This window comes from Streptomyces sp. NPDC059897, assembly GCF_042730865.1.
In the GTDB taxonomy this organism is placed as follows: domain Bacteria; phylum Actinomycetota; class Actinomycetes; order Streptomycetales; family Streptomycetaceae; genus Streptomyces.
Window position 1 is genome coordinate 1 of record NZ_JBHWKQ010000063.1, and the last position, 42,200, is coordinate 42,200.

Here is a 42,200-nt window from a genome sequence, read left to right on the forward strand (position 1 = left end):
CTCGGAGATGTTTATAAGTGACCGCCCGTCGTTACGCCCACGGGGCTCCGCCCCGGACCCGGCGCCTCAATCGCCGGTGATGGCTTGAGACAAACCTGGCGGGCGGGGCATTCAAACACCCAAGCCTCGCGGGCAGGTCTTCCCGGCGCCACCAGCGATGGGCGGGACAAGCCTCGCGAGGCGAGTGGGTATTTCAAGCCCCTGCGGCGATTGAGCAGCAGGGTCCGGGGCGGAGCCACGTGGGCGCAACGCCGGGTGGGTGCAATGGTCAGCGGGAACGATCCACGCGGCGTTCATCCCACACCGGCTCCGACGTCTCGCGTACGTGGCCGTCCGAGCCGAAGACCAGGTAGCGGTCGAAGGAGCGGGAGAACCAGCGGTCGTGGGTGACCGCGAGGACCGTGCCGTCGAAGGACTCCAGGCCCTCCTGGAGCGCCTCCGCCGACTCCAGGTCGAGGTTGTCCGTCGGCTCGTCGAGGAGCAGCGCGGTCGCGCCCTCAAGTTCGAGCAGCAGGATCTGGAAGCGGGCCTGCTGGCCGCCCGACAAGCGCTCGAACTTCTGCTCGGCCTGGGCCGTGAGTTCGTAGCGACGCAGCAGGGACATCGCCGCGCCCTTGTCCTTCGCGTGGTCGCGCCACAGGATGTCGAGCAGCGGCCGGCCCTGAAGCTCGGGGTGGGCGTGGGTCTGGGCGAAGTGGCCCGGCACGACCCGCGCGCCCAGCTTCCACGCGCCGGTGTGCGCCACGGACTCGTCGCCCGCGAGCAGCCGCAGGAAGTGCGACTTCCCCGAGCCGTTCGAACCGAGGACCGCGACCCGCTCCCCGTAGAAGACCTCCAGGGAGAAGGGCTTCATCAGGCCCGTCAGTTCCAGATTCTCGCAGGTCACCGCGCGGATGCCGGTGCGGCCGCCCTTCAGGCGCATGGTGATGTCCTGCTCGCGCGGCGGCTCCGGCGGCGGCCCCGCCTCCTCGAACTTCCGCAGCCGCGTCTGCGCCGCCGCGTACCGGGACGCCATTTCGTGGCTGACGGAGGCCGCCTGCCGCAGGTTGACCACGAGCTTCTTCAGCTGCGCGTGCTTCTCGTCCCAGCGGCGGCGCAGCTCCTCGAAGCGCGCGAACCGCTCGCGGCGCGCCTCGTGGTACGTGGCGAATCCCCCGCCGTGCACCCACGCGTCGGCCCCGCCGGGACTCGGCTCGACGCTGACGATCTTCTCCGCGGAGCGCGCGAGGAGCTCCCGGTCGTGGGAGACGAAGAGGATCGTCTTGCGGGTCTCGCGGAGCTTCTCCTCCAGCCAGCGCTTGCCGGGGACGTCGAGGTAGTTGTCCGGTTCGTCGAGGAGGAGGACCTCGTCGGTGCCGCGCAACAACGCCTCCAGGACCAGGCGCTTCTGTTCGCCGCCCGACAGCGTGCGCACCTCACGGAACTGGGCCTTGTCGTACGGCACACCGAGCGCCGCCGTCGTGCACATGTCCCAGAGGGTCTCCGCCTCGTAGCCCTGTGCCTCGGCCCAGTCGGAGAGGGCCTGCGCGTACGTCATCTGCGCGGCCTCGTCGTCGACCGTCATGATCAGGTGCTCGGCCTCGTCGACCGCCTTCGCCGCCTCGCGGATGCGCGGCGGGGACACCGATACGAGGAGGTCGCGGACCGTCGTCCCGTCACGGACCGAGCCCACGAACTGGCGCATCACGCCGAGACCGCCGCCGACGGTGACCGAGCCGCCGTGCGGCTTCAGCTCGCCGGAGATCAGCCGCAGGAGAGTCGTCTTGCCCGCCCCGTTCGGCCCCACGAGCGCGACGACCGCGCCCTCGCCGACGCGGAACGACACATCGCCGAGCAGCGCCCTCCCGTCGGGGAGGTAGTACTCGAGGTGTGCCGCTTCCAGATGTCCCATGATCCCGCATTCTGGACGCCCGTGCGGGTGACGGGCAAACGAATTGGCCGGTGGGCGCCGGATGCGGGCCCCGCGCCGGGGTACCAGTCACCCATGTCACCCCTGAAGCCGCTCAAGTCGCTGAAGCCGTTCTCCCCGGGTACGGCCTTTGATTCGCCGCCGCCCGTGCCCCCTACGCTGCGCGACCGGCTCGCCGCGCTCGATCTGCGCGTCTTCGAGTTCGCCGCGAACGCGCACTGGCCGGGCGCCGAGCGGATCCTGCCGCGCCTGAGCCGGTCCGCGAACCACGGTGTGCTGTGGTTCGCGGTGGGCGGGGCGCTCGCCGCGTCCGGGTCGCCGCGCGCCCGCCGGGCCGCCGTGCGCGGCGTGGCGTCCCTCGCGCTCGCCTCCGCCACCATCAACACCCTCGGCAAGCGCTCGGTGCGGCGGGCGCGGCCCGCGCTCGACCCGGTGCCGCTGGTGCGGAGGCTGAAGCGGCAGCCGTTCACGACGTCGTTCCCGTCCGGGCACTCGGCCTCGGCCGCGGCCTTCGCGACGGGCGTGGCCTTGGAGTCGCGCGGTCTGGGCGCGCTGGTCGCCCCCGTGGCGTTCTCCGTGGCGGCCTCCCGGATCTACACCGGGGCCCACTTCCCCGCCGATGTCCTCGCGGGCGCCGCCCTCGGCGCGGGCGCGGCCTTCGCGGTGCGCGGCCTGGTGCCGACCCGCGACCAGATGCCGTCGCCGGGCCGGCCCCTGGTGGACGACGTGCCGGCGCTGCCGGGCGGCGAGGGCCTGGTGATGGTCGTGAACACGGGGGCGGGCACCCCGGAGCGCGTGCGGGCGCTGCGGGACGCGCTGCCCCGCGCCGAGTACATCGAGTGCGCGGGCGACGAGCTCGAACAGCAGCTGGACAAGGCGGCGCCGCGCGCCCGCGCCCTCGGCATCTCGGGCGGCGACGGCTCCGTGAACACGGCCGCGCGGGTCGCGCTCCGGCACGACCTGCCGCTCGCGGTGCTGCCCGGCGGCACCCTCAACCACTTCGCGTACGACCTCGGCATCGAGGACACGGGTGATCTGGCGGGCGCCGTCGAGGCCGGTCACGCGGTCGCCGTGGACGTGGGCCGCTTCTCGTCCGCCGGCGGTTCCGGGATCTTCCTCAACACCCTCAGCCTGGGCGCCTACCCGGAGCTGGTGCGGGAGCGGGAGCGCTGGTCGGGGCGGGTCGGCGGGCGGCTCGCGGACGTCGTGGCGGCGATGTACGTGCTGCGCCGCGACCACCCGTTGAGCGTCGAACTGCACGGCAGGCGGCGGCCGTTGTGGCTGCTGTTCGCCGGGAACTGCACGTACCGGCGGATGGGTCTGACGGCAGGGCGGCGCGCGAGCCTGGCCGACGGCCTGCTCGACGTGCGCACCGTGGACGGCGGCCGGCTGCCCGGTGTGCGGCTGCTCGCGGCGGCCCTCTCGGGACCGCTGTCCCACTCCCCGTTCCACGCGGCGACCCGGCTGACGCGACTGCGGGTGGACGGTGTGGCACCCGGCACGCCGCTCGCCTACGACGGTGAAGTCACCGAGTGCGGCGGGGAGTTGCGGGTGGACAAGGACCACGAGGGACTGCGCGTGTACCGGCCGCACTCGCTGCTCTGACCGCACCCGAAGTCCAGCATCCAAGATGGGTATCTCACTATGCGGCTGGCGGGCGTACGGTGATCGGACCGGCGGGGACGGGTGTCCCCGGCGGTCCGACGTACGCGAAGGGACCGAGCCATGCCGCAGGAGACCGCCGTATACACCCACGGGCACCACGAGTCCGTGCTCCGCTCGCACACCTGGCGCACCGCCGCCAACTCCGCGGCCTACCTGCTCGGCTCGCTCAAGCCGCACATGAAGATCCTCGATATCGGCTGCGGCCCCGGCACCATCACCGCCGACCTGGCCGAGCTGGTCCCCGACGGGCATGTCACCGGCGCCGACCACGCCGAGGGCATCCTGGACCAGGCGCGCGCGACGGCCGCCGAACGGGGCCTGACCAACGTCGACTTCACGACGGCGGACGTGCACGCGCTGGACTGGCCGGACGACACGTTCTGCGTCGTGCACGCGCACCAGGTCCTTCAGCACGTGGGCGACCCGGTGCAGGCGCTGCGCGAGATGCGGCGGGTGACGAAGCCCGGCGGGTTCATCGCCGTACGGGAGTCCGACTACGCCGCGTTCTCCTGGTTCCCGCGGCTGCCCGCCATGGACGACTGGCTGGACCTGTACGAGCGGGTCACCCGCGCCAACGGCGGCGAGCCGGACGCCGGGCGGTTCCTGAAGTCATGGGCCCTGAGGGCCGGTTTCGCACAGGAGGACCTGACGTGCTCCGCCGGCACGTGGTGCTACTCGACGCCCGAGGAGATCGCCTGGTGGAGCGGGCTGTGGGCGGACCGCACGCTGGCCTCCGCGTACGCCGACCGCGCGACGGGCGGCGGGCACGCGACGCCCGGGCAGCTGACGGCGGTGTCCGCCGCCTGGCGGGAGTGGGGCACGCACGAGGACGCGTGGTTCGGCGTGATGCACGGGGAGATCCTCTGCCGCAAGCCCCGCTGACCGCGCGGCGGTTCAGCTGCGGGGCAGCAGCGGGCCCAGCGGTCCGAGGTCGATGTTCAGGTCCTCGGGCCGCAGCCCGTAGCGCTCCCGCAGCTGCTCCATGCGGTCCTCCAGGAGCATCAGGGTCAGCCCGACCCGCTCCTCCTGGTCCTCGGTCAGATCGCCGGTGTCGAAGCGGCGGACCGCCTGCCGCTCCATGAGCTGGCGCAGCAGCTCGACGAGGGTGAGGACGAGCTTCATCAGGTCGCGCTCGACCGTGTCGGGTTCGAGTTCGATGCGGCGGCGTTCACCGTGAGGTCGTTCAGTCACCGTCCAGCACCTCCGGCCAGGGCGAGGGCACTTGTTCGTTCACCGAGCTGATCAGGGCGTTGAGGTCGATGCGCACCAGGTCGACGTCGGCGATCCGCAGGGTGACGTCCCCCGCGAGGACGACGCCGCCCGCGAGCAGCCGGTCGAGGAGGTCGACCAGGGCGATCTCACGCCGTTCGACGACCGTCACGTGGCTCCCTCCTCGTCGTCGGCGGTGAACGAGTAGCCCGCCCACGGCCCGGTCAGTTCGACCCGCAGTCCGGGCTCGCGGTCCTTCGTCGCGTCGACCCGCTCCACGAACTCCTCCGCGCCCGAACGCTCCACGAGATACGCCGCGTTGAGCACGTTCATGCCGCTGGCGCGAGAGAGTTCCGGGTTCTGCGGAGGGTGGACGCGGGTGTACGCGGCGTGCCGGGACAGCTCGTCGTGCAGCTCCTGGGCGAAGCGTTCGGCGCGCCGCCAGGAGTCGTCGCGCGCGCTGCGCTCGGCGCGGCGGCGGCGCAGATAGTCACGGCCGGAGGCGGCCGGCTCGGGCGCCGGAGCCTGGGCCTTGGCCTCGGGCTCCTCGACGTACACCTTCACGCCCCACTCCACGCGCCCCTCAAGGCGGTCGAGCCCCGCGCGAAAGCGCCGCTCCTCCTGCTCCATCATCAGCCGTACGCCGCTGTCGTCACGGAAGACCGTGGCGAGGCGCAGCGGGAGCGGGCTGGTGACCGTGGTGAGCGCGGCGATCACGTTCTGGTGGGCGCGGGCCGTCTCCGTGAGCCAGTCCAGGTCCTCCAGGTGGGCACGGAGCGCCGCCTCGGCGAAGTCCCGCTCCGGCACGGCGCCGACGACGGCGACGAGCCCCTGGTGCTCCAGCTGCCGGGGCGGGGCGCCCGCCACGCCGGTGAGTTCGGCCTGGAGCGGGGCGCCGAGCGGATGGCAGACGGCGTACACGTAGCGGAGCTCGCGCGGTTCGTCCGTGGTCAAGCCGACCCCCTCCGCTTCTCGGTCCGGTCTTCGGTCCGTTTTTCGGTCCGGTCTTCGGTCCGTTTTTCGGTCCGGTCTTCGGTCCGGTCTTCGGTCCGTTTTTCGGTCAGTTCTTCGGTGCGACCTTCGGTGAGTTCGTCGAGTTCGGCGATGCGCTGCTTCAACTCGGCGTTCTCCCTTGCGAGTTCCTTGCGGCGGGCGCCCGAGGAGAGGGCCGGGTCGTCCTCCCACCAGTCGATGCCCATCTCCTTGGCCTTGTCGATCGAGGCGACGATCAGGCGCAGTTTGATGGTGAGCAGTTCGATGTCGAGCAGGTTGATCCGGATGTCGCCCGCGATGACGATGCCCTTGTCGAGGACGCGCTCCAGGATGTCGGCGAGGTTGGCCCCGCCGTCACCCCGGTATGGCTCGGGAAAGCGGCTCGCCGTCGTCATCGGCGGGCCCCGCTCCCCGCGTGCTCCCGCTCCCGCGCGGGCTCCTCGTCCTCGCCCTCCTCGTCCTCGTACTCCTCGTCGTACTCGGCGTCCGGCTCCTCTTCGTCGTCCGGTTCCTCGTCGGCCTCGTCTTCGTACTCCTCCGGCTCCTCCTCGGAGTCGTACGCGTCGGACGGCTTGTCCAGCTCGCGCTCCTGGTCCTGGTCTTGCTCCTGCTCTTCTTCCTCGGCGAGCGCGTCCTCGTGCGAGCGCACGACCTCGCCCTCCTCGATCTCGCCGCGCCAGCCCTCTGGCCGCTCGCCGCGCAGCGTCACGTACCGCGCGAAGTGCTTGAGGTCGAGACGGGCCCTGCGGCCCTGGGCGCGCCAGATGTTGCCGGTCTTCTCGAACAGGCCCTTCGGGTAGTACTCGATGAGCAGCAGCACCCGGGTGAGCCGGTCGGCCAGCGGGTGGAAGGAGACGACGCCCTTCGTGGTGCCCTTGGCGCCCTCGGAGGTCCAGGCGATCCGGTCGTCCGGATGCTGGTCGGTGGTGTGCGCCTTCCAGCTCCGGTTGGACCAGAAGACCTTCAGCTGCCAGTCGGAGGTGACGTCGTCGGCGCGGTTCGCGTTCTTGACGCCCTTCGCGAAGGTGCTGAAGTCCTGGTACTGCGTCCACTGGTCGTAGGCGGTGCGCAGGTCGACGCCGACGTCGACGAACTCCATGATGACGGTGGGCTTCTTGCCCGCACCGCCCTTGCGCTTGCCCTTGCCCTTGCCGCCGAGGCCCTTGAAGGCGTCCACGACGTTGTCCTTGAGCCGGCCCGCGCCGAGCTCCACCGCGCTGCGCACCGGGCCCTTGCCCTCCGCGAGCTTGCGGCCGCCGTCGAGCGCGAGCCTGGCGAAGCCGGGGCTGTTGCCCTCGGCGATGTCGTTCAGTTTCACGGTGCTCTCGCCGAGCTTGCGGCCCGCGCCGATGAGCAGCCGCTGGGCCTGCGCGGCGAGGTACTCCTGCAGTTCCGCCTTGAGGTGGTCGGCGGCCGCGCTGCCGGCGAGGCCGCCGAGCTGGTTCTTCGTGGTGTCAGCCACGGCCACGGCCTCCCTTCGCGGCGGTCTTCCTGGCGGCGGTCGTCTTCTTCGCCGCCGCCTTCTTGGGCCCCTGCGGCCGCGCCGAGCGCTGCTTGGCGGGGGCCTTCTTCGCGGCCGACTGCTTCGTGGCCGACTGCTTCTCCGTGCTCCCGGCCTCCGCGGGGCGGCGGTCCTCGGCGGACTCCTCCTCGGAGGACTCCTGGGCCCCTTCCGCGTCTTCGGCCTCGTCCTCGTAGCCGTCGTACTCCTCGTCGTAGTCGGCCCCGGACTCCGCCTCGTCGTCCCCGCGGTCACGGCCGCGGCCGGGGACGGCTCCGGTGACCCGCTCCCCCGCGTTCCGCACGTCGTCCACGTCCGGGGCGACGCCCTCGATCTGGTCGCGGACACCCTGCGTACGGCTGTGCAGGCGCCCCGCGAGGCCCTCGATCTGGCGCTCGACGAGCGCGCCCGAGGCCGCCTTGCCGACGCCGCGCAGGTCCTCGCGGAGCTGGTCGCCGATCTCCTTGAACTGCGGGTTGTTCTCCAACTGCGTGGTCACCATGTCGGCGAGCGCACGCGGGCTCAGGTTCAGCCGCTTGCCGGCGACCATCGTGCCGACGGCGATCGCCAGCTTCATCTTCTTCGTACGTCCGAGGACGTAACCGGCCCCTACCGCGAGGCCGAGCGCTGTTCGGTTCAAGGTCCCTCCAGACGGTCGAGGAGCTCGTCCTCGACGCGGTCGAACGTTTCCTGGTCGATCTCGCCGGACACCAACTTCTCTTCCAGGCGAGCGAGTTCGGCACGTACGGCCGCCGGGTCGTAGTACTGCCGCTCTGCTTCGGCGAGCACCTGCTCCACCGCCCACAGGGACCCGCGGACCGGAGCCAGCGGCAGCAACAGCAGCTCCGAGATCAGGCCCATGGGCTCAGTCCGTCGTGGCCGCGGGCTCCGAGGGGCCCGGCTCGACGAAGCTGTACGGGGGCAGCGGCCCGTTGACCGTGAGGTCGAGGTGCGGGTGGCTGCCGCGCAGTTCCTCCACGGCGGCCAGGAAGTGCTCGGCCGCCTTCTTGTCGACGAGGAACGAGAGGTTGGCCAGCCAGCCCGTGCTCTCGGGCCCCGCCGACATCGCGGAGGCCGCGGGTTCGAGCAGATGCTGGAGCTCCACGGCGTCCTCGGCCTCGCGGGCCTGCACGGCGGACACGACCAGCTCGCCGAGGCGCAGCCGCTCCTCGTACGTACCGCCGCCCGCCTGCCTGTTGGCCTCGGTCAGGGTACGGACCTCGGGGTTGTCGACCATCACCTTGTGCAGCACCGCTTCCTCGTCGTGCTGCGCCTTGACGTTGTACTCGACCTTGCCGTCGAGCTCCCGAAGCCGTTCCTGATAGTGGTCGGCGCGCTCGGCGAGCACCGCGGAGACCGACTCGTCGTCGGGCGCGAGGGAGCCGAACCGCATCGGCAGCACCGGTCCCCCGGCGCCCGCCTCCGAGAGCACGCTCTGGTGGGCGAGCAGGTCGCGGCGCTTGGGCCGCAGCCCTTCGGGGGCCTCGCTGACGAGTGCCACGAGCGGGCCCTCCTTGACGAGGCGCACCTCGCGCGCCGGTTCACCGATGCCGCCCATGCCGGCGGGCAGGGAGGGGTGTTCGGAGCTCGCGATGGCGTAGATGTACGTGCTGGTGCTCACTCCTGCTCCTCCTTACGGCGGCTCGTGGCGGGCCTGCGGCCACTGGAACCAGATCGCCTCGACTCCGCCTGGCCCTCCTCGCGGGCCTGGGAGAAGGCGCCGGATATGGTCTCGGCCGCACCGGACAGAGCGCCCTTGGTCTTGCCGCGCGCGCCGGACTCCATGCTGTCGCCGACCATGTCGGTCAGTCCGGACGGCTTCTTGGATCCGGTCTCCAGATCCAGCCTGTTGCAGGCCTCCGCGAAGCGGAGATAGGTGTCGACACTGGCGACGACGACCCTGACGTCGATCTTCAGGATCTCGATGCCTACCAGCGAGACACGGACGAATGCGTCGATGACGAGCCCACGGTCCAGCACGAGTTCGAGTACGTCGTACAGGCCGCTGGTGCCACCACCGCCGCCTGACTGCTGTGCGGGGACAACGGTCATGGAGGCAGGTCCTCCCTGTCTGTGTAGTACGCGGTTCGAGGCGGGGCGCGACGGCCTAGTGGCCGCCCTGCCTGTGTGCCGGCTCGGAGCGCCCCCGCTCGTAGCGGCGGATGCGCCGGTAGCCGGTCAGTACGCCGTGCGGGTCCAGGCTCACCTGGTAGCTCGCCAGCAGGCTCATGGTGTCGGGGACCCGGGCCACTTCAAGGACCTCGATCTCCAACTCCCAGCCGTCCTCGGTTCGTTCGAAGGACGACACGGTCTCGGCCGCCATGCCGGTGAGCTCCGCCAGCTGGGCGCGCGCTTCACGCAGCACCTCCATGGGGCCCGGCGCGCCGCCCGCCTCGGTGGTCTTGTCGTCGCCGGGCTCGCGCTCCGACGACGCTTGCGTCTTCTTTGTGTTTGTCATGGCAGCCTCGGTCACCGAGTCTCCACAGTCGGCCGGAACAAACCTCAACTCCCTTGCCGGGTGCGGAGTTTGCGCCAGGCGGGGCCGAGCGAGCGGCCCCGCCCGAGCAGGCCGTCCCACGGGTCGGTGCGGGCCTGTTCGGCGGCGTTCGTGATGTTCCAGTGCTGGGCGCCGACCGCGGGGGCGCCGAGCTGTTGCCAGCTGAGCGGCGTGGCCACGGGGGCGCCGGGCTTGGCGCGCACCGAGTACGGTGCGACGGCCGTCTGGGCGTAGGCGTTGCGCAGTACGTCCAGGAAGAGGCGGTCGCCACGGTCCTTCTTGCGCGGGGCCGTGGTGAGCGCGTCGGGGTGTTCGGCGGCGAGCGTATCGGCGACCTGCCGCGCGAAGTCCCGCACCTCGTCGAAGTCCTGGCTCCCGTCGAGGGGTACGACGACGTGGACGCCGCGCGAGCCCGTGGTCATCGGGGCGCTGGGCAGGCCCAGGTCGTCCAGCATCGCGTGCGTCAGACGGGCCGCCTCGCGGACGGTCTCGAAGTCGTCCCGCGCCGGATCGAGGTCGAAGACGAGGCGGTCGGGGTGGTCGGTGTCGTCGGCGCGCGACAGCCAGCGGTGCAGGGTGAGGGCGGCCTGGTCGACGAGGAAAATCAGGGTGGCGGTGTCGTCGCACACGGTGTGCGTGACGGTGCCGCCCTCCTTCGGCACCTCGGCCCGGTGGATCCAGTCGGGGTAGTGGTCCGGGGTGTCCTTCTGCATGAAGCGGGGCCCGTCGAGGCCGTCGGGGTGGCGCTCCAGCATCAGGGGGCGGCCGCGGAGGTGCGGCAGCATGTGCGGGGCGATGGCCCGGTGGTACTCGGCGAGGTCACTCTTGGTGATGCCGTCCGGCAACAACACCTTGTCCGGTCGCCGGACGTCGGGGGTACGGGTGTCCGTCATCGGGGCCTCCTTCTACCTGTTGCGCGGCACCGCGGTCGACGCCTCGGGGCTCCGCCCCGGACCCCGCGCCTCAATCGCCGGCGGGGCTCGATTTACTCACCCGCCGCCGAGACGTGAATGAATGCCGCCGGCGAGGGCGCCCAAATGGGCATCCATCGCCGGGGTGAGCAAATGGACTTCCATCGCACGGGGCAAATGGGCCCCCGTCGCCCCGGAGGCAAACGGGCCCCATCGGCGGGAGTCGGCAAAATCAAGCCCCTGCGGCGATTGAGCAGCGGGGTCCAGGGCGGAGCCCCGAGGCCGCAACCACGGGGTCATGACGTCACCGCGTGCTCGACCAGCAGGGCGACCGCGGCCACGATGCCCGCCGCGTCGATGCCGGCCGCGGCCAACTGTTCCGCCGGGGTCCCGGAACCCGGGATCGTGCGGACCCCCAGCCGGGCCATCCGCGGCGCCGGTTCCGCGTCGGAGAAGGCCTCGGCCACCGCGTCCCCGAGGCCGCCCTGCTCCCGGTGGTCCTCCACCGTGAGCAGGCACCCGGTGGCCCGCGCGGCGTCCCGCAGGGTGCGGCGGTCCACCGGCTTCACGGAGTACAGGTCGATCACCCGCACCGGGATGCCCGCCGCCGCGAGCTCGTCCGCCGCCTTCAGCGCCTCGTGGACCGTGACTCCCGCCGCGACGACCGTCACCCGGTCGCCGTCCCCGGAACGCAGCACCTTGCTGCCGCCCACCGGGAAGTCCTCGTGCGGCGGATAGATCACCGGCGCCGCGCCGCGCGAGGTGCGCAGATAGCGGATGCCCGTCAACTCGGCCATATGCGAGACGAGTTGGGCGGTCTGGTTGGCGTCGCACGGGTAGAGGACCGTGGTGTCCGGGACGGCACGCAACATCGCCAGGTCCTCGAGACCCATCTGGGAAGGACCGTCCTCGCCGATCGCGACACCCGCGTGCGAACCGACCAGGTTGAGGTCGGCGCCGCTGATGGCCGCCATCCGGATGAAGTCGTGGGCGCGGGTCAGGAACGCCGCGAAGGTACCCGCGTACGGCAGCCAGCCGCGCGCACTCAACCCGACAGCCGTGGCGACGAGTTGCTGCTCGGCGATGTAGCACTCGCCGTACCGCTCGGGGTGCTCCTTGGCGAACATCTCGGTGCGCGTGGAGTCGCCGACCTCCCCGTCGAGCGCGACGACGTCGCCGCGCGCGGAACCGAGCGCGGTGAGCGCCCGGCCGTAGGCGTCGCGGGTGGCGACCTCGTCGCCGACCTCGAAGCGCGGCAGGTCGAGTCGGCCGCTGCGCACCGCGTGCAGGATGCGCGCGGCGGGCGGCGCCTGCACCGACATCCGCAGGCCGCGGTCGCCGCCGAGTTCCCGGACGGCCTCCGCGGCGCCCGGCACCGGCTTGCCGTGCGCGCCCTCGCGATCCTCCACCGCCGCGACGCCCTTGCCCTTGAGGGTGCGGGCGAGGATCACCGTGGGGCGGCCGACGGTGGACGCGGCCTCGGCGTACGCGCGGTCGATCTCCGCCACGTCGTGCCCGTCGATCACGACGGTGTGCCAGTCGAACGCCTTGAAGCGGCGGGCGTAGGCGTCGAGGTCGTGGCCGTGCCGGGTGGGTCCGCGCTGGCCGAGCCGGTTGACGTCGACGATCGCGGTGAGGTTGTCGAGCTGCTCGTACCCGGCGTACTCGGCGGCCTCCCACACCGACCCCTCGGCCATTTCGCTGTCGCCGCACAGGACGTACACCTGGTAGCCGACCCGGTCGAGACGCTTGCCCGACCAGGCGATGCCGGCCGCGACCGGGAGGCCCTGGCCGAGGGAGCCGGTGGCCGTCTCGACCCAGGGCAGGCTGCGCGGCGTGGGGTGTCCCTCCAGCCTGCTGCCGAGCTTGCGGAAGGTGAGCAGTTCGGCGTCGTTGAGGGCGCCTGCCGCCTTGTACGCCGCGTAGAGGAGCGGCGAGGCGTGGCCCTTGGAGAGGACGAAGCGGTCGTTGCCGGGGTGGGCGGGGCGGTCGAAGTCGTAGCGGAAGTGGCGGGCGAAGAGGACGGCCATCAGGTCGGCGGCGGACATCGAGGAGGTCGGATGCCCGGAGCCCGCGGCGTCGGCCGCGCGGACCGAGTCGACCCTCAACTGCTGCCCGAGGGCGTGGAGTTCGGCGTCGCTGTACGTGGTGGTCACGGGGCACCTCCTTGGTCCTGCCGGTCCGTCTTCGACTGAACCGTCTTCTGCTGGTCCGCCTTCTGCTCGTCGCGGCTGTCGTCGGGTACGCGCGCCAGCTCCGGTGACGCCGTGTCGAGCGGCACGGACCAGGAGCGCACGAGGCCCAACTGGACGGCCTGGCGCGGCAGTACGGAGTCGAGCAGCCAGTCGGCGGCGACCCGCACCCGGTTCCCCGGCATCGCGGCCAGGTGATACCCGCGGGTGACGGCGCCCGCGAGCGGACCGGACAGCGGGACGCCGAGCGGGTTCGCGGCGGCCTGCACGCCGCCGAGGTCGACGGTGAAGCCGAGGTCCTTGTGCCGGTAGTCGCGGCGTTCGCCCTTGCCGAGGGACGCGGCGACGTTCAGGCCGGCGACGCGCCCCTGCCGCCAGGCGTGCTGCGCGGTCATCGGCGTGTACTCGCCCGGCTTCTCCAGGTCGGGCACCGCGGCCGCGTCACCGCACGCGAACACCTCGGGGTGTCCGGGCACGTTCAGATAGGGGTCGACGAGCAGCCGGCCGCGCTCCAGGGGCCGCCCCAGTTCGGCGACGAGCGGATCGGGGCGGACGCCGACGCACCACACGAGCGTACGGGTGTCGACGAACTCCCCGTCGTCCAGAAGGACACCGTCCTTGGTGGCCTCCTTCACGGACGTCTTGGGCCGGATCTCGACGCCGCGCCGACGCAGCACGCTGTCGGCCGTGCGGGACAGATGCTGGTCGAGTTCCGGCAGGACGCGCGGCGCGAGGTCGAGCAGCATCCAGCGCGGGCGCATGCCGTGGCGCAGCGGCTGCTTCTTCACGAGCGCGTCGGTCAACAGCTGCCCCTGCGCGGCGACTTCGGTGCCGGTGTAGCCGGCGCCGACCACGACGAAGGTGCAGCGGGCCCGGCACTCCTCGGGGGATTCGGCGGCCGCGGCGAGCTCGATCTGGCGGGTGACGTGGTCGCGCAGGTACAGCGCCTCGGGCATGCCCCGGAACCCGTGCGCGTGCTCGGCGACGCCCGGCACCGGCAGCAGCTTGTTCACGCTGCCGACGGCGAGGACGAGCCGGTCGTACTCCAGGGTGCCGCGCCCGCCCTCCGGGTCGGTGTAGGCGACGACCCGCTCGTCGAGGTCCACGCCGTCGGCCTCACCGAGCACGAGCCGCGCGTGCGGCAGCGTCCCCGACAGCGACACGGTGACCCGGCGCGGTTCGAGCGTGCCCGCGGCCACCTGCGGCAACAGCGGCACGTACAGAAAGTAGTCGGTGGGATTGAGCAGGGTGACGTCGGCGGTGTCGCGGGCCACCCGCGTCAGCATGCGGGCGGCCCGGTATCCGGCGAAGCCGGCACCGACGACGACGACTCGGGATCGGCTCACGGCGCTCACGCTCCAGGCGTCGGCGGTGTGGTCGGCATCGGCGGCGCGGTGGGCACCGGGGGCCGTCCGGGCCGCGCCGCGACCCGCAGCGCGTACGCCGCGGCGCCGAGGACCACGGCCACCACCAGGGCAGCGCCCCAGTCCGGCATGCCGAGGGCGAGGACGAGTCCGAGCGCGAGCGCCACGGCCGCCCCCGCGTACAGCGCGGCGACGCCGGCTCCCGCGTACAGGGCCGCCCTGCGGCGCTGCGCCCGCACGGACGCGGTGAACTCCTCGCGGAGCGTCTCGCGCACGGCGTGCGTGACCCGTCCGGCCAGCTCGTCGGTCAGCTGCTCGTTGATGTGTTCGCCCATGCGTTCCATGCGCGCCGGGTACCCGTGCCCCGCTTCGCGTAACGAGGACGACCTGGCGCCCGCTTCCGCGAAACGATCACGCGCTCCCGGCCCCTCCGACTAGGCTCCTCCCCATGGAAATCCTGGGAACCACGCTGCGCGTCTGCGTCGAGGACCTGGAGTCCTCGGTCACGTTCTACGAGAACCTCACGGGCAGCAGAGCGCTGCGGTTCGAGCGCGGCGGGGTCTCCGTGGCCGCGGTCGGCTGCTTCCTCCTGATGAGCGGTCCCAGGGCGGAGATCGACGTGCTCCGCAAGGTCGCGGCGACGATCGCGGTCCCCGATGTCGAGGAGGCCGCCATGCTGCTCACCGCCTCCGGCGCCAAGGTGATCGCGGGTCCGGTGCCGAGCCCGGCGGGCCGCAATCTGATCGCGATGCACCCCGACGGCTCGGTGTTCGAGTACGTGGACCGTCAGGCACAGCCCGAGGAACCCGCCGCACAGGCCTGACCGGCGGCGCGGCACGTATCCTCGCCCGGGGCACGACGGGCGAAGGACGGTGCACGTGGCGGGCAGCACGGCGGGGTCGGACGAGGGGCGCCAGGAGAAGACGTCCCTGAGCGCACAGGCGCGGGAGGCGGTGCGGCAGCGCATCGTGGACCGCCGCTACGCGATGGGCGCGCGGCTCGTGGAGCGGGAGGTCGCCGAGGAGCTGCGGATGTCGCGGGTCCCGGTGCGGGAGGCGCTGCGGGCGCTCGTCGCGGAGGGCCTGCTCGAACTGCTGCCGCGCAGCGGTGTGCGGGTGCGCCGCCTGGAGCGGACCGATGTGCGGCATCTGTACGAGGTGTGGGAGCCACTCGCCGTACAGGCCTCGCGGCTCGCGGCGCGGGCGCTCACCGCGCAGGATCCGCCCTCCCTGGACGCGCTGCGCGCATGCCTCGACCGGGCGGAGCGGGCGGCCGCGGCCGACGAGGGCACGCGCGAGGTGGCCGCGCACACCGAGTTCCACGAGGAGATCGTGGCGCTCGCCGGAAACCCGCTGCTCGCCCGCACGATGGAGCAGCTGAGCTGGCAGCTGCAGCTGCTGTTCGGGCTGCGCGAGGAGCCGGCCCACATGCGGGCGCAGCACGCGGACATCTTCCGGCACATCGCGGCGGGCGCCGAGGAGCTGGCGGCGGCGAGCACGCTGCTGCACGTCAGGGACAGCCGGGCGGTCGCCCTGAGGTCACTGTTCGGCGACACCACTTTGTATACCGGGAGTGAGTGAGCCCTCGAGGATCCCTTCGGGCTCACCCTTTGTAAACGGTCATTTAGCCGCATAGGCATGGGCTCCCTTGTCGCGCGCTCCGGGTTGGTATACAAAAAGGCGGGCCAGCTCATCCTCGTAGAACCCCTCCTGGAGCCCCCATGTGCGTCGAGCCCGCCGAGCCCCCGTCCAGCCGACTGACCCGCCGCGGCGTTCTCGCCGCGTCCGCCGTGCTCGCGGGCACCGCGACCGCGCTCGGCTCCGGCGCGGCCACGGCCTCCGCCGCACCCCGCCGCCCGGCCACCGCGCCCCGCGCCGGTGACCTGGTCGTCGACGGCGGCACCCTGCTCGACCCGGCCACCGGCGAGGTCACCGAGGACGCGGTCGTCGTCATCCGCGACGGTGTCGTGCGCGCGGCCGGCGCCCGCGGCCGTGTGGAGATCCCCGGCGACGTCGAGCGCCTCGACGCGCACGGCCGCTGGGTGCTGCCCGGACTCGTCGACGCGCACATCCACCTCAACACCGCGACCGAGGCCCTCGACGCGGTCCGCAAGGGCGCCACCAGCGCGCGCAGCGGCTCCACGAACTTCTACCAGGACATCGCCGTACGGGAGTTGGCCCGCCAGGCCCCCGAACTCGCGCCCCGCCTGAAGGCCGCCGGCGTCTTCGTCACCCCCGAACTCGGCGACACCGTCCTCGGCGACCCGGACCTCACCCCGCTGGCCCGCCTCAAGGGCGGCGTGCGGTCCGCGGAGGCGCTGCGCCGCGTCGTCGAGGTGAACCTCAAGCGCGGCGCCGACGTCATCAAGACGCGCGTCAACGAGCGTGCGGGCCTCGCCGAGCAGGACCCGCTCGAGCAGGTCTACTCGCGCGAGCAGCTGTCCGTGATCGTCGATGCCGCGGGACGCGCCGGCAAGGGCGTGCTCTGCCACAGCTACAGCGAGAAGGGCTGCGACGACGCGGTGCGCGCGGGCATCCGTTCCCTGGAGCACGGCGCGTACGTCAGTGAGCGCACGCTCTCCGAGATGCGGCGCCGCGGCACGTTCTTCACCCCGACCCTCGGCGCCATCGCCGGCATGATCGGCTCCGACGACCCGATCCTCGACGAGCGCGGCCGCACCTACCTCCCGCTGCTCAAGAAGGCGGCCCTCGCCGCGCACGAGATGGGTGTCCCGCTGGCCGCGGGCACGGACTCCTCCGGCGGCACCGTAGACCCGATCGGCGGCGAGGTCGAGCTGATGCGCTCGGCGGGCCTCGGCGCGCTCGACGCGATCCGTACGGCGACGACCGGCGCGGCGAAGCTGCTCGGCCTCCAGGACACCGTGGGCCGCCTCGCGCGCGGGTTCGCGGGGGACGTGCTGCTCGTCGACGGCGATCCGCTGGCCGACGTGTCGGTGCTCAAGAAGCCGGCGGGCGTGGTGCGTTCGGGCATCGCGGTCTGACGGGCGGCCGAGGTCGGCCGACGTAGGTCGACGTAGGCCCACGTACTCCATCACCTTCTGCATCTTTCTTCTCGGATTCCCCCTCGAACTCGAACGAAGGAGAACGGCATGACTCCTCCCCTGTCCCGGCGCGGTGTCCTCGCGGGCGCGGCCTCGATCGGCGTCGGCGGTGCGGCCCTTGGTGCCACGGCGACTCAGGCGCAGGCGCGGGCGCAGGCCGCGGAGCCCCGCGGCGCCGGCAAGGCCGTGGTGTTCCGCGACGTCCGCCCCTTCGGCGCCCGGGAGTCCGTGGATCTGACCGTCGTCGACGGGAAGTTCACGGACGGGCCCGCGCCCGCGAACGCGCGGATCGTCGACGGCGGTGGGCGGATCGCCCTGCCGTCCCTGGTGGACGCGCACATCCACCCGGACAAGACGACCTGGGGCAGCGACTGGATCTCGCGCAAGCCAGCGGACGGCATCGCCGACTACTGCGAGCAGGACGTCGAGGTGTTCCGTACGCAGAAGCGGCCGGTCGGCGAGCGGGCGTACGGCCTGATGTCGCACGCGGTAACCCGCGGCACCCGTGCCATGCGGGCGCACGCGGACGTGGCGCCCGCCTACGGCCTCGCCGGGGTCGAGGGCGTCGCGCAGGCGCGGGAGCGGCTCGCGGACGCGCTCGACGTGCAGATCGTCGGCTTCCCGCAGCACGGTGTCGTACGCACGCCGGGCACCGCCGAGCTGCTGCGGACCGCGGCGCGGGACGGGCTCGTCGACATGGTCGGCGGCATCGACCCGATCAGCTTCGACAACGCCATGGACGAGCAGCTCGACCTGCTCTTCGGCCTCGCGGACCGGTACGGCGTCGGGGTGGACATCCACCTCCACGACCGGGACGAGAAGGGCACGAAGGTGCTGCGCGGCATCATCGAGCGCACGCGGTCGCTGTCGCTGCGGGGCAAGGTGACGGTGAGCCATGTGTTCTGCCTGCCGATGCTGAAGGATGCCGAACTGGCCTCAATGGCTGCCGACTTGTCCGACCTGGACATCGCGCTGACGACGGTCGCGCCGAGCGCGGACCTCGTGCTGCCCATCGCCAAGCTGAAGGAGCACGGGGTGCGGGTCGGGCTCGGGTCGGACGGGGTCCGTGACTCGTGGAGCCCGTTCGGCAACGCGGACATGCTGCACCGTGCGCACATCCTCGGCTGGGTCACCGACATCCGCCTCGACGACGAGCTGACGGCTTGTTACGCGGCGGGGGCGCACGGTGGGGCGGATGTCATGGGGCTGCCCCGGGTGGAGTTCAAGCCGGGCGACCCGGCGGACTTCGTTCTGCTCCGCGGGGAGGGGGTTCCGCAGGTGGTGGTGGACATGCCGCAGCGGGACGTGGTGGTTCACCGGGGGCACGTGGTGGCGCGCAACGGGGAGTTGGTCTAGCCACCCCCGTGGCGTGGGGCTCGTCGGGCCTCACGCCACTGGGCGCCCGGAGCGGGCCTGTTCCGCCCAACCGGCGTCACGGCCCCGGGGGCTCAACCACCGCCGGACGGCCGCATGCGGAAGTCGTACCGGGCGGGCAGCGGGTCCCCCGGCGGAGCCACCCGGTTCCACACCGTGCCAAGCGTCTCCGCCCCCTCCCGCAGATCCGCCACCTCGAACCCCGCCTCGAAGACGGCGCGCGCGGCGCCCACGTCACCTTCCGCGCACAGGAGTTGCGCCTCGATCAAGCGGAAGCGCCCCCGTTCCCGCGTGGCCGGATGCAACCGGTCCCACACACCACGGGCCGCCGCCACCCGCCCCACCGCGAGCAACACCTCGATCGCCTCCCGGCCGAGGGCCGCGCACACCGTGAGCCACGGCTCCCCCTCGTCCCGCCGCTCCGCACACAGGTCGTCGAACGCCTCGGCACACCGGTCCGCGGCCCGCTCCGTATGGCCTTCCTCCACGTCGGCCACGGCGAGGCAACGCAGGAACGGCCAGAGCGAGGGCGCCAGTTCGAGCCCGCGCTCCCAACTGCGTACGGCCTGCGCCCGATCGCCCGCATGCCACTGCGCGACGCCCAGGTGGTACTCGGTCTGCGGGCGGGCGGGCGCCGTCTCCAGCATGTCCCGCCACGGCGGGGAGACCAGCGAAGGACCGGGCGGCCCCACCCGGCGCTGCTCGGGGAACGCCCCCGTCTCGAGCAGCGCGCGCCACGGCGCCTGCGCCTCCCCGAGCGTCGACTCCTCGAACGGCGTGCCCGGCAACTTCCAGCCCGCGCGCAGCACTTCGAGCGCACCCCACCCGGACCCGACCGCGAGCCGCTCCCCCGGCTCCGTGTCGGCGCAGCCCCGCCACGCCTCGTACGCGGCGTCGACGTCGGCGCGCGGCAGGACGTCCTCGAGGCGCCGCTCCACCTCGCCGACCGCGCGACCCCAACTCCCGCCCCCGTGCACGGTTTCCGCGTCCGCGGCCAGCGGCCCGTACGCCTCGAGCCAGCTGAACTCGCCGTCCGGTTCCAGGCGTACGTGTTCCAGCTGCGTGCGCGCGAGCCCGGCCTGGATCTCGCAGTAGCCGCCCGTGCCGGGCTCGGTCAGCCACTCCTGCCAGCGCCTGCCGCCCGTCCCCGCGCCCCACACGAACAGCTTCCGGCCGCGCAGCAGGTCGGTCGACGTCTGCACGAGGCCGTGCCCGGCGTCGTCGAGCGCGGCGATCCAGCGGCGCCGCCCGTCCTCGACCTCGTAGAAGTAGTCGGCGGGGTACTCGCTGTTCAGCGGGTACGTGCGGTCGGCTCCCTCGTGCTCCGGCACGGGTACGCGGCTCAGCGTCCGCTCGTACGCGAAGTACCAGGCCTCGTCGGCGGGCGCGAGCACGCGGCGCTCCTCGGGCACCGCGATGTTGGACCACCAGTAGGTGGGCGCGGGTTTCTCGTGCGGATTGCGGATCCGTACGCCGACGTACAGGAAGTCGGAGCCGTCCGGGAGCCACAGGTCGACCTGGAAGGGGAGGTCGCGCAGGCGTTCCCACTCCCACAGGCGCAGCATCTCGCCGCCGTCCGGGGCGGGCACGCGCGCGGCGTGCAGGGGTGCGCAGGACAGGGCGGTGTGGCCGGTCGCGCCGATGTTCCACTCGATGCCGCCGGAGAACCAGGCGCCGTTGAGCGCGAAGTCGGCGGGCTGGAACACCGGGTTGCGGTACAGGAGTTCGCGCCCGGTCGGCTTGTGGAAGAGGGAGGCGACGCGGCCGCCGAGGCCGGGCAGCACCGTCGCCCGCAGCCGGTCGTTCTCGATCACGATCGTATCGAGGTCGACCGATGTGCGCTCGCGGCCGTACCCGTCACGGATGCGCTCTGGCAGCACGCTGCGCAGCGGCCGGTAGCCGACCTGCCGGGCCATGTCGAGCGGCATGTCCTCCTTGGCGCGCTCGTCGACCTCGTGCATCTCGTCGAGCGGTCGCAGTGGCGGCAGCGGATTGTCCGGGCCCAGGGGCACTCCCGGCAGGGTCAGTACCGCGCGGCGGATCTCGGTCACGTGTGCCTCCCGTCGCCAGGGGCGAGGCCCGCCCCGATGACCATGGAACATCGTCCTGCGGGAGCTGAACAGGGTGGCCTCCGGTCAGGATTGCGCAAAGCCGGGCAGGGAGGGCGGCCCCGGGCGCCGCGATATTCCGTGGGCGTCCCGTCCGCATCCCCGTACGCTGGCCGTTTCCGCCCCACGCCGCGACAAGCCGGCAGGCAGTACGTACCGCCCGAGGAGAACGCACCATCATGGCCGAGAGCCACACCTACCGAGTCATCGTCCGCGCCGTCTTCGAGGACCTCACCGACGCGGCGCGGGAGCGGCTGCTCGCCGAGGTCGCCGAGCACGAGGGCATCGCGGGCATGAAGTTCGGCCCGGAGGGCTCGCTCGCGTACGACCGCACGCTCAAGCACTTCTCCATGCGCTACGTCGTCGAGTCCGACCCGGACGACGGCGAGGAGCTGGCGGGGGCGTTCGCCGAGGAGAAGGCGGAGGCGTATCTCAAGGAGCGCGGGTACGGGCACGGGGAGCTGCGCTCGACGGTGACCGACATGGACACTATGAAGATCAACCGGAAGTCGCGCCGCTAGCCGGGGCCGTCATCCCGCCGCCGTCCTCGTCATCCCGCCGCCGTCCTCGTCATCTCGGCCGTGAGTGCCCAGCGCTCGTGGTCGCGCCAGGCTCCGTCGATGAAGAGGAAGTCCGGCGAGAAGCCCTCCAGGCGGAATCCGGCCCGGCGGGCGAGCGCGATCGACGCCGCGTTGCCGGGCTGCACATTGATCTCCAGGCGGTGCAGCCCCAGCGGGCCGAACGCGTGTTGGACGACCAGGTCGAGCGCCTCGGACATCAGGCCCCGCCCGGCCGCGTGCGCGAAGGCGCCGTAGCCGAGCGCGCCGCAGCGGAAGGCGCCGAGCACCACGTTGTTGATGTTGATGAACCCGGCGAGGGCACCCGTGCGGCCCGTGCGGGTGCCGCTCGCCCCGCCGTCCCGCTCGTGCACCAGGAACCCGTGCCGGTCCGGGTCCGCGATGAGCCGCCCCGCGTACTCGGTGTAGGCGGTGGCGCCAGTGGGCGGGAACAGCCAGGGGCGGTGCAGCTCGACGCTCTCGCGGGCGCGTGCCGTGAACTCGGCGACGTCGGCCGCGTCGAGGGAGTAGGGGCGGATGCCCACGCGGGCGCCCGTGGCGAGGAAGCCGGGAGGGGGAGCGCCCGGAGCGGGGAGGTCGGCCATCGGCCCAGCTTAGGAAGCAGTTGCCCGTGCCCGCCTCCTCCCGGGCTCACTTGCGTCTGCGCGACACGAAGTAGCCGCCGCAGATCGCGCCGATGACCGCCGTGATCAGCAGCGCCAGGTACAGCGGCACCGTGACCTCGGGGATCAGCAGCCGGATCTTCACGTGCCGGGTGTTCTCGAAGATGAAGACCAGGCCGAGGACGGCGAGGACGAGCACGCTGATCCGGGCCGGGGTGAACGCGCCGGGGCCGCCGCTCTTCGAGGAGCTCGAACCGTCCTTGGGGCTCATCGGTGGGACCCTTCCGTCGTTCCCCCGGAGGCCGGTCGGTCGCCGTCTCCTCTGCCAAGGATGACCGGGGAGACGGCACGAACGCACAGGTCAGGGGCCCGTACGGGTGAACGGCCCCGGGGCTGCCGGGGCCGTCTGGCTGCCGGGGCGCTCCTACGGCACTACGGGCAACCGCACCGTCCCTGTGTCGCCGGGGGCGCTGGTGACGGTGACCGGCTTGATCCCCTTGTTGCCGCCGTACGCGTCGTCGCTCGCGGCGATCACGAACCGGATCCGGTGGCCCTTCTCGTAACGGTGCACGATGCCGGGGAGGGAGACCGTGAAGGGGCGGGTGACATCGGGGACGCGGACCGGGGCGACGAGCCGGTGCACCAGGGTCTTCGAGCCGTCGGGCGCCACGTCGTACAGCTTCGCGAAGAGCACCAGCTTGTCGGCGGCGTCGCCGGAATTCTGCACGCGCTCCGTCTTCGGCGAGATCACCTTGAGCGTCGCCTTCGGGGCGCCGACGACATCGGTGGCGGCGGTCAGCGGTTCGGTGGTCCAGTCGAGGTGGGTACCCCGGGTGTCGTACGGGGCGGGGTCGGACAGGCCGATGAGGCCGGCGAGCGAGGACTCGGAGTGGCTGGTCGGGACGAGCCAGTTGCGGTACTCGCGGCTGCCGCGGGCCACCTTCTTCCGGTCGTCGACGAGCTTTCCGTCGCCGGAGAGGTACAGGGTGCGGTTCAGCGCGGGGACGCCCGGCGCGGTCGCGTACGTCCCGTTCGGATCGGCGATCCAGTCGCGGTAGTAGGCGAACGCGGGCCCGGTGTCGGTGCCGCCCTTCTTGTGCAGGTACCGGTCGAACCAGGACAGCACGCGCCGCCCGACGTAGCTGGTCTCCAGGTTGCCCTCGGAAAGGTTGAGTTCACCGGCGGCGGGGTCGGTGAGACCGCCGCTGTGCCCCCAGGACTGCCAGATCATCTTGGCGGTGGTGCCCTGCGCGGTCAGCGTGTCGTACGTCGCCTGCGCCTCGTTCAGGTTGAACAGAGTGTCGGCCTGCCCCTGCACGAGCAGCGTCGGCGCCTTCACCTGCTTCAGATACGACACCGGGGACACGCTGCGGGCGTACGAGAGGAGCCGCCGCGTCTCGGCGGCCGGGTAGCGGCCGGAGTTGAGGGTGCGGATGGTGGCGCAGGCGTCGTCGACGAAGTGCAGGCAGCTGAGCTTGTTGATCCGGGACGGGTCGAGGGAGGGGGAGAGCAGCGGCTGGCCCTCGCCGATGAGGTAGAACCCGTTGGTCCACTGCCATTTGAAGGCGCCGGGGACTTCGGCGGCCGCCGGGCCTCGCGCGTTCTGCGGGTCGAGGGAGTACGCGAGGTCGTTCCAGGTGATCAGCGGGACGAGCGCGTCGACGCGGTGGTCGACGGCGGCCGTGGCCAGCTGGATGGCGCCGCCGTACGAGCCGCCGATCATGCCGACGCGCGGGTCGCCCTTCTTGTCGGCGGTGACGTAGTCGATCTTCGTGCCGTCGTCGGCGGCGCGAGTGCCGGCGAGCAGGTCGATGAGGGCGGAGGCGGCCTTGCCGTCGATGCGCGGGTCGTCGAGGGAGACCAGGCAGCCGGACTTGCCGAAGCCGAGCCCGGAGTAGGCGAGCGCGACATAGCCGCGCTGGGCGAAGGCCCTGGCGCTCGCGTCGGTAGAGCCGTCCGCCTTGCTGCCGCCGAAGCCGTTCGTGGTCAGGACGGCGGGGGCGGGGTGCGCGGCGTCGACGCCGGCGGGGCGGTAGAGGTCGGCGTCCACGGTGCAGGTCCGCTCCGCGGTGCGGACCGTGATCTTCAGGGGGGTCGGGGTGACGTCGGTGGGGGTGGTGTCCGCCTGGGCGGGTGCGGCCAGGGTCGCCGCGGCGGACACGGCGGTCAGGGCGGCGGCGAGCGTGATGCGGGATCTGAGCACGGCGACCTCCACGGTGTGCCTTACCGGCGGGTAACGGTAAGCGCGGAGCCATCGTGTGGCACGTGTCATCGAGGGGCAATGACCGTGCCGGGTGAATCTGTCCGTTTGGGCGGAGATTTCGTGAAGCGGGTGCTCGTTGCGGGAGCCGTGCTTGACGCCACGGGGCTCCGCCCCGGACCCCGCGCCTCAATCGCCGCAGGGGCTTGTTTTCGCCTTGGGCAATCTGCCGCCTCATGGGGTCTCCCCTGCTCGGAGCTTGTCGGAGAGCTTGGGGAAGGCAGGGTGGGCAAGGCGGCCCCCGGTGCCGCGCAACAGGAACGGGCCCCGGCCACGGCCTACCGAAGCGCGGGCACGTCCAGCGTCAACGTCCCGGCACCGGCGTCCAGTTCACCCGCCACCCCCAGCGGCACCGTCAACGCCCCATCGCAATGCCCGAACCCGAACTCCTCCACCACCGGCACCCCGATCCCGCCCAACCGGTCCACCAGCAGCCCGCGCAGCGGATCACAGTCCGCCCATGAACCGAGCAGAATCCCGGCCACCCCGTCCAACCACCCCCCACGCAGCAGCTGCGTCAGATACCGGTCGACCCGGTACGCCTCCTCCCCCACGTCCTCAAGACACAACAGCCCACCCCGCGCCGCCCCCCGCGCCCCCGCCACCCCGAGGTCCGCCGCGAGCAGCGAAAGGCAGCCGCCCAGGGTCACGCCGCGCGCGGTACCGGGCACCAGAACTCCGCCGCCCACCGCGGAGATCACCCGCACCGACTCCGGCTCGAACAGCGTCGCCCGCAGATGCTCCTGCGCCCGCGGGTTCTTGAGGAAGTCGGCCGTGGCGACCATCGGCCCGTGCAGCGTGCTCACCCCGAGCCGCACCGCGAACGCCTCGTGCAGCGCGGTGATGTCGCTGTATCCGACGAACACCTTGGGCGGCGCGGCCCGCATCGCCTCCCAGTCCAGAAGGTCGACCATGCGTTGCGCCCCGTACCCGCCACGCGCGCACAGCACCCCGTCGACGTCCGGGTCGCACCAGGCCCGCTGGAGGTCCGCCGCCCGGTCGGCGTCCGCGCCCGCCAGGTAGTCGAACTCCGCATTCGTGTCCAGGACATGAGGCATCACGACCGGTTCGAGGTCCCAGCCGCGCAGGATGTCGAGGCCGGTCTGCAGCGCCGCCTCGGGGACCGGCCCGCTGGACGCGACGACGGCGACCCGCGCGCCCGGAGCCAGCCGCTCCGGGCGGCGCAGTGGCCTCACTTGGTCAACTCAAGGGTGGGGACGCCGCCCGGCTGGAGGCCGAACGCCTGGGCGTACAACGAGAGTTCCGCCTCCAGGGCGCGGATCATCGTGTCCGCCCGGCGGAACCCGTGGCCCTCGCCCTCGAACGCGATGTACGCGTGCGGCACCCGCCGCCCCTCGCTCTCCACCCGCTCCAGGAACCGCTCGCACTGGACGGGCGGACAGATCACGTCGTCGAGGCCCTGGAGCAGCAGGAACGGGACCGAGAGGCGGTCGGCGTGCTCGGCCGGCGAGCGCTCCGCGTAGCGGGCGGGCACCTCGGCGAGCGGGCCGACGAGCGTCTCCAGGTACCGGGACTCGAAGTCGTGGGTCTCCCCCTCGGCCCAGCCGGTCAGGTCGAGGATGGGATAGATGATCGTTCCGCAGGCGTAGACGTCCGTGCTGGTCAGGGACGCCGCGCTGGTCCAGCCTCCGGCGCTGCCGCCGCGGATGGCGAGCCGCTCGCGGTCGGCGGTGCCCTCCTCGGCGAGGGCGAGCGCGACGGCCGCGCAGTCCTCGACGTCGACCACGCCCCACTGCTCGCGCAGCCGGTTGCGGTACTCGCGGCCGTATCCGGTCGAGCCCCCGTAGTTGACCTCGGCGACGCCGATGCCGCGCGAGGTGAAGTAGGCGATCTCCAGGTCGAGGACGAGGGGCGCGTGGCTGGTGGGGCCGCCGTGCGCCCACACGACGTAGGGCGGGAGCTCGCCGTCGGTGGCCACGTGGGTGGGGCTGTGCGGCGGGTAGATGTGGGCGTGGATGTCGCGCCCGTCGGGGCCCTCGAAGGTGCGGATCTGGGGTTCCGGGTAGTACGCGGGGTCGACCGGGTCGTCGTGCGCGGCGCCGATCACGCGCGTGTGCCCGGTGCCCGTGTCGAGTTCGACGACCTCGGGCGCGGTGCGCGGGCTCGCCGCGACGCCGACGACACGGGTGCCGTGCACGGCGAGCGAGGCCGACCACGCGGTCCAGGGTCCCGCCGTGTCGACGACCTCGCCGGTCTCCGGGTCGAGGATGCCGAGCGCGGTGGCGCCGACGCCGTGCACGACGGCGATCAGGCCGCCCTCCAGCGGCTTGAACCAGCTCAGGCCGAGCTTCCACATCGGCCCGCCGAACTCCTCCTCGCGGGCGCACAGCGGCCGGGCGGCGGCGAGCGTCGGCCGGGCGAGGGCGCCCTGCGGGGTCGTGGGTACGGACAGGGCCGCGGCCCCGCGGGCGTCGGCGCCCCGGGCCGGCTGCTTCCCTCCCCCGGGCGCGACCTCCCAGCCACCGCGCACATCGAGCCGGTACAGGTTCCACCAGCCGCTGCGGTCGCTGGAGAACAGCAGTCCGCCGTCGGGCGCCCATTCGACCTGGCAGACGGATTCCTCGGCCCCGCCCGCGACGGTCTGCGCCGGGCCGAAGGCGCCGTCGTCGGTGACCTCCGCGAGCAGCAGTTCCGTGCCGTCCCACGGCATCCGCGGGTGGTCCCAGGCGATCCACGCGGCGCGCCGCCCGTCGGGCGAGAGCCGGGCGGTCGTGACGAACCGGTGGGCGTCGTCGGAGAGTTCCCGCACGGCGTCCCGGTCCCCGGCCGCCGAGCCGTCGAGCGGCACGGCCGCGACCACGCGCCGCAGGTCGCCGGGGCCCTCGCCGGTGAACTCCTCCAGGACGCACCACACTTCGCCGCGCTCGATGTGCGGCTGCGGGTCGACCCAGCGCAGCCCGCCGCCGATGTCCGAGACGGGGGTGAGGGGGCGCGGCTCGGCGCCGGGGGCGTCGGGCTCGTACGCGTACAGGCGCTGGTCGGCGAAGTTCACGAACACGACCAGGGGGCCGCGGGGGTCCTCGGGGCGCTCGGCCCCCGCCCAGGGGCGGCCGCCGTACTCGATGACGCGGCTGCGCACGTTCCACGGCGCGGGCAGGACCGAGCGCTCCGTGCCGTCGGCGAGCCGGCGCACCAGGGCGCGGCGGCCCGCCTCGGTGGGCCGGGGCTCGGTCCACCAGGCCTCGGCGCCGACGAAGCCGACGTACTCGGGCTGTCCGTCGTGCGTCGCCGCCAGTTCGGCGTCGATCGGCGACGGCCAGGATCCGTACTCTCGCGTGTGCAGCATGTCGTCCCCGCCCCGCATTTGTCCGGTGACCCCCATGTTCTTCGCGTCCGCCATCTTTTCCTAGTCCGTGTACCTGCGGGTGTTTCTACTGATACGTGTACGGGCGGCTCAGGCCGTGCGCAGGAATCTGTCGAGCACGCGTACCCCGAAGTGCAGCGCCTCCACCGGAACGCGCTCGTCCACGCCGTGGAACAGCGCCTGGTAGTCGAAGCCCTCGGGCAGCTTCAGCGGGGCGAAGCCGTAGCCGGTGATGCCGAGCCGGGAGAACTGCTTGGCGTCGGTGCCGCCCGACATGCAGTACGGGACGACGTGGCCCTCTGGGGCGAACTCCTCGACGGCCGCGCGCATCCGCGCGTACGTCGGCGAGTCGACCGGCGCCTGCAGCGCGACCTCGCGGTGGTGGTACTCCCAGTCGACGTCGGGGCCGGTGAGCTTGTCGAGGGTGGCCTTGAACTCGTCCTCGCCGCCCGGCAGATAGCGGCCGTCGACGTGTGCCGTGGCATCCCCCGGAATCACGTTGATCTTGTATCCGGCGGACAGCATCGTCGGGTTGGCGCTGTTGCGCACTGTCGGCTCGACCAGGGCGGCGGCCGGGCCGAGCGCCGCGAGCAGCGCGTCCACGTCGAAGTCCGGCGCGTCCACGTCGGCCGGGATGCCGTACAGCGCGGCCATCTCGGTGAGCGCGGCGCGCACCGTCGGCGTGAGCCGCACCGGCCACTCGTGCTCGTCGATGCGGGCGACGGCGGCGGCGAGCCGCCCCACCGCGTTGGCCTTGTTGACCTTCGAGCCGTGACCGGCCTTGCCGCGCGCGGTGAGCTTCAGCCAGCCGGTGCCGCGCTCGCCCGCCGCGATCGGGTACAGCTGCCTGCCGCCGCCGTCGTGGAAGGTGAAGGCGCCGGACTCGCTGATGCCTTCGGTGCAGCCCTCGAAGAGGCCGGGGTGCTGGTCGGCGAGGAAGCCCGAACCGTCCTCCGCGCTGGCCTCCTCGTCGGCGGTGAAGGCGATGACGATGTCGCGCCGGGGCCGGAATCCGACGCGCGCCCACTGGCGTACGGTCGCCAGGATCATCGCGTCCATGTTCTTCATGTCGACCGCGCCGCGTCCCCATACGACGCCGTCACGCACTTCCCCGGAGAACGGGTCGACGCTCCAGTCGGCCGCCTCTGCGGGGACGACGTCCAGGTGGCCGTGGACGAGCAGGGCGTCGGCCGTGGGGTCGGTGCCCTCGATGCGGGCGACGACATTGCCGCGGCCCGGGGTGCGCTCCAGGATCGTCGGCTTCAGTCCTGCCTCGGACAGCTTCTCGGCCGCGTACTCGGCGGCGGGCCGCTCCTGGCAGTCGCCGCCGCCGCGGTTCGTGGTGTCGATGCGGATCAGCTCGGAGGTGAACGTCACGACCTCGTCGAGCGCCTGTTGGTCGACGGTCCCGAGGGACGCCGCGCTGGTGGGTTGCTCAGCCATACTGTTCCTCCACCGCGGCCGAGGCGATCGTGGTGACCGCCTTGAAGGTGCGGATGCCCTCGTACATGGTCTCGTGGGTGTACGCGATCCTGCGCTCGCCGGTCCTCGTCACGCCCGGCACGACGGTCGAGGCCATGGCGAGGTGCTCCGCGTCGAACTCCACCTGGATCGTGAACGGGCCGCCCCGGACCGGCTCGTGGCGGACCGCGACGGACGTGGCGTCCTTGGCGGCGGCCCGGATGTCGGCGGCGGTGCGCGCGGGGGTGCGGCACACGGCCGCGTACCGGGAGACGTGGTCCTTGACGGCGACCTTGCGGGCCTCGGGCGCGTACCCGAGCGCGTCGTCGCACGCGTGGTCGTCGCCGGTGACGAGGACGACGGGCACGCCGTACTCGGCGACCACGTGCGCGTTCAGCAAACCCTCGCTCGCCCGTACGTCGTTGACCCAGACGCCGGTGATCTGGTTCGCCAGGTAGGTGTGCGCGAGCACACCCTCCATGCCGGCGCCCGCGTGGTAGCCGATGAACGCGATGCCGTCGACGTCGCCGTGCTGGACGCCCTCCACCATGGACAGCGACTTGTGCCGCCCGGTGAGCATCTGCACCCGCTCGTCGAGCTGTTCGAGCAGCAGGTTGCGCATGGTCCAGTGCGCCTCGTTGATCAGCACCTCGTCGGCTCCGCCGTCGAAGAAGCCGAGCGCCGCCGCGTTCACGTCCGAGGTGAACATGGAACGGCAGCGCTCCCACTGCGGTGTGCCGGGCAGGACGTCCGCGGGCCAGGTGACGCCCGTGGCCCCCTCCATGTCGGCGCTGATGAGGATCTTCATGGCCAGAACCGTACGCGGATCCGGCCAGGCCGCACCAGACCTGTGGATAACTCCCAGTGGTCTATACCAATTTGCCACCCGAAAAGAGGAGTTCCCGCTCGTCAGAGCGTTGCGCGCCGACGAGCGGAGTGAGTCGGCGAGTCGGTCGAGGCGTCAGTCCGCCCGCCCCACCACGAGCCACGTCGACGGCAGCTCGATGCGCCCGCCGTCGGGCGAGAAGTCCGTCGTCACGAGCGGCAGCTCACCCGCCGCGAGCACCGACAGGCCCGCCGACTCCACGTACCCGGGCACCGCCTCGTCCGAGACCTCGCCGGGCGCGATGCCGTGCGAGAACACCTCACCCAGCTTGGGCGGCGGCCCCGACGGGCCCGCCGCGAGCTCCTCCAGGATCGGCCGGGCTCGCTCCGACAGCTCGACCACGAAACCGCGGCCGCGCTCGCCGACGAGCGCGGCGATGGCGTCGACGAGCAACTGCCGGTCCGTGGGCTCACTCTGGTGCAGCACGCCCCGCATATAGACGTTGACGTCGCCCAACTCGGCGTGCAGGAAGCCCATTTGGTCGTTGTCGGTGGCGTCCAGCTCCCGGTAGTCGGCCTGCCCCGCCGGATCGGCCTCGCGGGCCCTGCCGAGAGCGGCAGCCGACAGGTCGGCGCCGACGACTCTCGGGTAGCGGTCGGCGAGGAAGCGGGTCTGCGTGCCGTTGCCGCAGCCGAGATCCACCATCGGCAGATCCGGAGCCGCCAACTCTGGCTCGAACAGGGCGAGATGGAGCCCCGCCGTCAGCGCGGGCTCGGAGTCCCAGAAGACCCCGCCCTGCTCCGCCGACGCGTCCTCCCAGAAGCTCTCCCACGCTTCCCTGTAGCGCTCGCTCACGCTCATGGAACCCTCCCCAGGGTGCGGCTGCCGAAGTGTCAGATCGGTCTACCGCTCCGGGGCACGCCCCACAAGCACGCCGTACGCACCTTCACCGGGACGACGCGGAAAGTTCGAACCACACGGTCTTTCCCGTCGCGGTGCGGCTCGTGCCCCACGCGCGCGAGAGCCGCGCCACCACACGCAGGCCCCGCCCGAACTCGTCGCCGGGCCCCGCGTTGAGCAGCGTCGGCAGTGCGTGCTCGGTGTCCTCGACCTCGCACAGCAGCGTCCCGGAGCGCACCAGGCGCAGCTGCACCGGGCCGCCGCGCGCATGGCGCACGGCGTTCGTGACGAGTTCGCTCACGATCAGCTCGGCGGCGTCGGCGATGCCCAACAGGCCCCACTGCCCCAGCTGTTCGGTCACGAGCGCACGCGCGCGTGGCACCTCGGCGGGCTCCGGCTCGAACGTCCAGTGGGCGACGTCCTCGCGCTCGAACCCGTTGAGCCGGGCCAGCAGCAGCGCCACGTCGTCCTTGCGGCCGCCCTTGGTGGCCAGCGAGCGGATGATGGTGTCGCAGGCGTCGTCCATGGACGCGGCGGGGTGGGCGGCGGACTCGCAGAGCGTCGCGAGCCCCACGCCGATGTCCTCGCCGCGCACCTCGACCAGTCCGTCCGTGCACATCACCAGGCGGTCGCCGGGCGCGACCGGGACCCGTACGGACTCGAAGGGCACGCCACCGACGCCGATCGGCGCGCCCGTGGGCAGTTCGAGCAGTTCGCTGCCGCCGTCTGCGGCGCGCACGAGGACCGGCGGGATGTGTCCGGCGTTGGCGAGGTGCAGCTCGCCCGCGATGGGGTCGTAGACCGCGTACAGGCACGTCGCCAGATAGTTGTCGCCGAGGCGCTGCGCCAGGTCGTCGAGATTGCGCAGGAGCTGCGCGGGCGGCAGGTCGAGCGCCGCCATGGTCTGCACGGCGGTGCGCAACTGGCCCAACATGGCCGCCGAGTTGAGCCCGTGCCCCATCACGTCGCCGACGACGAGCGCCGTACGCGCGCCTGGCAGCTTGATGGAGTCGAACCAGTCGCCGCCGACCCGCCCGAGCAGCGTGCCCGGAAGGTACCGGGTGGCGATGTCGCCGCCCGGCATGTGCGGCTCGATGTGCGGCAGCATGCTGTCCTGGAGCGTCTCGGCGACAGCCTCCTGGTAGGTGTACATGCGCGCGTTGTCGAGTACGAGGCCGGCCCGCGCGGCGAGTTCGGCGCCGGTCGCGCGGTCCATGTCGTTGAAGACGGGCCGCTCCTGGTGGCGGAGCAGAATCATGAAGCCGAGGACGACGTTCCGCGCCTTGAGGGGCACGACGAGCATCGAGCGGTGGTTGATCAGCGGACGGATGTCGCGCTTCTCGAACTGCGACGCGATCGCGTTGCCCATCTCCTCCGAGATGTACGGCACGAGCACCGGCTCGCCGCTGGTCATGCACTGGAAGAACGGGGTGTGCACCGGGAACGGCATGGACTCGCCGACCGGTACGACATCGTCCCAGCGGCCCGGTTCGTCGGTGTGCTCCAGGGCGACGCGGTGCCACATGGTGGTGGCGTCGGGCGCGCCCTCGGGGAAGCCCTCGCCGGCGACGACCTGTTCGCGCAGATACGTGCCTGCCACGTCCGTGAAGCGCGGCACGACCGCGCGGCTCACCTCGACGATGGTGCGGGACAGGTCGAGGGAGGAACCGATGCGCCCGCTCACCTCGTTGAGGAATTCGAGGCGGTCGCGCACGGCCGCGTATTCGAGGTCCTCGGCGGTGTCGGCGTCGTCGAGCGGCGCGCGCGGGGACGGCACGCCCAGTGCGGTGGCGCGGGCGGCCTCCGCGCGGCGCGCCTTGCGCTCGGTGCGCCGGGACACGCCCCAGTCCGCGGTGACGGGGACCCGGTCGTGCTGGCTGAACTCCAGGACCGGGTAGCCGAGTTCGAGCACCTGGGAAACGATCCGGGCGCTCTCGGAGACGCTCATGCTCGGCAGGATCTCGGGCAGCTTGCGGGCGAGCTCGTCGGCCGCGGGGAAGTCCGTGTGCAGCGCGAACGCGGGGGCTATCCGCTCGGCCTCCGGCGCCTCGTCGCCGCCGAGCAGGCGGGCGTCGGCGGCCAGTACGAGCAGTCGTTCCGGCCCCGGGCCCACCAGGGGGTACGCCCACCACAGGACGTCGATGCGGTCGCGGGGCTCGGCGCTGGCGTCGAGGCGGGCGCGGCCCGCGGCGGGGTAGGACAGGCCGCCGCCGAGGGACTCCTCCAAGTCGTGCGGTGCGGGGCCCTCTTGAGGGAGTGCGCCGGTGACCGGGAGGAGGTCGACTGCGGGGCGGCCCACCGCGTCCTCCTTGGGCGGGCCGAAGAGGCGGCGGGCGCCGCTGCTCCAGTGCGATACGCGGCCCGCGTGGTCGATGACCACGACGGCAAGCGGGACGCGGCCCTGCGGGGCTTGACCGGTGCCGTGCATCGCCGCGTTCCTTCCCTCCGGCGCGCCGGGGGTGCGCGCCGCCTCTTTCCACGGTACGGCTCCGCCGGTTGACGGGTGGCTACTTGGCGGTATTTGCCTTGCGCCACTTGACTTCCCTCGTTGCGGCCGCCCGTCCCCCGCCCCGGGGCTCCGCCCCAGCCCCCGCGCCTCAATCGCCGGCGGGGCTGAATTTGCCGAACCGGCGTTACGCTCCCGGGGCTCCGCCCCGGACCCCGCGAGTCTCGTCCCAGAGCGGGGTCTGATTTGCCCACCCCACCCGCAGGTGACTGCCCCGTCCCTGCCTCGCCTGTCTCCGCCGCCCATCTCCCACCCACCCGCCCCCTCCAGGGGCGTCAGCCTCACGGGGCGCCGCCCCCGCCTTGGGCACCCCACCGCCGGAACAACTCCCCACCCGCCGCGGTCTGCACCGCCCCCGCCTGGCACAACCCGCCGTCCGAACGGCTCCCCACCCCTTGCCGTCGGCCGCCACCGCCTTGGGCAAACTGCCGCCTTGGGCGGCAGGGTGGGCAAGGCGGCGCCCGGTGCCGCGCAATGGGGGCGGCGGCCCTGGCCACGGGTGGGTTCGGCTCGGTGCCGCATGCCCAGGGCGGGGGCATCGGCCACGGATGGGTTCGGCCCCCGGTGCCGCGCAACGAGAACGGGACCCCGCCACGTTACGGGTCAGTCCTCGTGGCCCAGTTGGAGGTCGCGGTCCGTGCGGCCGCCGCCCGCCACCTGGAGGACCGTGGCCACCGGCGGGTAACCCGCGGCGATCACCGTGTACTCGCCGGAGGCCAGGTCCAGGAAGCGGAAGGTGCCGTCGGGCCCCGTCGTCAGGGTGTCCACCACGTTGCCCGCCACATCGAGGAGCGTGACGCGCGCGTCCTCCACCGGCCGGCCGCCACCCGCCCGCACCGTCCCCCGCAGCATCGCCCCGCCCGCCAGCTCCACGTCCTGACGGGTCTCACGGGAGGCCATCACCGTCACCGGCATCGCGGCCGGCCGGAACGCCGGGGCGCTGGCGGCCAGCGTGTACTCTCCAGCCACCAACTCCGTGATGACGTAAGACCCTTCGCGTCCACTGCGCGTCGTCGCGACCACCTCGCCGTGCACGTTCGTGAGCGTGACGATCGCCTCGCGCACAGGAGTGCCGTCGGCCGTCAGCACCGCACCCGCGAGGCGACCCGCGCCGCCGAGGACCACGTCCAGGTCGACCGGCCGCTCGCCCACCGTGACCGTCACGGCCTGCGGCTGGTGGCCGCCCGCCGCCGCGATCAGGACGTACGAGCCCGTGCCCGGCGTCGCGAGCGCGTACCGGCCGTCGTCGCCGCTCGCGCCGCGGCCGATCTGGGAGCCGCCCACGTCGATGAGGGTGAGCGCGGCACGCGGCACCGGTGTGCCGTCGGAGTGCCGTACGGTCCCGCAGACCGGGACCCCGGCGGCGTACGCGGAGACGCGCTCCTGCGAGGGAATGGCGGAACTGGACAAGAGAGGGGTCTCCTTGAGGAAGAAGGCGAGGAGCAGGCCCAGGACGAGGACCGGCACCAAGTAGAGGAAGATCCGGGGCATCGCGTCGGCGTACGCCTCGATGTACGGGGTGCGCAGCGCGGCGGGCATCGCGTGCACGAGCTGCGGGGTGATGGACTCGGCGTCGGGCAGTCCACGGCCGGTGTTGGGCACCCGGTCCGCGAGGGAGTCGGTGAGCCGGTCGGCGAAGAGCGTGCCGAAGATCGCGGCGCCGACGCTGCCGCCGATCTGCCGGAAGTAGTTGTTGGCGCTGGTGGCGGTGCCGAGGTCCGATGGCCGTACGGAGTTCTGCACGGCGAGTACGAGGACCGGCATGATCAGGCCGATGCCCGCGCCGAGGACGGCCATGTAGACGCTGTATTCGAGGCGCGGGGTGTCCGCTTCGAGGCGGGAGAGGAGGTACATGCCCGCCGTCGACAGGGCGCCGCCCAGGATCGGGTAGAGCTTGTACTTGCCCGTGTGGCTGATGAGTTGGCCGGAGGCGATGGAGGCCACCACCACGCCGCCCATCATGGGCAGCATCAGCAGGCCGGACTCGGTCGCCGAGGCCCCGTCGACCATCTGGAGGAACGTCGGCAGGTAGCTCGCCGCGCCGAACAGTGCGACGCCCACGACCATGCCGACGAGCCCGCTGATGTTGAAGACGGAGTCGCGGAACAGCCGCAGCGGGATGAGGGGTTCGGCGGCGAACTTCTCGGCGAGGAGGAACAGGAGCGCCGAGGCGAGGGCGCCCGCGCCGAGTCCGACGATGACGCGGTCGTCCCACTCGTACTCGGTGCCGCCCCAACTGGTCAGGAGTACGAGGCAGGTTGAGGACGTCGCCAGCAACAGGGCGCCGAGGACGTCGAGTCGGGGCTTCTTCGTGGGCTTGGGGAGCTTGAGGACGACGGCCGTCACGGCGAGGGTGAGCAGGCCGAACGGGACGTTGATGTAGAAGCACCAGCGCCAGGAGAGGTGGTCGGTGAAGTAGCCGCCGAGCAGCGGTCCCGCGACCGACGCGAGGCCGAACGCGGCGCCGATCAGGCCCATGTAGCGGCCCCGTTCGCGCGGCGGCACGATGTCGCCGATGATCGCCTGTACGCCGATCATGAGGCCGCCCGCGCCGACGCCCTGGAGGGCGCGGAACGCGATGAGCTGGTCCATCGTCTGGGCACGGCCCGCGAGCGCTGAGCCGATGATGAAGACGACGATCGCGAACTGGAAGACGCCCTTGCGGCCGAAGAGGTCGCCGAGTTTTCCGTAGATGGGCAGGCCGACGGTCGAGGTCAGCAGGTAGGCGGTGATCGCCCAGGACATCTTGTCCAGGCCGTGCAGCTCGCCGACGATCCGGGGCAGCGCCGTGGCGACGATCATCTGCTCGAGGGCGGCGAGCAGCAGTGCCAGCATCAGGCCGACGAAGACCATGCGCACGCGGCGCGGGCTGAGACCGTGACCGGCGGCCAACTGGGCCGGTTCCTCGGGCCGTTGCGGCTCCGGCGGGAGGTCGGGCGGGACCACCGGCTCCCCGACCGGATCGGTCACCAGCGTCACCGTGCCCACCTGCAGCTCCCCTCGTCACCCTTGCCCGGCCATTTCTCGCATTACGCGACAACTGGGGGCAAGCGCGAAGAATCGCTGTTCAGGTGGGCCGGATCGGCGTATCCGCCGGTAGGAGCCCTACGGCGTACAACGGCGGCGGAACGAGAACCACTCGAAACGGTGAGCGGCAGATCTGTGCGCGAGCGTCACAACTGCCCGCGCACCGGGGTTACTTCTCGACCTGGGTCGCGAGGCCCGCGAGCACGGCGTCGTAGATGCGGGCGAGGCCCTTGGGGGCGAAGGTCTTCTCGAAGAAGCCGCCGATGCCGCCCGCGCCGTTCCAGACGGTCGTGACGGTGACGCGGGACTGGCCGTCGCCGGCCGGGGTGACGCGCCACGTCGTGACCATGGAGGAGTTGCGGTCCTTCTCGACGAGTTCCCCGTCGGTCGGCTCGGTCACGTCGAGCAGGCAGTCACGCACGCGCTTGCTGGTGGCCTGGAGCTTCCAGTGCACGAGCGTGCCCTCGCCGTCGCCGCCCTCGCGCACCTCGTACTCGCTGAAGTGCTCGGGCAGCATCTTCGCGCGCGTGCCGCTGTAGTCGGCGAGGGCGTCGAAGACGTCGTCCGGCTTCGCGGCGACGACACGTTCCGTGGTGGCCTCGACCTGCGCCATGACACTTCCTCCAGCAATCGGTTCTTCAGGGACCGCCGCCTGGGCGACGACCGGCCCTGGGGCGGTGTCAAGCCAACCACCCTCCGTACCGGCCGCCCAAATCGGGGCCGGACCACGGCCACACCTGCTACGGACGGCGTTCGCACCGGGTTCGCACGATCAAGGGAACATGTGTTCTATTCTGTGGTCAGTGCTACCGAGGAGGCGTCATGCGCTGGGAGAACCTCACGGACGAGCCCGTGGACCACGGGCGGGCCCGGGACGCCGCGCTGTTCGGCGCGGACAGGGTGGTGAGCAGGACCTTCGACACCCCCGAATTCGCAGGTGTGACGTTCCACGAGATCCGGGCCCGGTCGATCGTGAACCGGGTGCCGGGGGCGTCCCGGATGCCGTTCGAGTGGACCGTCAACCCGTACCGGGGCTGCACTCACGCGTGCGTCTACTGTTTCGCCCGCAACACCCATCGTTATCTGGACCTCGACACGGGCCTCGGCTTCGACAGCCAGATCGTGGTCAAGGTGAACGCGCCGCAACTGCTGCGCCACCACCTCGCCTCGCGGCGCTGGCACGGCGAGCACATCGCGATGGGCACGAACGTCGACTGCTATCAACGGGCCGAGGGCCGCTACCAGTTGATGCCCGGCATCATCGAGGCGCTGCGCGACTACGCCAATCCGTTCTCGATCCTGACGAAGGGCACGCTGATCCTGCGGGACCTGCCGCTGCTGCGGCAGGCGGTGGACGTGACGGACGTCGGGATCTCGGTCTCGGTCGGCTTCGTGGACCGGGAGCTGTGGCGCACCGTCGAGCCGGGCACGCCCGCGCCCGAGCGCCGCCTCGATGTCGTACGCGCCCTCTCCGACGCCGGGGTCGGCTGCGGGGTCCTGATGGCTCCGGTGATCCCCTTCCTCGGCGACCACCCGGACCAGCTGCGGGCGACGGTCCGCACCATCGCCCGGGCGGGCGCGACATCCGTGACCCCGCTGGTCCTGCACCTGCGCCCCGGCGCCCGCGAGTGGTTCATGGGCTGGCTGTCCCAGCACCACCCACATCTGGTCCGCCGCTACGAACGCCTCTACGCGGACGGCTCCTACGCCCCGAAGTGGTACCAACGCCGCGTGACCCGCCAGGTCCACGAACTGGCCGAGGAATTCGGCATCGGCCCGTCCCGGGCGGCAACGCCCCGCCGCATCCCCGCACGCGAGGAGCCCTCGACCCCCAAGACACCGACGCAGCTGTCCCTCCTGTGAGGATGGCCCGCATGACACACCTCACCCACATCCCGACCCCTGAGGGCATCGCCCCCGCTCCCGCCTACAGCCACGTCGTCATGGGCAGCGGTCGGCTCATCGCCGTGTCCGGTCAGCTCGCCCTCGACGAGAAGGGGGAACTGGTCGGCCCCGGCGACCCGTTGGCGCAGGCGCGGCAGGTGTTCGAGAACCTGCGCCGGTGTCTCGCGGCGGCGGGCGCGTCCTTCGAGGACGTGGTGAAGGTGACGTACTTCGTGACGGACGTGGCCCACATGCCCGCCGTGCGCCAGGCCCGCGACGAATTCCTCGACCCCGCGCGGCTGCCCGCCGCCTCCGCGGTGCAGGTCGCCGCGCTGATGGCGCCGGACTTCCTGATGGAGATCGAGGCGCTCGCCGTCACGCCCGAGTGACGGCGCACGGTCCTCACCCCCGCGGCAACCTCGCCAGCGCCGCCTCCGCCGCCATCGCGAGGCGTTGGTGGGTGGCCGCCTCCTTGAGGACCTCGCGGGCCCGGGGGTCGGCGAGGCTGCCCAGGCCCTCGACGCAGGCGAGGGCCACCTTCCGGTAGGGGTCGTGCGGGACGAGGCGGCGACGGAGCGTGGCGATCAGGGCCGGGGCCGATTCCGGGGCGCGGAGCTGGGTGAGGAGGCGGACGGGGTGCAGGGCATAGGCGACGCGCAGCTCGTTCGTCGCCAGGGCGGCCGCCGCGCGTGCGGTGCGCGGGTCGCCGAGTGCGGCGAGGGCCTCGGCCGCCGCGGCGCAGCGCTCCGGGTCACGGTGGTTGAGCAGCAGGACGAGGGACTCGAAGGCGCGGCCGTCGCCCGCCATGCCGAGCCGGTACGCCGCCAGTTCCCGCGCCCACAGCGGCTGCTGCGGCGCGGTGAGCACCGCAGCCAGCTCATCCCTGTCCTGGGAGGCGGCCAGCTGCTCGAACGCGGGTGTTCCGCCGGATTCCTTCCGGATGCGTTCCGTTACCGTTCGCGACTCTTCGTCCATGACGTCGAGGGTAGACGCGCACGGCCTGCGGCGACGTAGATCACAGCGACCTTTCAACAGTGAGGACTGGCGCGCTCGTTACTCGCTGGTTAAGCTCAGGTGAGCGGGGCATACTTCCCGCAGCACCACTCACGGCGGCCTGGTGACGCAGCCGTCGTGAGCGTCAGTCGGTTCGGTACCCGTGCGTACCGCAGTACGGCTCGGCCCCGGGACAGGGCCCGCCGGTTCGGCTCAACTCCCGCACTTCCCGCGCCTGTTGTCCGCGCGTGTGCGGCGCTCAGTCGCCTCAGCCGTCACCCCTCATTTTCTGGAGTTCCCAGATGGACGCTCCCCTGTCCCGTATCTCAACTGTGGCCGTCGTCGGCCTCGGCACCATGGGCACCGGCATCGCCGAGGTCCTGGCCCGTGCCGGGCGCGAGGTCGTCGGCATCGACATCAGCGAGTCCGCCACCGCGCAGGCCGTGGCGTCCCTGGAGGCCTCGACGGCGCGTGCGGTGCGCCGCGAGCACCTCACCGAGCAGCAGCGCGCGGAGCTGCTCGCCCGCTTCCGCACGTTCACCGACCTGCAGGCCGCGGCCGACGCCGACCTCGTCATCGAGGTCGTCCCGGAGTCGTACGAGATCAAGCAGCAGGTCTTCCGCGAGCTCGACGGCATCGTGCGCCCCGACACCGTCCTCGCGACCGGCACCAACGCGCTCTCGGTGACCCGGCTCGCCGCCGATTCGGCGCGGCCCGAGCGCGTCCTCGGCCTGCACTTCTTCAACCCGGCGCCCGCCATGAAGCTCGTCGAGGTGGTCTCGTCGGTGCTCACCGCGCCGGCCGCCGTCGCCACCGTCACCGATCTCGCCATCGAGCTGGGCAAGGACCCGGTCGCGGTCGGCGACCGGCCCGGCTTCGTCGCCGACGGGCTGCTCTTCGGCTACCTCAACCAGGCCGCCGCCATGTACGAGGCCAAGTACGCCTCGCGCGAGGACATCGACGCCGCGATGAAGCTGGGCTGCGGGCTGCCGATGGGCCCCCTCGCGCTGCTCGACCTGATCGGCGTGGACACGGCCCGTACCGTCCTCGACGCCATGTACGCCGAGTCGCACGACCGGCTGCACGCGCCCGCCCCGATCCTCAAGCAGCTCAGCGAGGCGGGTCTGACCGGGCGCAAGGCGGGCCGCGGTTTCTACACGTACGAGGCGCCGGGCAGCTCCGTCGTGGTGCGCGACGCGCTGACGCCGCTCAGCGACGCGCTCACCGGGCCCTCCCGCACCGTCCGCTCCGTCGGCGTCGCGGGCTCCGGAACGATGGCCTCCGGGATCGCGGAGGTGTTCGCGAAGGCCGGGTACGACGTGGTGCTCGCGGCCCGCAGCGAGGAGAAGGCGGAGGCGGCCAAGGCCCGGATCGGCAAGTCGCTCAAGCGATCCGTCGACAAGGGCCGGATGACCGCGGAGAACGCCGAGGAGACGCTGGCGCGGATCTCCCCCGCCGGGTCCTACGACGCGTTCGCCGAGGTCGACCTGGCCCTGGAGGCCGTCGCCGAGGACCTGGACGTGAAGCGGCAGCTGTTCGCGACGTTCGACAAGGTCTGCAAGCCCGGCGCGATCCTCGCGACCACGACCTCCTCGCTGCCCGTCGTCGCCTGCGCCCGCGCCACCTCGCGCCCGCAGGACGTCATCGGCATGCACTTCTTCAACCCGGCGCCGGCCATGAAGCTCGTCGAGGTCGTGCGCACCGTGCTCACGTCCGACGAGGTGCACGCCACGGTCCGCGAGCTGACCCGCAAGGTCCGCAAGCACCCCGTGGACTGCGGGGACCGGGCCGGGTTCATCGTGAACGCGCTGCTCTTCCCGTACCTGAACAACGCGATCAAGATGGTCCAGGAGCACTACGCCTCGCTCGACGACATCGACGCCGCGATGAAGCTCGGCGGCGGCTACCCGATGGGCCCGTTCGAACTGCTCGACGTGGTGGGCCTCGACGTCTCCCTCGCCATCGAGCGCGTGCTGCACCGCGAGTTCCGCGACCCGGGCCTCGCCCCGGCACCGCTCCTCGAGCACCTGGTGGCCGCGGGCTGCCTCGGCCGCAAGACGGGCCGTGGTTTCCGCGAATATGCCAAGCGCTGATTCGGTCGGGGAGGCCGAATCCGGTTGGGGTGGGCTGCTCGGGGAGCCGGGCGGCCCGCTGACCGGGGCACCGCCGGGCACGTACATGCAGTACGTTCGGGGCATGTCCAAGGCCGACCAGTCCTCTCGTACCTCCGCCACGCCCGACGCCCCGGAGAGCGCCGCGGGCAATCGGGCCGCGGCCCAGCGGCTCAAGATGCGCCGTGAGCTCGCGGCCGCGGCGATGGAACTCTTCGCCACGAAGGGGTACGAGGCGACGACGGTCGACGAGATCGCCGCGACCGCCGGGGTCGCCCGGCGGACCTTCTTCCGCCACTTCCGCTCCAAGGAAGAGGCGATCTTCCCGGACCACGACGACACCCTGGTGCGCGCGGAGGCCGTGCTGAACGCGGCGCCGCCCCTGGAGCACCCGCTGGACACGGTGTGCCGGGGCATCAAGGAAGTCATGAAGATGTACGCCGCGCAGCCCACGGTGTCGGTGGCGCGCTACCAGCTGACCCGCGAGGTGCCGACGCTGCGCGAGGCCGAGATCGCCTCGGTGGCCCGCTACGAGCGGCTGTTCACCCGCTACCTCCTCGGCCACTTCGACGAGCAGGCGCACCACGACGGCAACGACGACCCGTTGCTCGCCGAGGTCGCCGCCTCCGCCGTCGTCACCGCCCACAACCACGTGCTGCGGCGCTGGCTACGGGCGGACGGCCAGGGCGACGTGGAGACCCAGCTCGACCACGCCTTCGCGATCGTGCGCCGCACCTTCGGCACCGGCATCGGCGCGGGCCGCACCCCGGCCGCCCCCTCGGCCCCCGCACAGGTCTCGCAGAACGGCGAGGTCCTGGTCACCGTCGCCCGCACGGACGCGCCGCTTCCGGAGGTCATGCGCACGATCGAGGAGGCGCTCAGGAACCGGTAGCGGGTCCGCCGCTTCGACAGGCGCCCCACCTGGCACGCAGTGCCAGGTCTG

39 protein-coding genes are annotated in these 42,200 nt (G+C 72.3%); 11 read left to right on the forward strand and 28 right to left on the reverse strand.

The genetic code is table 11. From position 1 onward, the window contains the following. Positions 1–268: 268 nt before the first annotated feature. Positions 269–1,891 carry an ABC-F family ATP-binding cassette domain-containing protein gene (locus ACFV9W_RS36970; protein ID WP_385770083.1) on the reverse strand — a complete coding sequence of 541 codons (1,623 nt, stop codon included), beginning with the start codon at positions 1,889–1,891 and terminating at the stop codon, positions 269–271. Between the two features lie 93 nt (positions 1,892–1,984). On the opposite strand from ACFV9W_RS36970, the gene ACFV9W_RS36975 reads away from it, so the two are divergent. Then, complete coding sequence (locus ACFV9W_RS36975) at positions 1,985–3,514, forward strand: bifunctional phosphatase PAP2/diacylglycerol kinase family protein (protein ID WP_385770085.1); 1,530 nt, start codon at positions 1,985–1,987, stop codon at positions 3,512–3,514. Positions 3,515–3,634: 120 nt separating this feature from the next. Continuing rightward, the gene (locus ACFV9W_RS36980) at positions 3,635–4,456 is read left to right on the forward strand and encodes a class I SAM-dependent methyltransferase (protein ID WP_385770087.1); all 822 of its coding nucleotides are present in this window, start codon (positions 3,635–3,637) and stop codon (positions 4,454–4,456) included. A 12-nt stretch (positions 4,457–4,468) separates the two neighbouring features. Here ACFV9W_RS36980 and ACFV9W_RS36985 read toward each other — a convergent pair whose 3' ends face one another. The 14 genes from ACFV9W_RS36985 to ACFV9W_RS37050 form a co-directional block, all read right to left on the reverse strand. After that, entirely contained in the window at positions 4,469–4,765 is a 297-nt protein-coding gene (locus tag ACFV9W_RS36985) for a gas vesicle protein K (RefSeq protein ID WP_385770089.1), read from the reverse strand. Continuing rightward, positions 4,758–4,955 (reverse strand): gas vesicle protein, encoded by a 198-nt coding sequence (locus ACFV9W_RS36990; protein WP_385770091.1) that lies wholly within the window; start codon positions 4,953–4,955, stop codon positions 4,758–4,760. The genes ACFV9W_RS36985 and ACFV9W_RS36990 overlap by 8 nt, the downstream gene beginning before the upstream one ends. Next, complete coding sequence (locus tag ACFV9W_RS36995) at positions 4,952–5,737, reverse strand: GvpL/GvpF family gas vesicle protein (protein ID WP_385770093.1); 786 nt, start codon at positions 5,735–5,737, stop codon at positions 4,952–4,954. The genes ACFV9W_RS36990 and ACFV9W_RS36995 overlap by 4 nt, the downstream gene beginning before the upstream one ends. Continuing rightward, positions 5,734–6,171: a gas vesicle protein gene (locus tag ACFV9W_RS37000; RefSeq protein ID WP_385770095.1), complete on the reverse strand. Its 438-nt coding sequence runs from the start codon at positions 6,169–6,171 to the stop codon at positions 5,734–5,736. Before ACFV9W_RS37000 ends, ACFV9W_RS36995 begins: the two co-directional genes overlap by 4 nt. Beyond that, entirely contained in the window at positions 6,168–7,244 is a 1,077-nt protein-coding gene (locus tag ACFV9W_RS37005; RefSeq protein ID WP_385770097.1) for an SRPBCC family protein, read from the reverse strand. The genes ACFV9W_RS37000 and ACFV9W_RS37005 overlap by 4 nt, the downstream gene beginning before the upstream one ends. Then, positions 7,231–7,917 carry a DNA primase gene (locus ACFV9W_RS37010; RefSeq protein WP_385770099.1) on the reverse strand — a complete coding sequence of 229 codons (687 nt, stop codon included), beginning with the start codon at positions 7,915–7,917 and terminating at the stop codon, positions 7,231–7,233. Before ACFV9W_RS37010 ends, ACFV9W_RS37005 begins: the two co-directional genes overlap by 14 nt. Continuing rightward, complete coding sequence (locus tag ACFV9W_RS37015; RefSeq protein ID WP_385770101.1) at positions 7,914–8,138, reverse strand: gas vesicle protein GvpG; 225 nt, start codon at positions 8,136–8,138, stop codon at positions 7,914–7,916. The genes ACFV9W_RS37010 and ACFV9W_RS37015 overlap by 4 nt, the downstream gene beginning before the upstream one ends. Positions 8,139–8,142: 4 nt before the next feature. After that, positions 8,143–8,898, reverse strand: a complete 756-nt coding sequence (locus ACFV9W_RS37020; RefSeq protein ID WP_385770103.1) for a GvpL/GvpF family gas vesicle protein — start codon at positions 8,896–8,898, stop codon at positions 8,143–8,145. Continuing rightward, complete coding sequence (locus ACFV9W_RS37025) at positions 8,895–9,329, reverse strand: gas vesicle structural protein GvpA (protein WP_385770105.1); 435 nt, start codon at positions 9,327–9,329, stop codon at positions 8,895–8,897. Before ACFV9W_RS37025 ends, ACFV9W_RS37020 begins: the two co-directional genes overlap by 4 nt. A 55-nt stretch (positions 9,330–9,384) precedes the next feature. Then, complete coding sequence (locus tag ACFV9W_RS37030) at positions 9,385–9,735, reverse strand: gas vesicle protein (RefSeq protein ID WP_385770107.1); 351 nt, start codon at positions 9,733–9,735, stop codon at positions 9,385–9,387. A 44-nt stretch (positions 9,736–9,779) separates the two neighbouring features. After that, positions 9,780–10,667, reverse strand: a complete 888-nt coding sequence (ligD, locus tag ACFV9W_RS37035) for a non-homologous end-joining DNA ligase (RefSeq protein ID WP_385770109.1) — start codon at positions 10,665–10,667, stop codon at positions 9,780–9,782. A 314-nt stretch (positions 10,668–10,981) separates the two neighbouring features. Further along, entirely contained in the window at positions 10,982–12,841 is a 1,860-nt protein-coding gene (locus ACFV9W_RS37040) for a transketolase (protein ID WP_385770111.1), read from the reverse strand. Continuing rightward, a complete protein-coding gene (locus tag ACFV9W_RS37045; RefSeq protein ID WP_385770113.1) occupies positions 12,838–14,223 on the reverse strand; it encodes an NAD(P)/FAD-dependent oxidoreductase in 1,386 nt (461 codons plus the stop codon). Before ACFV9W_RS37045 ends, ACFV9W_RS37040 begins: the two co-directional genes overlap by 4 nt. A 5-nt stretch (positions 14,224–14,228) precedes the next feature. Then, on the reverse strand, positions 14,229–14,585 hold the full coding sequence (locus tag ACFV9W_RS37050; protein ID WP_385770115.1) for a phage holin family protein: 357 nt from the start codon (positions 14,583–14,585) through the stop codon (positions 14,229–14,231). 104 nt (positions 14,586–14,689) lie between these two features. On the opposite strand from ACFV9W_RS37050, the gene ACFV9W_RS37055 reads away from it, so the two are divergent. From ACFV9W_RS37055 to ACFV9W_RS37070, 4 genes are all read left to right on the forward strand, one after another. Then, on the forward strand, positions 14,690–15,064 hold the full coding sequence (locus ACFV9W_RS37055) for a VOC family protein (RefSeq protein WP_385770117.1): 375 nt from the start codon (positions 14,690–14,692) through the stop codon (positions 15,062–15,064). Between the two features lie 55 nt (positions 15,065–15,119). Further along, on the forward strand, positions 15,120–15,821 hold the full coding sequence (locus tag ACFV9W_RS37060) for a GntR family transcriptional regulator (protein WP_385770119.1): 702 nt from the start codon (positions 15,120–15,122) through the stop codon (positions 15,819–15,821). 140 nt (positions 15,822–15,961) lie between these two features. Beyond that, on the forward strand, positions 15,962–17,242 hold the full coding sequence (locus ACFV9W_RS37065; protein WP_385770121.1) for an amidohydrolase family protein: 1,281 nt from the start codon (positions 15,962–15,964) through the stop codon (positions 17,240–17,242). 108 nt (positions 17,243–17,350) lie between these two features. Next, entirely contained in the window at positions 17,351–18,658 is a 1,308-nt protein-coding gene (locus ACFV9W_RS37070) for an amidohydrolase (RefSeq protein ID WP_385770123.1), read from the forward strand. Between the two features lie 92 nt (positions 18,659–18,750). Here ACFV9W_RS37070 and ACFV9W_RS37075 read toward each other — a convergent pair whose 3' ends face one another. Next, positions 18,751–20,727 (reverse strand): DUF5107 domain-containing protein, encoded by a 1,977-nt coding sequence (locus tag ACFV9W_RS37075; protein ID WP_385770125.1) that lies wholly within the window; start codon positions 20,725–20,727, stop codon positions 18,751–18,753. A gap of 236 nt (positions 20,728–20,963) precedes the next feature. On the opposite strand from ACFV9W_RS37075, the gene ACFV9W_RS37080 reads away from it, so the two are divergent. After that, positions 20,964–21,305, forward strand: a complete 342-nt coding sequence (locus tag ACFV9W_RS37080) for a DUF6204 family protein (RefSeq protein WP_385770127.1) — start codon at positions 20,964–20,966, stop codon at positions 21,303–21,305. Positions 21,306–21,334: 29 nt separating this feature from the next. On the opposite strand, the gene ACFV9W_RS37085 is transcribed toward ACFV9W_RS37080, so the two are convergent. From ACFV9W_RS37085 to ACFV9W_RS37135, 11 genes are all read right to left on the reverse strand, one after another. Next, the gene (locus tag ACFV9W_RS37085; RefSeq protein WP_385770129.1) at positions 21,335–21,946 is read right to left on the reverse strand and encodes a GNAT family N-acetyltransferase; all 612 of its coding nucleotides are present in this window, start codon (positions 21,944–21,946) and stop codon (positions 21,335–21,337) included. Between the two features lie 46 nt (positions 21,947–21,992). Beyond that, a complete protein-coding gene (locus ACFV9W_RS37090; RefSeq protein ID WP_385770131.1) occupies positions 21,993–22,235 on the reverse strand; it encodes a LapA family protein in 243 nt (80 codons plus the stop codon). Positions 22,236–22,388: 153 nt separating this feature from the next. Further along, on the reverse strand, positions 22,389–24,236 hold the full coding sequence (locus ACFV9W_RS37095; protein ID WP_385770133.1) for a CocE/NonD family hydrolase: 1,848 nt from the start codon (positions 24,234–24,236) through the stop codon (positions 22,389–22,391). Positions 24,237–24,502: 266 nt separating this feature from the next. Then, a complete protein-coding gene (locus ACFV9W_RS37100) occupies positions 24,503–25,420 on the reverse strand; it encodes an LD-carboxypeptidase (protein WP_385770135.1) in 918 nt (305 codons plus the stop codon). Continuing rightward, positions 25,417–27,531 (reverse strand): prolyl oligopeptidase family serine peptidase, encoded by a 2,115-nt coding sequence (locus tag ACFV9W_RS37105; RefSeq protein WP_385770137.1) that lies wholly within the window; start codon positions 27,529–27,531, stop codon positions 25,417–25,419. Before ACFV9W_RS37105 ends, ACFV9W_RS37100 begins: the two co-directional genes overlap by 4 nt. 108 nt (positions 27,532–27,639) lie before the next feature. Continuing rightward, a complete protein-coding gene (locus ACFV9W_RS37110; RefSeq protein WP_385770139.1) occupies positions 27,640–28,992 on the reverse strand; it encodes a M20/M25/M40 family metallo-hydrolase in 1,353 nt (450 codons plus the stop codon). Then, positions 28,985–29,818, reverse strand: a complete 834-nt coding sequence (locus tag ACFV9W_RS37115) for a M55 family metallopeptidase (RefSeq protein ID WP_385770141.1) — start codon at positions 29,816–29,818, stop codon at positions 28,985–28,987. The genes ACFV9W_RS37110 and ACFV9W_RS37115 overlap by 8 nt, the downstream gene beginning before the upstream one ends. 153 nt (positions 29,819–29,971) lie before the next feature. Next, on the reverse strand, positions 29,972–30,697 hold the full coding sequence (locus ACFV9W_RS37120) for a class I SAM-dependent methyltransferase (RefSeq protein ID WP_385770143.1): 726 nt from the start codon (positions 30,695–30,697) through the stop codon (positions 29,972–29,974). Positions 30,698–30,782: 85 nt separating this feature from the next. After that, entirely contained in the window at positions 30,783–33,164 is a 2,382-nt protein-coding gene (locus tag ACFV9W_RS37125; protein WP_385770145.1) for a SpoIIE family protein phosphatase, read from the reverse strand. A gap of 681 nt (positions 33,165–33,845) precedes the next feature. Continuing rightward, a complete protein-coding gene (locus ACFV9W_RS37130) occupies positions 33,846–36,230 on the reverse strand; it encodes an MFS transporter (RefSeq protein WP_385770147.1) in 2,385 nt (794 codons plus the stop codon). 208 nt (positions 36,231–36,438) lie between these two features. Next, positions 36,439–36,882 carry an SRPBCC family protein gene (locus tag ACFV9W_RS37135; RefSeq protein ID WP_385770149.1) on the reverse strand — a complete coding sequence of 148 codons (444 nt, stop codon included), beginning with the start codon at positions 36,880–36,882 and terminating at the stop codon, positions 36,439–36,441. 209 nt (positions 36,883–37,091) lie between these two features. Between ACFV9W_RS37135 and ACFV9W_RS37140 the strand changes: the two genes are divergently transcribed. Together ACFV9W_RS37140 and ACFV9W_RS37145 are read left to right on the forward strand one after the other, a co-directional pair. After that, a complete protein-coding gene (locus ACFV9W_RS37140; protein ID WP_385770151.1) occupies positions 37,092–38,132 on the forward strand; it encodes an Rv2578c family radical SAM protein in 1,041 nt (346 codons plus the stop codon). A gap of 11 nt (positions 38,133–38,143) precedes the next feature. Then, positions 38,144–38,542 carry a RidA family protein gene (locus ACFV9W_RS37145; protein ID WP_385770153.1) on the forward strand — a complete coding sequence of 133 codons (399 nt, stop codon included), beginning with the start codon at positions 38,144–38,146 and terminating at the stop codon, positions 38,540–38,542. Positions 38,543–38,555: 13 nt separating this feature from the next. Here the strand turns inward: ACFV9W_RS37145 and ACFV9W_RS37150 are convergent, their stop codons facing one another. Further along, positions 38,556–39,128 (reverse strand): adenylosuccinate lyase, encoded by a 573-nt coding sequence (locus ACFV9W_RS37150; RefSeq protein WP_385770155.1) that lies wholly within the window; start codon positions 39,126–39,128, stop codon positions 38,556–38,558. Between the two features lie 320 nt (positions 39,129–39,448). Here ACFV9W_RS37150 and ACFV9W_RS37155 point away from each other — a divergent pair, with 320 nt between their 5' ends. Together ACFV9W_RS37155 and ACFV9W_RS37160 are read left to right on the forward strand one after the other, a co-directional pair. After that, positions 39,449–41,239 (forward strand): 3-hydroxyacyl-CoA dehydrogenase family protein, encoded by a 1,791-nt coding sequence (locus ACFV9W_RS37155; protein ID WP_385770157.1) that lies wholly within the window; start codon positions 39,449–39,451, stop codon positions 41,237–41,239. Between the two features lie 85 nt (positions 41,240–41,324). Then, complete coding sequence (locus ACFV9W_RS37160; protein WP_385770159.1) at positions 41,325–42,149, forward strand: TetR family transcriptional regulator; 825 nt, start codon at positions 41,325–41,327, stop codon at positions 42,147–42,149. The last annotated feature ends 51 nt before the right edge of the window (positions 42,150–42,200 follow it).

What these genes read in the sequence shown, in the direction of transcription:
- ligD (WP_385770109.1), bottom strand. Translation starts at nt 10,667, where the DNA reads ATGACGGACACCCGTACCCCCGACGTCCGGCGACCGGACAAGGTGTTG.
- ACFV9W_RS37055 (WP_385770117.1), top strand. Translation starts at nt 14,690, where the DNA reads ATGGAAATCCTGGGAACCACGCTGCGCGTCTGCGTCGAGGACCTGGAG.
- ACFV9W_RS37030 (WP_385770107.1), bottom strand. Translation starts at nt 9,735, where the DNA reads ATGACAAACACAAAGAAGACGCAAGCGTCGTCGGAGCGCGAGCCCGGC.
- ACFV9W_RS37000 (WP_385770095.1), bottom strand. Translation starts at nt 6,171, where the DNA reads ATGACGACGGCGAGCCGCTTTCCCGAGCCATACCGGGGTGACGGCGGG.
- ACFV9W_RS37125 (WP_385770145.1), bottom strand. Translation starts at nt 33,164, where the DNA reads ATGCACGGCACCGGTCAAGCCCCGCAGGGCCGCGTCCCGCTTGCCGTC.
- ACFV9W_RS37160 (WP_385770159.1), top strand. Translation starts at nt 41,325, where the DNA reads ATGCAGTACGTTCGGGGCATGTCCAAGGCCGACCAGTCCTCTCGTACC.
- ACFV9W_RS37155 (WP_385770157.1), top strand. Translation starts at nt 39,449, where the DNA reads ATGGACGCTCCCCTGTCCCGTATCTCAACTGTGGCCGTCGTCGGCCTC.
- ACFV9W_RS37135 (WP_385770149.1), bottom strand. Translation starts at nt 36,882, where the DNA reads ATGGCGCAGGTCGAGGCCACCACGGAACGTGTCGTCGCCGCGAAGCCG.
- ACFV9W_RS37050 (WP_385770115.1), bottom strand. Translation starts at nt 14,585, where the DNA reads ATGGAACGCATGGGCGAACACATCAACGAGCAGCTGACCGACGAGCTG.
- ACFV9W_RS37025 (WP_385770105.1), bottom strand. Translation starts at nt 9,329, where the DNA reads ATGACCGTTGTCCCCGCACAGCAGTCAGGCGGCGGTGGTGGCACCAGC.
- ACFV9W_RS36970 (WP_385770083.1), bottom strand. Translation starts at nt 1,891, where the DNA reads ATGGGACATCTGGAAGCGGCACACCTCGAGTACTACCTCCCCGACGGG.
- ACFV9W_RS37140 (WP_385770151.1), top strand. Translation starts at nt 37,092, where the DNA reads ATGCGCTGGGAGAACCTCACGGACGAGCCCGTGGACCACGGGCGGGCC.
- ACFV9W_RS37085 (WP_385770129.1), bottom strand. Translation starts at nt 21,946, where the DNA reads ATGGCCGACCTCCCCGCTCCGGGCGCTCCCCCTCCCGGCTTCCTCGCC.
- ACFV9W_RS37065 (WP_385770121.1), top strand. Translation starts at nt 15,962, where the DNA reads ATGTGCGTCGAGCCCGCCGAGCCCCCGTCCAGCCGACTGACCCGCCGC.
- ACFV9W_RS37115 (WP_385770141.1), bottom strand. Translation starts at nt 29,818, where the DNA reads ATGAAGATCCTCATCAGCGCCGACATGGAGGGGGCCACGGGCGTCACC.
- ACFV9W_RS37080 (WP_385770127.1), top strand. Translation starts at nt 20,964, where the DNA reads ATGGCCGAGAGCCACACCTACCGAGTCATCGTCCGCGCCGTCTTCGAG.
- ACFV9W_RS37120 (WP_385770143.1), bottom strand. Translation starts at nt 30,697, where the DNA reads ATGAGCGTGAGCGAGCGCTACAGGGAAGCGTGGGAGAGCTTCTGGGAG.
- ACFV9W_RS37110 (WP_385770139.1), bottom strand. Translation starts at nt 28,992, where the DNA reads ATGGCTGAGCAACCCACCAGCGCGGCGTCCCTCGGGACCGTCGACCAA.
- ACFV9W_RS36980 (WP_385770087.1), top strand. Translation starts at nt 3,635, where the DNA reads ATGCCGCAGGAGACCGCCGTATACACCCACGGGCACCACGAGTCCGTG.
- ACFV9W_RS37015 (WP_385770101.1), bottom strand. Translation starts at nt 8,138, where the DNA reads ATGGGCCTGATCTCGGAGCTGCTGTTGCTGCCGCTGGCTCCGGTCCGC.
- ACFV9W_RS37090 (WP_385770131.1), bottom strand. Translation starts at nt 22,235, where the DNA reads ATGAGCCCCAAGGACGGTTCGAGCTCCTCGAAGAGCGGCGGCCCCGGC.
- ACFV9W_RS37070 (WP_385770123.1), top strand. Translation starts at nt 17,351, where the DNA reads ATGACTCCTCCCCTGTCCCGGCGCGGTGTCCTCGCGGGCGCGGCCTCG.
- ACFV9W_RS37145 (WP_385770153.1), top strand. Translation starts at nt 38,144, where the DNA reads ATGACACACCTCACCCACATCCCGACCCCTGAGGGCATCGCCCCCGCT.
- ACFV9W_RS37105 (WP_385770137.1), bottom strand. Translation starts at nt 27,531, where the DNA reads ATGCTGCACACGCGAGAGTACGGATCCTGGCCGTCGCCGATCGACGCC.
- ACFV9W_RS37095 (WP_385770133.1), bottom strand. Translation starts at nt 24,236, where the DNA reads ATGACACGTGCCACACGATGGCTCCGCGCTTACCGTTACCCGCCGGTA.
- ACFV9W_RS36975 (WP_385770085.1), top strand. Translation starts at nt 1,985, where the DNA reads ATGTCACCCCTGAAGCCGCTCAAGTCGCTGAAGCCGTTCTCCCCGGGT.
- ACFV9W_RS37150 (WP_385770155.1), bottom strand. Translation starts at nt 39,128, where the DNA reads ATGGACGAAGAGTCGCGAACGGTAACGGAACGCATCCGGAAGGAATCC.